This is a genomic window from Pseudomonas sp. CG7, assembly GCF_023701885.1.
Classification (GTDB): domain Bacteria; phylum Pseudomonadota; class Gammaproteobacteria; order Pseudomonadales; family Pseudomonadaceae; genus Aquipseudomonas; species Aquipseudomonas zanjanensis.
In genome coordinates this window covers 1-57,671 of record NZ_JABAEE010000007.1, presented here as the reverse complement: position 1 = coordinate 57,671, position 57,671 = coordinate 1, and the positions used below count along the sequence as shown (strand labels likewise).

Sequence of the window (57,671 nt, the reverse complement as noted above, 5' to 3'; positions counted from 1 at the left end):
CAGCTCAAGGAAACCCAGCAACAACTGCAGACATCCGAAGAGAAGTTCGCCAAGGCATTCCACGCCTCGCCCGATGGATTGCTGCTGTCCCGACAAAGCGATGGCTTGCTGATTGAAGTCAACGAAGGATTCAGCCGCATTACCGGCTTCAACAGCGCCCTGTCGGTGGACCGCTCTACCCTGGACCTGGGCATCTGGGTCAATCTCAACGAGCGCAAACAGATGCTCGACCTGCTGAAACGGGACGGCTTCGTCAGGGATTTCAGCTGCCATATCCGTCGCAACGACGGGCAGATACGGCTCTGCGAAGTGTCCAGCCGCCCGCTGCCCATCGGCAACGAAGATTGCATGCTGACCATCGCCCGGGACATTACCGAACGCCACCTGATGCAGGAAAAACTGCAACAGGCCGCCACCGTGTTCGAAAGCACTGCCGAAGGCGTGCTGATCACCGATACCCAACAACACATCAGCGCCGTGAACCGGGCCTTCACTGAAATCACCGGCTATAGCGAAACCGAAGCCTTGGGCCACACCCCCCGGCTGTTGGCTTCCGGCCTGCATGACAGCGCGTTTTATGCGGCGATGTGGCACCAGTTGACAGCGGAGGGACACTGGCAGGGAGAGATCTCCAACCGGCGCAAGAACGGCGAGCTGTACCCCAGTTGGCTGACCATCAGCGCGGTGCGCAATCGGGACCGACAGATCACCCATTTCGTCGCCGTCTTCGCCGATATCTCCAGCCTCAAACACGCCCAGGCCCGGCTCGATTACCAGGCTCACCACGACCCGCTGACGGGCCTGCCCAATCGCACGCTGTTCGAAAGCCGCTTGTTGGCGGCCCTTAACAGCCAGCAGGAAAACGGCGGCCAGGGTGCCGTGCTGTTCCTGGACCTGGACCGCTTCAAGCACATCAACGACAGCCTCGGACACCCGGTCGGCGACTTGCTGCTCAAGGGCATCGCCGTGCGCTTGCGCGAGCAGTTGCGTGACATCGACACCGTGGCGCGTCTGGGCGGCGACGAGTTCATTATCCTGCTGCCGGGCCTGCAACAGCCCAGCGATGCCGAGCACATCGCCCAGAAACTGTTGAACTGCTTTACCGCACCGTTCCAGGCCGGCGAACACGAGTTCTTCATCAGCGCCAGCATCGGCACCAGCCTCTACCCGCAGGATGGCTGCGACGTCGCCACGCTGGTCAAGAATGCCGACGCGGCGATGTACCGCTCCAAGGCCAAGGGGCGCAACCGGGTGGAGAAATACACCCGCGACCTCACCGCCCAGGCCAGCGAGCGCGTGGCCTTGGAACACGAACTGCGCCGGGCGATTGAACGCAACGAGCTGTCACTGTCCTTCCAACCGAAAATCAGCCTCGTCGACAATCGATTGGTAGGCGCCGAGGCACTGATTCGCTGGTATCACCCGACATTTGGCGACGTCCCGCCCGAACACTTCATCCCGTAGGCGGAAGAAAACGGCATGATCCTGCAAATTGGTGACTGGGTTCTGGAACGTGCCTGCCGGCAACTGTGCGAATGGAACAGCACCTACGAAAGCCTCGGCCCACTGTCGGTCAACCTGGCCGGCGCCCAACTGCGTCAACCCAACTTGCTGGGGCGTATCGAACAACTGCTGCGCGAACACCAACTCAAGCCCGACTTATTGCAACTGGAAATTACCGAAAACTTCATCATGAGCCAGGCCGAAGAGGCCCTGACGGTGCTGCACCAGCTGAAAAAGCTCGGCGTGCAACTGGCCATCGACGACTTCGGCACGGGCTATTCCTCCCTGAGTTATCTCAAGCGCCTGCCGCTGGACATCCTCAAGATCGACCAGTCCTTCGTCCGCGGCCTGCCCGATGACCCCCACGATGCGGCCATCGTGCGGGCAATCATCGCCTTGGGCCGCAGCATGCAGTTCACCATCATCGCCGAAGGTGTCGAAACCCTGGCCCAGCAGCAATTCCTGACCGAAGAGGGTTGCGAACAGATCCAGGGCTACATCGTCAGCCTGCCCCTGTGCGCCGAGGAGTTCGCCGCAACGTTTCTACGTGTGGCCGTATCGGATTTTTCGGATAGCACAGCCGAGAAACCGTCGCTATAATCCGCGGCCTACTGAGGGCCTATAGCTCAGTTGGTTAGAGCAGAGGACTCATAATCCTTTGGTCCACGGTTCGAGTCCGTGTGGGCCCACCAAATTGAAAGCCGCGCATTGCGCGGCTTTTGAGTTTTCAGAAAGGGATTACGCCCTATCCGAAGGTTTTCATAAACGGCTCAGCACATTGCCTGATTGCCGCAACCATATTCGGTGCCCGCTCACACAGCTCAGTTGACGTTCGCCACTTTGGCCAAGCGGTTACGTAGCTGCTCCAAGACGTAACCTTCCGGCAGATTCATCTGGAAGATCGGGTGCAGTTCTCGATGACGATATTCATCCAGGCGCACAGGCATCAATAAACTGATCGCAGCCTGCGCATTAGCTTCTTCGTGATAACGAAACAGGTAGTCTCCACCACTGCCCTGAAACATTTTCCCACTGTCGCCTTCAGGCACCGCAACCTGTAGTAAGGTCGTCATCAGTCGAACACTCCCTGGATTTCGTCAAGCGTGGTCATTGCAGCTGGCACCACGGCGAACTCACAATCCAGAGCTCCCAGAATTCGCGCGTAGGCGAGCATGCCCACCGACAGGTCACCCTTTTCAATGGCGATGACCTTCTGCCGGGTGATACCCGCCAAAGTAGCGAGATCGGCTTGGGTCAGACCGCGATTCAGGCGGCGCTGCCGGACCTGCTGGCCAAGACGCGTTGTGATAAGGGCATAGTCCATGTTCTGTATACGCAACAATCTAATTAAGATGTAACGTATACCTAACTTGTAAAAAAATCAAAACCGCTGTGTCCCATAGGGAGCAGTTCTCCCCGTTAGCCTCTTTCGCTCCATTACAATAAAAATCCCCTCCCTCACCGAGACGCCTATCATCGCCAGCCCCAGCCTCCCCCGCCTGTTTCTTGAACTGTTCTGGCAACTCGGCATCCTGCTGGTACCAGCCTTTTTCGTCACAATACTGCCGCCCCCATTGGCCTTGCTGGCGGTAGTCTGCCTCGGATTGCTGATGGGCCTTGCCGCTCGCCTGGGCTTTTTGGCGATGGGCCGGGGCATTGCCCGGTTGGCGGTCGGCGCGGTGTTTGGCCTGGGCTTCAGCCTGGGTCGGGCGTTGCCTGAGTGGTGGGGTATTTTGGTGGCGATTGTCGGCATCATCGTCGGGCTCGCCTGCGTCAGTCGCTGGGAGCGGCGCCTTGGGTTGGCGCCCGTTTCCAGCAAAGGGCCGAGTGCCTGGGGTGGAAATGAGCCATTGCTGACCCCTGAAGGCGAGCCGATCCGGGTCTTCAACCACGGCGAAATCGCCATGGGCGGCCCGACCTATTGCGACTATCTGTTCCCTGATGGCGCCCTCCTTCTCGGTTTGGGTTCCTCGGCCCTGTTCTCCCGCGACGGGCGCTACTTCGCCGCGACAATACCGTCCCGGCAGGACTGGGGCCTGCTGATTCTCGACCGCCAGCAGCGTCAGGTGTATCGCTGCGCCGACAGCGAACTCTGGGAGCTGGACGCTTTTGACCTCGGCGTTCTGAGCGGGCGTCATAGCCCACTGGTGAACGACAGCGTTCGCGAAGTTCGGTTGCCTGAGCTATTCCAGACGGCCAGTGTTACGCACCTGCTACCCTTCGCTGACCTGTGGCTGGAATCCGATTGGCATCCCGAACAGGTTCAACAGCCCTTTGAACGGCGCTCCCCTGATGGGCAGCATTGCCTGCGGGGCGACATCGCCTTGCCCGCGACCTTTCGCAACCTGGCCCCACCGCTGGAACCGCTGGTTTCCCCGCGCTATACCATCAGCATCAACGAGCAACCGTCCGGCCTGCAGATGGCGGCCGATGCGCCGTTGATCTGGAGCAGCGATCATCGCGCCCTGGTGTGCCTGGCTCAGGCGCAGGATGCCCAAGCAGATGGCGACCAGTATTGGTTGTGGCAGCTCGACAACAGCTGGCGGGCCTTGCCGTCGCCCTGGGTGAGGCGGGAAGCGGAACCATCCTTCTACTGGCATGAATTGCTGGGCCTCGACACCCATCACGTATTTATCGGCTCGTACCTCGACTATGCGCGACCGGGCTCCGGCCGGTATGGCTATCGCCTGGACAGCATCCACGGCGATACCGAGACCCAGGCCGGTCACGACGCCCAAGGTCGCGTGCAGGTTGGCGAATTTACGCTGACCCGCATGACCATCGCGATGCCGTTGGACAGCCAAGGCCAGCGCGGCGATTCATTCATTGAAACGCAACCGATGCAGGACGGAGTACGCGCGCGGCTGACCTGGCTTGTCGATAATTCCGACGGGCTGGGAAGCTATCGTTGCCAGATCGGTGACTGGCACTTGCCGGGAAGTTGGCTGCTGGATCACCGCGTCTCTGACTGCGGACGTTACCTGGCACTGCTGCCCTTCGAACAGTCAACGACCGTAACCACCCATGGGGTGGTTGCCGACGTGAAGGATCGACGCCTGCTGGTAGGGCCGCCGATGTGGGTGCAGCGCATCCTCGATTTTCGTGATGGCCGGCTGAGCCTGGCGGTGGTCGCCGGTCGTCTTGACCAGGATCTGGACAGTAGCGCACTGCAACGCTTCAACATTCCTGCGCCGCCGATTGGCGGTGATCCTGCATTCTTTCATCCCGACGAACGTTCCCGGCTGTTCTACAACACCGTGGAGCTGCAGGTGACGGGCTCACAATTGCACAGCATCGCCCCCTGGCGCCTGGTGGATTGCCCGCAAGTGGCCAACGCCGACGGCGACTTCATCCTGCCCGCGCCTGACCACCGGGATGCCGCCTGGTTGTTCGGCAGCGAAACGGAATATGCCGACAGTTGGGTGCGTGCCCAGACGCCCCGGCTCGGAGGCCATTTGCTGACAGTCTCAGGCTGCGCGTTGGTCGACTTGGCGCCCTCGATGATCTGGTCGACGGATGCCCGTTATCTCGCCCTGACTTGCATGGCGACCGATGCGGCAGAACTGTGTGGCAGCTACCGGGGCTGGCAATTATTGCTTCTGGACGTCCAGCAGCACACGTTGCGGGTGCACCCACAATGGCTGGGCAACCGGCCGCTGTTTGAACGCTTCGACGAGCAACTGCATGTACGTTGCTTTGAGCGCGATTGGGCAGCCGAAGACGATGACGACCCTGGTTCAGTGCAGGCGTTCTCCCTGGATGCTCTGTTGCAGTTGCCCGCTGAACAGTTGGTTTGCCAGGACGGTTTCTGGCTCAGGACGTCACAGACGCACCTGGCCTGCGCCTGGCGCGCACTGGCTTTGCCTGCCGTTGGCTACTTCGCCCATGAGAGCCTGTAACATGCCGCCATCGATGCCTGCGCCGGAGCCCACCTTGACTGACACCCGCCCCCCCGTCCTCGACGAAATCGACCGGCAACTGATCGCGGCGCTACAAATCAACGCCCGGGAAAGCGTCGCGATGCTGGCTCGGCAACTGGGCATCGCCCGCACGACCGTGACGTCGCGGCTGGCGCGCCTGGAAAAGACCAAGGTGATTACCGGCTATGGCGTGCGCCTGGGCCAACGGGTGATTGACGGCGGCCTGCAGGCTTACGTCGGCATCAAGGTCCAACCGCGCTCCGGCAAGGACGTGCTGCGACGTTTGAGCGCCATGGCCCAGGTCCAACAGTTGTGTGCGGTCAGTGGCGAGTTCGACTACGTCGCCTGGCTGCGCACCGACTCTCCAGAACAGCTGGATCAACTGCTGGACCAGATTGGCAGCGTGGACGGTGTCGAGAAAACCACCACCTCGATCATCCTCAGCAGCAAGATCGACCGGGGCCAGCCCGTCTAGCCCTGCGCCACTTAACCTGTGGGAGCGAGCTTGCTCGCGATAGCGGTCTGTCAGTCCATGCAAGCGTTACTGAACTGACGTCATCGCGAGCAAGCTCGCTCCCACAGCGGACTGGTTTCGTCATTACGATGGAATAACTGGTCGAAATGACTGGAAGATATTCAAAACGACGACATATTGTGTCTTATTAACGTGTTCCACCCTCCCTAGAATGGCTGGCATCTTTCCTATACTCAGACGCGAAGCCGCGTCGAGTCGCCCATCAAGGTCAGCCATGAACAAGAACAATCGCCACCCAGCAGACGGTAAGAAGCCCATCACCATTTTCGCGCCGGACTTTCCTTTCGCCTTTGACGACTGGATTGAACATCCGGCCGGCCTGGGCAGTATTCCCGCGCACAACCAGGGTACGGAAGTGGCGATTGTCGGTGCAGGGATCGCCGGTCTGGTGGCGGCGTACGAGCTGATGAAGCTGGGACTCAAGCCCGTGGTCTACGAGGCGTCGAAGATGGGTGGGCGCCTGCGTTCACAGGCGTTCAACGGCGCTGAAGGGGTGATCGCCGAGCTGGGCGGCATGCGTTTTCCGGTGTCGTCCACCGCGTTCTACCACTACGTCGACAACCTGGGGCTGGAGACCAAACCGTTTCCCAACCCGCTGACCCCGGCGTCCGGCAGCACGGTTATCGACCGGGAAGGCCAGACCTATTACGCCCAGAAACTGGCGGACCTTCCTGCCCTGATCCAGGAAGTCGCCGACGCCTGGGCCGATGCGCTGGAAGACGGCTCACGCTTCAGCGAGATCCAGCAAGCGATCCGCGACCGCGACGTGCCCCGTCTCAAGGCGTTGTGGAACACCTTGGTGCCTCTCTGGGACGACCGCACCTTCTACGACTTCGTCGCCACCTCCAAGGCGTTCGCCAAGCTCTCGTTCCAGCACCGCGAAGTGTTCGGCCAGGTCGGTTTCGGCACGGGCGGTTGGGATTCGGATTTCCCCAATTCGATGCTGGAAATCTTCCGCGTCGTAATGACCAACTGCGACGACCACCAGCATCTGGTGGTCGGCGGCGTCGAACAGGTGCCCCACGGCATCTGGAACCACGTGCCGGAACGCTGTGCGCACTGGCCCGAAGGAACCAGCCTGAATTCGCTGCACCTGGGCGCCCCCCGCAGCGGCGTGAAGCGCATTGCCCGTGCGGCCGATGGCCGGTTCAGCGTGACGGACGTCTGGGAAAATACCCGCGAGTACGCCGCCGTGCTGGTCACCTGCCAGAGCTGGCTGCTGACCACCCAGATCGAATGTGAAGAAGCGCTGTTCTCGCAAAAGATGTGGATGGCCCTGGACCGCACCCGCTACATGCAATCGTCCAAGACATTCGTGATGGTCGACCGGCCGTTCTGGAAGGACAAGGACCCGGAAACCGGCCGCGACCTGATGAGCATGACCCTGACCGACCGCCTGACCCGTGGCACCTATCTGTTCGACAACGGCGACGACAAGCCCGGCGTGATTTGCCTGTCGTACTCCTGGATGAGCGACGCGCTGAAAATGCTCCCGCATCCGGTGGAAAAACGCGTGAAGCTGGCCCTCGATGCCCTGAAGAAGATCTACCCCAAGGTGGACATCGCCGCACGCATCATTGGCGACCCGATCACCGTGTCCTGGGAAGCGGATCCGCATTTCCTCGGCGCTTTCAAGGGCGCCCTGCCCGGCCACTATCGCTACAACCAGCGCATGTACGCGCATTTCATGCAGGACGACATGCCGGCCGAACAACGCGGGATCTTTATCGCCGGCGATGACGTCTCATGGACACCTGCCTGGGTCGAAGGCGCAGTACAGACCTCACTCAATGCCGTGTGGGGAATCATGAAGCACTTCGGCGGAGAAACTCACGCCGAGAACCCGGGTCCAGGTGATGTGTTCCATGAGATCGGTCCGATCGCCCTACCTGAATAAAAGGAGTTTTTGATGCGTGTAGCCCTCTACCAATGCCCACCGCTGCCACTGGATCCAGCCGGCAACCTGCAACGCCTGCACCAGGTAGCGTTGGAGGCCAGGGGCGCCGACGTGCTGGTACTGCCGGAGATGTTCATGACTGGCTACAACATCGGCGTCGACGCGGTGAATGTATTGGCCGAGGTCTACAACGGCGAGTGGGCGCAACAGATCGGCCGCATTGCCAAGGCGGCCGGCCTGGCGATTGTCTATGGCTACCCCGAACGCAGCGAAGACGGGCAGATCTACAACGCCGTGCAGTTGATCGACGCCCAGGGCGAGCGCCTGGCCAACTACCGCAAGAGCCACTTGTTCGGTGATCTCGATCACGCCATGTTCAGCGCTGGCGACTCAGCGCTGCCTATCGTCGAGCTCAACGGCTGGAAGCTCGGCCTGCTGATCTGCTACGACCTGGAGTTCCCGGAGAACGCCCGCCGCCTGGCCCTGGCCGGCGCCGAGCTGATCCTGGTGCCGACCGCCAATATGCAACCCTACGAGTTCATCGCCGACATCACCGTCCGTGCCCGCGCCATCGAGAACCAGTGCTTCGTGGCCTACGCCAACTACTGCGGCCACGAAGGTGAACTGCTGTATTGCGGCCAAAGCAGCATCGCCGCACCGAATGGCAGCCGACCGGCGCTTGCGGGGTTGGACGAGGCCTTGATCTTCGCAGAACTGGATCGACAACTGATGGACGATTCCCGAGCGGCCTACAACTACCTGCATGATCGCCGCCCCGAGCTTTACGACGACCTGCACAAACACTGATTGAGGATTGAGAACGCGGCCTAATCCGCTAGCATGAGCGCATCTTTGTTCTGGAAGCGCTCATGCCGGCCCCCGACTCCCTCCGCCCCCACACTGAAACCCTGGCCATCGGCTTGCGGGTGACATTGCGTCACGTCCCAGGCCTCAAGCGCGGCGCTGCAGTATTGCGAGTCGCGGCTGGTAGCCATGACGCGCCCCTGGCCTGGCCGGGATTGGCGCACTTGCTCGAGCATCTGTTCTTCCTCGGCACCGAGCGTTTTCCCGCTGGGGAGAACCTGATGGCCTACGTGCAGCGCCATGGTGGCCAAGTCAATGCGCGCACCAGCGAACGCACCACGGATTTTTTCTTCGAATTGCCACCCGCCACCTTCGCCGACGGACTGGAACGGCTGGGGGACATGCGCGCTCACCCACGCCTGGATGAGGCCGATCAGTTGCGTGAACGGGAAGTGCTACACGCCGAGTTCATCGCCTGGTCCCGGGATGCTGCAGCCCAGCGACAGCTTGCCTTGCATGACGGCCTGGCGGCGACCCATCCGCTGCGGGGTTTTCATGCGGGTAATCGCGACAGCCTCGCGGTGGAGCACGCCGAATTCCAAAGCGCGTTGCATGACTTCTACCGCAGCTTCTACCAGAGCGGCCAGATGAGCCTGAGCCTGGCCGGCCCGCAAAGCATCGACGCCTTGAAAGCGTTGGCGGAACAGTTCGGCAGCCATGTACCGACGGGTGAAGCGGTCGCCAGACTTTCTCCGCCCCAGCTGATGGCGTCGTCCCAGGCAAGTTATCAACAGGTCCACGAAGGCTGTCTCGACCTGCTGTTCGCCTTTGAAGATTTGCCCAGCGCCTCGCCCCAAGCCTTGGACTTTCTGTGTACGTGGCTGAACTCCAGCAAACCGGGCGGCCTGCTCGCCCTGTTGCGTCAACTCCACTTGGCTGACAGCCTCAAGGCCACCGCGCTGTATGAGTTTGCCGGACAGGCGCTGCTGCACATCGAATTCACGCACGCCAACGCCCAGACAGCGGCGCAGATCCAGCCGTTGCTGCACGACTGGTTGGGCTTCTTTGCCGCCCAGGACGACTGGGCGCCGTTGCGCCAGGAGTTCACCGCTCTGCTGCAGCGCCGGCAGGAAACAGGGTCAGCCTTGCAGTTGGCCCGCTGGGATTGTGAAGGACGTGACGGGCCGCTGTTGGCAAATGACCTCCTGAAGCTCAGGGAAATCCTCAAGCAACTGCACCCTGTCGACAACGTCACGGGACAATGGCAACTACCCGCGTCCAACCCGTTCCTGCAAACGCCAAGCGAAGCGCCTCGCGCCGGGTTGATACGCGGACAGACCAGCGCCCACCGTGGCTTGCGCACCTTCGCCCAGGACCGCTCCCGAGGCCGGCGGGAACGCTCGCCCATGCAGTTCAGCCAGGCGCTGCCCGACAACGGTCGTGAAGGCGCGGTGTACCTGCGCTGGCAACTGACGACTCAGGCACCGCTGGATCTTCAATCCCGGCTCGACCGGCATCTGGAGGAGGTGCGTGAGGATGCGCGCCAGGCCGGCGTGGACATCAGTTTCGAACCGTCCGCTCACCAATGGCTGCTGAAACTGGGCGGCTTGCAGGCCCCGATGCCGCGGGGGCTCGAACACGTCCTGGCGTAGCTTTCACAGCCGCTGCCCATGGCTCAGGCCGTCCACGAACCCACACCGCTACCCATTCGCCACCTGCTCAAAGCGCTGCCGAATCATTGCCGGCAATCGCCAGCGTTGCCCATGCCCGACAGCGACCAAAGCGTGTGGACAACGGCCCGCTGGGATGGACTGTCCATCGGTCTGTCGACCGCCACTCAAGGCGCGCTGGGCCCGGTGCTGGCCCGTGTGCCGGGAATCGCCAGCGAGGACATCAGTTTGGCGATGGCGCCGCGTGGACAACGCATCTGGCATACGCTCCAGACCCACGGTGAAGAAGCGGCCGTGCTGCTGTTTTGCCCGACCGCCACCCTGGCGCTGGCCGACGAGGCCGCCTGGCGGTTGCTGGCGCAGCTGTGCCAGACACCGTTCTATCAGCGCCTGCGGGTGGAGCTGCAGTTGGGTTATGCCGTGTTCAGCGGCTTGAAGCAGGTCGATGGGCAAACCGGATTGCTGTTCGGCGTCCAGTCGCCCAGCGTCTCGGCGGCGCAACTGATCGCCCACATCGAGACATTCCTGGCCGGGTTACCGGCGTTGATCCAGCAGCTCGATGATGCGTCCCTGACCGACCAGCAACAGGCGCTCGCCGCTCAACTCCAAACTGATGCCCTGCCCCGCGCCCCGGCCGCCGAACTGCTCTGGCAGGGCAAGTTGGCTGGCCGCCCGTCGGATTATCTTGAGCGACTGGCCGATGCCATCCTGCAACTGGATCGCCCACAACTACGAGCCGCCGCCCAGGGTTTGATCGACGCTGCCGGGGGATGGTATTGCCTGAGCAATGGCGCCTGCCCGACAGAGCGTTGGCAAGGGGCGCAATGATCATTGCAGCCGCTGTAATGAGCTTTCTTCGAGAATCGCGGCGAACGAATTTGTCAGATTTAGTAACATAGCCTCCTAAGCATCTGAACATCTCCGAACGGAGGTGGACTATATGTATAGGTTTCCATCGTTCCATCGAACCTGATTCCCCCAACCAAAGGAGTATTCCCATGTCTTGGTCCAAACCCGCATATATCGACCTGCGTATCGGTTTCGAAGTCACCATGTACTTCGCCAGCCGCTGATTGCTGCAGGCGCTCAAGCACGCAGCACTACGCCTCGGCCAGCCGAGGCGTTTTTATTTCGGTTTGCAGATGGAGCAGCCATGTTCGTCCAGATTCTAGGTTCCGCCGCCGGTGGCGGTTTCCCCCAGTGGAACTGCAACTGCGCCAATTGCGCAGGTTTTCGCAACGGCAGCCTGCGGGCCCAGGCGCGTACCCAGTCGTCCATCGCCCTGTCCGATGACGGGGTGAACTGGGTGCTGTGCAACGCCTCTCCGGACATTCGCGCCCAGCTCCAGGGCTTTGCCCCCATGCAGCCGGGCCGGGCCCTGCGCGACACCGGCATTGGCGCGATCATCCTGATGGACAGCCAGATCGACCACACCACCGGTCTGCTCAGCCTGCGTGAAGGTTGCCCGCACCAAGTCTGGTGCACCGACATGGTCCATGAAGACCTGAGCACCGGCTTTCCGCTGTTCAACATGCTGACCCACTGGAACGGCGGGTTGAGTTGGAATCGCATTGAACTCGACCAGAGTTTCACCATCGCCGCCTGCCCGAACCTGCGCTTCACCCCACTGCCCCTGCGCAGCGCCGCCCCACCTTATTCCCCGCACCGCTTCGACCCGCACCCGGGCGACAACATCGGGCTGATCGTCGAAGACCTGCGCACAGGCGGCAAACTGTTCTATGCCCCGGGCCTGGGCAAGGTCGACGAGTCGTTGCTGTCGATCATGGCCGGCAGCGATTGCCTGCTGGTGGACGGCGCGATGTGGGACGACGATGAAATGCAGCGCCGTGGCGTCGGCACCCGCACCGGTCGGGAAATGGGCCACCTGGCTCAAAACGGCCCCGGCGGCATGCTGGAAGTGCTGGAGCAACTGCCCGAGCAGCGCAAGGTCCTTATCCATATCAACAACACCAACCCGATTCTGGACGAAGACTCGCCCGAGCGGGCTGAGCTTGTACGTCGAAAGATTGAAGTGGCTTACGACGGAATGAGTATTGAGTTGTAGAAAGGGTGGGACGATGGTGGACGTGGGGTTGCAGTTGTGTCAGCCAACATTATTGCTGGCTGACAGGACGCATTCGCGAGCAAGCCCGCTCCCACAGAGACCGAGTAAGACTTGATATTTCATGCACCGCAAAACCAATGTGGGAGCGAGCCTGCTCGCGAAGAGGCTAGACCAGGCACCACCGCCGCCAACGGTTATTCCCGGAGACCGAAATGACTGACACCCCCCTGTCCCCCACCGAGTTCGAAGCCGCCCTGCGTGCCAAAGGCGCGTATTACCACATCCATCACCCCTATCACGTGGCGATGTATGAAGGCCGTGCCACTCGCGAGCAGATCCAGGGCTGGGTCGCGAACCGCTTCTACTACCAAGTGAATATCCCGCTCAAGGACGCCGCGATCCTGGCCAACTGCCCGGACAGGGAAATCCGCCGCGAGTGGATCCAGCGCCTGCTCGACCATGACGGCGCGCCCGGCGAAGACGGCGGCATCGAAGCCTGGCTGCGGCTGGGCCAGGCGGTGGGCCTGGACCCCGATCAACTGCGCTCCCAGGAATTGGTGCTGCCGGGCGTGCGCTTCGCGGTGGACGCCTACGTCAACTTCGCCCGCCGGGCCAGTTGGCAGGAAGCCGCCAGCAGCTCGTTGACCGAACTGTTCGCCCCGCAGATCCACCAGTCGCGCCTGGACAGCTGGCCGCAGCACTACCCGTGGATCGACCCGACCGGCTATGAATACTTCCGCACCCGCCTGGGCCAGGCCCGGCGTGATGTGGAGCATGGCCTGGCGATCACCTTGCAGCACTACACCACCCGCGCAGGGCAAGAACGCATGCTGGAGATTCTCCAGTTCAAACTGGACATCCTCTGGAGCATGCTCGACGCCATGACCATGGCCTACGAACTGAACCGCCCGCCCTATCACACCGTGACCGACCAACGGGTCTGGCACAAAGGAATTACCCTATGAGCTTCGACCGCCGCCAAACCCCGCGCTGGCGCCCCGGCTATCGCTTCCAGTACGAACCGGCCCAGAAAGGCCACGTGCTGCTCTATCCTGAAGGCATGATCAAGCTGAACGACAGCGCTGCGCTGATCGGAGGCCTGATCGATGGTGAACGGGATGTCGCGGCGATCATCGACGAGTTGGCGAAGCAGTTTGCCGACGTGCCGGAACTCGGTGACGACATCGAGCAATTCATGGAGGTCGCCCGTGCACAGCACTGGATCACCCTTGCCTGAGAAGCCCGCCGTCGGCCTGCCGCTGTGGCTGCTGGCCGAGCTGACCTATCGCTGCCCGCTGCAATGCCCATACTGCTCCAACCCGCTGGACTTCGCCGAGCAAGGCAAGGAACTGAGTACCGAGCAGTGGTTCAAGGTGTTTCGCGAAGCCCGGGAGATGGGCGCCGCGCAGTTGGGTTTTTCCGGTGGCGAGCCGTTGGTGCGCCAGGACCTGGCCGAATTGATCGGTGAAGCGCGCAGGCTGGGCTTCTATACCAATCTGATCACCTCTGGCATCGGTTTGACCGAACAGAAAATCAGCGACTTCAAAAAGGCCGGCCTGGACCATATCCAGATCAGTTTCCAAGCCAGCGACGAACAGGTGAACAACCTCCTGGCCGGCTCGAAGAAAGCCTTCGCGCAAAAACTGGAAATGGCCCGGGCGGTGAAAGCCCACGGCTATCCGATGGTGCTGAACTTCGTGACCCATCGGCACAACATCGACAAGATCGACCGCATCATCGAGCTGTGCATCGCCCTGGAAGCCGACTTCGTCGAGCTCGCCACTTGCCAGTTCTATGGCTGGGCGCAGCTCAACCGCGTCGGCCTGCTACCCACCCGGGAGCAACTGGTGCGCGCCGAGCGCATCACCAATGAGTACCGGGCCAAGCTGGAAGCCGAAGGCAACCCGTGCAAACTGATCTTTGTCACACCGGACTACTATGAAGAACGCCCCAAGGGCTGCATGAACGGCTGGGGCAGCATTTTCCTCACCGTCACGCCGGACGGCACGGCATTGCCCTGTCACGGCGCCCGACAGCTACCGGTGCAATTTCCCAATGTGCGCGACCACAGCATGCAGCACATCTGGTACGACTCGTTCGGCTTCAACCGCTTTCGCGGTTATGACTGGATGCCCGAACCGTGCCGCTCCTGTGATGAAAAGGAAAAGGACTTCGGCGGCTGTCGCTGCCAGGCGTTCATGCTCACGGGCGATGCCAGCAACGCCGACCCGGTGTGCAGCAAGTCCGAACATCACGGGGTGATCCTCAAGGCGCGTGAAGACGCCGAGCACGCCACACAAACCATTGAACAACTGGCCTTTCGCAATGAACGAAACTCGCGCCTCATCGCTAAAGGCTGAGCCTTTCAGCGCAACCCAGGCCGTTGCCGCCGGCACCGACTTCGCCGACCTGCAAGTCGGACCCTTGGGCTTGTTCTGGAATGAATACCGCCCCGCGGACGGCGCCTGCCGGATCTGGCATTGGCAAGACGCCAAGGCCCGCTGCCTGACGCCAGATGGCTTCAGCGCCCGCAGTCGGGTCTATGAATACGGCGGCGGGTCGTTCTGCCTGAGCCATGATGGCGTGCTGTTCGTCAACGAGGCCGACCAACAGCTGTACCATCAATCGCTGAGTGGCGATCAGCCCGTGGCGCTGACCTTCGGTGAGTGCCGCTATGGGGACCTTGGCTTTGCCGACGGCCAGGTGTTGGCGGTGGAAGAACAGGCCAACCAGCATCGCCTGGTGTCGATCGGATTGGCGGATCATCAACGGTATCTGTTGGCCGAAGGCGCCGAGTTCTACGCTTCGCCAACCCTGAGCCCGGACGGCCAGCGGCTCGCCTGGATTGAGTGGAGCCGTCCGCACCAACCCTGGACAGCAACGCGCTTGATGCTGGCCGAGCGCACTGCTTCTGGGTGGAGTGAGCCGCGCTGTGTGGCCGGCAACGGTGAGGAAGAATCCATCCAGCAACCGCGCTTCGACGCGGCCAGTCGCCTTTATTGCCTGACTGATCGCGGAGGTTACTGGCAGCCCTGGATGGAATCGGCCCAGGGTTTAGAACCCCTGCCCGCCGCCGCAGCCGATCATGCCCCAGCGCCGTGGCAACTGGGTGGCTGTACCTGGCTGCCGCTGGACGAACACACCTCCCTGGCGAGTTGGACCGAAGCAGGTTTCGGACGCCTGGGCTTGTGCCGCCGTGACAATGCCAGCGACGATTTCACCGGCACCTACAGCCGCTTTCGCAGCCTGGCGCTGGATGAGCGGTTCATCTACGCCATTGCCGCCTCGCCGACTCATCCATCGGCAGTCATTGCCATCGAGCGACAACATCATGAAGTAGTGGTGCTGGCCGGCGGTGTCACGCCATTACCCATCGAACAGATCAGTCGTCCGCGAACCCTGCGCTATCCATCCGGGTCAGGTGAAGCCCACGGGTTCTTTTACCCGGCCATGAATGCACAAGCGAAGCCGCCCTTGGTGGTGTTCATTCACGGCGGCCCTACCTCGGCCTGTTATCCCCTGTTCGATCCGCGTATTCAGTATTGGACCCAGCGCGGCTTTGCCGTTGCCGATCTCAATTACCGCGGCAGCAGCGGTTATGGCCGGGCGTATCGGCAGGCGCTGCATTTGAATTGGGGCGTGGTGGATGTCGAGGACGCCTGCGCGGTGGTCGCCTATCTGGATGAACAAGGCCTGATTGACAGCCGTTACGCGTTCATTCGAGGTGGCAGTGCCGGTGGCTACACGACCCTCTGCGCCTTGGCGTTCCAGGATGTATTCCGTGCCGGCGCCAGCCTCTATGGCGTGAGCGATCCTGTCGCCCTCGGCCGGGCCACGCACAAGTTCGAAGGTGATTACCTGGACTGGCTGATCGGCGACCCGCAACAGGACGCCGACCGCTATCGCGCCCGCACTCCGCTGTTGCACGCCGGGAACATCCGCGTGCCGGTGATCTTTTTCCAAGGTGAGTTGGACGCCGTGGTGGTACCGCAGCAAACCCGCGACATGGTCAGCGCTTTACAGGCCAACGGCGTGGCGGTCGAGGCGCACTACTATCCGGATGAGCGCCACGGTTTTCGCAAGGCGGCGAACCAGGCCCATGCGCTGGAGCATGAGTGGTTGTTCTATCGCAAGGTGATGGATAGCGATCTGTAGGCAGTGGGAACACCACCTGTGGCGAGGGAGCTTGCTCCCGCTCGATTGCGCAGCAATCGCAAAAGCTTGGGGCCGCTGCGCGACCCAGCGGGAGCAAGCTCCCTCGCCACAGATCTAACAACAGAAACTTCAGCGCTTGGCGATGATGTACACCGCGTGCACGATGCCTGGGATGTAACCCAACAGCGTCAGCAGGATATTCAACCAGAACGCCCCGCCAAAACCGACTTGCAGGAACACTCCCAGTGGCGGCAGCAGGATGGCGATAATAATGCGAATGAAATCCATGGATGACTCCCTGATCGACGATGGCCAAATTGCCATATAGCTCATTGACCCCAGACCGCTCGTCAGGGTTCAGTGGGACCCATGCTGAAGCAGCCCCAAGGGTTAGGCGCCTGCAAGAATAAAAAACGCAGGCAAAAGAAAACCCCGCCGAAGCGGGGCTTTGCAGACTGTTTCCCTGACATCCATTTCACTCCGCCGTCCTGGCAGAATCCTACGTGTCCGTGTTGTTACTTTGCGCGTCCTGCGCTACGTCCATGGAAGCTAGGTTAGTCCTGGATCCAATTCGCCGATAGAGGGAAAACACCGGCACGTTGTGTAAGCAAATGCTTACACAACGTCATCGTTTCAGAACTGGCCGGCTTCGAGCAGGAACAGCGACTCGCTGCCCGCCTTTACCGAAGCGCTCAAGGAGTGGATACGCGGCAGCAGGCGGGCGAAATAGAACCGCGCCGTCCCGAGTTTGCTCGCGTAGAAATCATCCTGGTTTTCCTTGCCCAAGGCAGCCCGGGCCATCAGCGCCCACATGTAGGCATACGCGGTGTAGCCGAGCGCCTGGAGATATTCCACCGACGCTGCGCCAATTTCGTTCGGGTTGCTCTTCGCCCGGTCCAGCAGCCAGTCGGTCAACTCATCCAGCGTGTCGACCGCGCTGTTCAACGGTTTGATGAACTCTTCCAAGTCGCCGTTCGCAGTGGCGGTGAAATGGCGAATCTCATCGGCGAACAAGCGGTAGAACGCACCGCCGCTGCCGACGATCTTGCGCCCCACCAGGTCCAGCGCCTGGATACCGTTGGTGCCTTCGTAGATCTGGGTGATGCGCACGTCACGCACCAGTTGTTCCTGGCCCCATTCGCGAATGTAACCATGCCCGCCGCACACCTGCTGGCCATGGACAGTGGTTTCCAGGCCGAGGTCGGGCAGGAACGCCTTGGCCACCGGCGTCAGCAACGCCACCAAGTCTTCGGCGCGCTTGCGGGTGACCGGGTCTTCGCTGAACTTGGCGGTGTCCAGTTGCATCGCCACGTAGGGGGAAAACGCCCGGCCACCCTCGTTCGAGGCTTTCATGGTCAACAGCATCCGGCGTACGTCGGGGTGGACGATGATCGGATCAGCGACCTTGTCCTTGTTCTGCGCACCGGTGGGCGAACGACTTTGCAGGCGGTCGCGGGCGTATTCGACGGCGTTCTGGTAGGAGCGCTCACCGGTGGCCAAGCCCTGGATGCCAACCCCAAGGCGCTCGTAGTTCATCATGGTGAACATCGCCGCCAGGCCTTTGTTCGGCTCGCCCACCAGATAGCCCACGGCTTCATCGAAGTTCATCACGCAGGTGGCGGACGCCTGGATGCCCATCTTGTGTTCGATCGAGCCGCAGTTGGCCGCGTTGCGCGCACCCAGGCTGCCGTCGGCATTGACCATGAACTTGGGCACCAGGAACAGCGAAATGCCCTTGGGGCCTGCCGGCGCGTCCGGGAGTTTCGCCAGTACCAAGTGAATGATGTTCTCGGTGAGGTCGTGCTCGCCACCGGTGATGAAAATCTTCGTGCCACTGACCTTGTAGGAACCGTCCGCCTGGGGCTCGGCCTTGGTGCGGATGATCCCCAGGTCCGTGCCTGCATGGGGCTCGGTCAGGCACATGGAGCCGGCCCAGACGCCAGCGTACATGTTCGGCAGGTACGTCGCCTTCAGCTCTTCGCTGGCATGGGCATTGATCGACAGGCAAGCACCGGCGGTCAGCATCGGGTACAGGCCGAAGGACAGGCTCGCGGAGTTGACCATTTCCTCGACCTGGGCCGAAACGGCCTTGGGCATGCCCATGCCGCCGTACACCGGGTCACCGCCGACACCGACCCAACCGCCTTCAGCATAAGTCTTGTAGGCCTGTGGGAAACCTGCCGGCGTGGTGACAGCGCCGTTCGCCCAGTGGCAACCTTCTTCGTCAGCAGAACGGCTGAGAGGCGCGATGCTTTTGCTGGTGACTTTGCCGGCTTCTTCCAGGATCGCTTCGACCGTTTCAGCGTCCACGGTGTCGGCCAGCACCGGCAATTGGGCCCAGAGTTTCGCGACCTCGAACACTTCATTGAGGACGAAGCGCATATCGCGCAGGGGCGCTTTGTAGTCAGCCATGGCAAACCTCGCAGGATCTAAACAATTGTTCGTAAAAGACGGTTTTCGCAGTGACCTGAGTGTACCTCAACAACTTTTGCGACACATAGGGTCAATCAATGACTGTTTTGTTATTTTTAGTCACCAGAAAGACTTGGATGTTTATCGTGGCGAGGGAGCTTGCTCCCGCTTGACCGGGCTGGCGCTCCAGTGCGCAGCGCTCACAAAGAGGGTCTGCTGCGCATCCCAGCGGGAGCAAGCTCCCTCGCCACAACTTAATCGGTCAAAGCGCAAACAATTCCGCCGGCAGCTTCATCAGGCATTCGCTCCCCGCCTCGATGGCGGCCCGATGAGCGGTCGTGCGCGGCAACAGGCGCTTGAAGTAAAACTCGCACGTCGCCAGTTTGCCCTGGCAAAAATCGCTGCCTCCAGCGTCACCGTCGAGTTGCGCCTGGGCCACCAGGGCCATGCGCAACCACAGGTAGGCCAGGATGATGTAGCCGCTGTACATCAGGTAGTCCACTGAGGCGGCGCCCACTTCGTCCGGGTTCTTCATGGCAGCCATGCCAACCTGGGTGGTCAGTTCGCCCCATTCCCGGTTGAGCCCGTCCAATTGCGCAATATAGGCGTTGAGCTGCGGATGCCCGGCATTGGCTGTGCAGAATTTATGGACAATTTTAGTGAAGCCACGCAGTAACTTGCCCTGGCTGCCCAACACCTTGCGCCCCAGCAGGTCCAAGGCCTGGATGCCATTGGTGCCTTCGTAGATCGGCGCGATCCGACAATCGCGCACAAGCTGCTCCATGCCCCACTCGCGGATAAAACCGTGTCCGCCAAAAACCTGCATGCCGTGGGTGGTCACCTCCAGCCCGGTGTCGGTCATGAAGGCCTTGCAGATCGGGGTGAGGAACGCCAGCAGGTCCTCGGCCTCCTGGCGAGCGGTTTCGTCCGGGCTCAGGTGCGCGGTGTCGAGCAGTTGCGCGGTGAAATAGGTCAGCGCCCGGTTGCCTTCGTTGAAGGCCTTCATGGTCAGCAACATCCTGCGCACATCGGGATGGACGATGATCGGGTCGGCGACTTTTTCCGGCGCCTTGGGGCCGGTCAGCGCGCGCATTTGCAAACGGTCGTTGGCGTATTTGATCGCCCCCTGGAAGCTCGCCTCCCCCAGGCAAAGGCCCTGCATGCCGGTGCCGAGGCGGGCGTGGTTCATCATGGTGAACATGCAATTAAGGCCTTTGTTCGCCTCGCCGATCAGGAAACCCTTGGCCCCGTCGAAATTCAGCACGCAGGTAGCCGAGGCCTTGATGCCCATTTTGTGCTCGATCGATCCGCAGGATACGCCGTTGCGCTTCCCGGCCTCACCCGCGGCGTCCGGCAGGCACTTTGGCACGATAAACAGCGAGATGCCCTTGGTCCCGGCCGGAGCATCGGGCAGCTTGGCGAGCACCAGATGAATGATGTTGTCGCTCATGTCGTGCTCGCCGGCGCTGATGAAGATCTTGCTGCCGGTCACCGCGTAGCTGCCGTCCGCCTGGGGCACCGCGCGGGTCTTGATGATGCCGAGGTCGGTGCCACAGTGGGCTTCAGTCAGGCACATGGTGCCGGTCCACTGGCCGGCGGTGAGTTTACTGAGATAGGTCTGCTTCTGTTCCTCGGTGCCGTGGGCGTGGATGGCCGACATGGCGCCGTGGGTCAGGCCGGGATACATGCCCCAAGAGGTGTTGCTCGATCCGATCATTTCGCTGATGACCAACCCCAGGGAACTGGGCAAGCCCTGGCCACCGTAAGCAGGGTCCGCCGCCAGGCCATGCCAGCCGCCTTCCACGTACTGTGCGAAGGCTTGCCTGAAGCCTGTAGGCGTAGTCACCACGCCATTGTCGAAATGGCAGCCCTCTTCGTCACCCGGGCGATTGAGGGGCGCCAGCACGTTCTCGCAGAAGCGTGCGCCTTCCTCGAGAATGGCGCTGACCATGTCCGGACTGGCATCGCTGGCACCCAGTTCGGCATAGCGGCCATGAAAATCGAAGACGTGGTCGATCAAGAAGCGCATGTCGCGCAGGGGAGCTTTGTACTCGGGCATGGTGGTTTTCTCCGGTAGCAGATCGTTCCAACCTACTGCCGGCCACCCAGGCCCACAATCACAGTCCAGACGCTGAATGCGCCATCATCACTCAACCCGCGGCGGCTTCCATGCGCACTGCGCCGCGGCGATTCTGTCCATAGGCGATCACGCAGTTTCGCCCCGCGCCCTTGGCGTTATAGAGCGCCTGGTCCGCCGATTTGAGTACCTCTTCGGGCGTACGCTGCTCGATGCGCTCGGCCACGCCGATGCTGACGGTCACCGATACGCTGGACGCACCGGCGCCGGAGCGCCGCTGGCGACCTTGCTGATCGTCCTGGGGACGGCTGTCGGGATTACGCAGTTGGATAGCGTATGTCTCGATGGACTGGCGAATAACCTCCAGATGGGGCATGCATTCGTCGATGGTCTTGCCCGCGAACACCAGGGCGAATTCCTCGCCGCCGTAGCGATACGCCCTACCGCCACCGCCGATTTTCGACAGTTTGCTGGCGACCAGGCGTAGCACTTGGTCGCCCACGTCGTGGCCGTGGGTGTCGTTGAATTTCTTGAAATGGTCCACGTCGCTCATTGCCAACACATAGTTACGCCCCAGGCGCTGCATGCGTTCATTCAATGCACGACGCCCCGGCAGGCCGGTGAGCTCGTCACGGAAGGCCATTTGATACGCCTCGTGGGCGACCGCCGCGGCGATCATCAACATCACCTGGCTGCACATGATGTTCAGGGTGAATGGCAGGATGAAGGTTTTCGGCAGCATCCAGAACAACCCGAGCAGTCCCACCAATTGCGCCGCGTGCAACGGCCGGGGGTTACGCCAGTATTGCCAGGCCAGCAGCAGGAACGCGGCGGCGAACATCGGGTAGGACAATTGGATCAGGCTCATCCAGGCGCCGTGCAACGCGGGCCAGCGGATCTCCGACAGCCACAACAACAACGCCTGTGGGAAGCTCTGCTCCAACGCCAGCGCCACGCTGCCGAAAACCAGCAACACCGCAAACCGCGCCACCATGTCCTGGAACAAATGGGTGCGCTCCTGCCACGCCGCGAACAGCCCGAACAACAGCGGCAGCAACAGGCAGACGAGATGGAACACCACCGCCGCGTCTTCACGCACCTTGCCGTTGTCGCGGTAGATATCGGTCTGGGTATCCAGCAGGAAGTAGGCGATGTACACCGTGACCATCAGAAACAATTCACGTTGACGTCGGTAGACGGAGCAATACGCCCCGCCCAGCAACAACACCTGCGTCGGCAGAACGTTGAACAACGAGGTGAAGAAAACGTTGAGATCCTTAACGTAGGCAGCCGCAAGCCCCGCCACCAACAACAGCAACGACGGTAGGAAATGGCTCAGGCGTACAGCGGAAGAACGCGGCAAGGGTAAAGCTCCGACCCGGCTGATCAAGGATGGCATTGTGCTTGCGCCGTGTGACCGATGTCACACTGCCATCGCTGTAACGGCAGGGCGGGACGTTTTCTTAGGGTTGGGTTGGATGAATATTGTTTCAGGATCACAGTTGACCCACTGTGGGAGCGAGCTTGCTCGCGATGACATTGGTCCAATCAAAACTTGCATGGCTGATCCACCGCTATCGCGAGCAAGCTCGCTCCCACAAGCGCCTGCGGTGGCTATGGGATTTACAGCGGCCACAAAAAAGCCGCTGCTCCCGAAGAAGCAGCGGCTGTGTGAAGAACCGCTTAAGGCTTAGTAGCCCAGCGCGAAGTCTTCTTCTTTCATGTCCATCAGGTTGTTGGCGCCCGACAGCATGGTTGCCACATGGGTACGGGTACGCGGCAGGATGCGCTGGAAGTAGAAGCGCGCGGTCTGCAGCTTGGCGGTGTAGAAGGCTTCTTCGGTGGTGCCGGCGGCGAGTTTTTCCGCCGCTAGGCGCGCCATGTCGGCCCAGAAATAAGCCAGGCAGGCGTAACCGGAGTACATCAGGTAGTCCACCGAGGCCGCACCGACTTCTTCGCGATCCTTCATGGCCGCCATGCCGACCTTCATGGTCAGTTCGCCCCATTCCTTGTTCAGCGCAGCCAGGGGTTCAACGAACTCCTTGACCGCTTCGTTGCCTTCGTTGCCCTGGCAGAACTTGTGGACGATCTTGGTGAAGCCCTTGAGTGCCTCGCCCTGGGTCATCAGCACTTTACGACCCAGCAGGTCCAAGGCCTGGATGCCGGTGGTGCCTTCGTACAGCATCGAGATGCGGCTGTCGCGAACGTTCTGCTCCATGCCCCACTCGGCGATGAAACCGTGGCCGCCATAGATCTGCACCCCGTGGTTGGCCGATTCGAAGCCGACTTCGGTCATGAAGGCCTTGGCGATCGGGGTCATGAACGCCAGCAACGCATCGGCTTTTTTCTTCTCTTCTTCATCCACGCCGTATTTGACGATGTCGACCTGCTTGGCGGTGAAGTAGACCATCGCCCGGTTACCTTCGGCGAAGGCTTTCATGGTCAGCAGCATGCGACGCACGTCGGGGTGGACGATGATCGGGTCAGCGGCCTTGTCCGGCGCTTTCGGGCCGGTCAGGGAGCGCATCTGCAGGCGGTCACGGGCATATTTCAGGCCGCCCTGGAAGCCGATCTCGGCGTGGGCCAGGCCTTGCAGCGCAGTGCCCAGACGCGCGGTGTTCATGAAGGTGAACATGCAGTTCAGGCCTTTGTTCGCTGGGCCGATCAGGAAACCGGTGGCCGCGTCGAAGTTCATCACGCAGGTGGCGTTGCCGTGGATGCCCATCTTGTGTTCCAGGGAGCCACAGCTCACCGCGTTGCGCTGGCCAATGGTGCCGTCGGCGTTAGGCAGGAACTTGGGAACGATGAACAGGGAAATGCCCTTGGTGCCAGCCGGTGCGTCGGGCAGGCGTGCCAGCACGATGTGGACGATGTTGTCGGCCATGTCGTGTTCGCCGGCCGAGATGAAAATCTTCGTACCGGAAACCTTGTAGGAACCGTCGGCCTGAGGCTCGGCCTTGGTGCGCAACATGCCCAGGTCGGTGCCGCAGTGCGGTTCGGTCAGGCACATGGTGCCGGTCCATTCGCCGGACACCAGTTTGGTCAGGTAGGCTTCTTGCTGTTCGGGCGTACCGTGTTCGGAAATCGTGTTCATCGCGCCATGGGACAGGCCCGGGTACATGCCCCACGACCAGTTGGCTTCACCGACCATCTCGCTGACCGCCAGGCCCAGGGATTCCGGCAGGCCTTGACCACCATGCTCGACGTCATGGGCCAGGCTTGGCCAGCCGCCTTCGACGAACTGCTTGTAGGCTTCCTTGAAACCGGTCGGGGTTTTCACGCCGGACTCGCTCCAGGTGCAACCTTCGATGTCACCCACGCGGTTCAGCGGAGCCAGCACCTGCTCACAAAACTTGGCGCCTTCTTCGAGAATGGCGTCAACCATGTCCGGAGTTGCGTCCTGGCAAGCCGGAAGGCTCTGATAATGCGCTTCGTAGCCAAGCAGTTCGTCACGAACGAAGCGAATATCACGCAAGGGGGCCTTGTAGTCAGGCATAGCGATAAACCTCTGCTGATGTAACCGGGAATGAACGACCGCGTGGATTTATTGTAGCGGTCAAACAGTTGTTTGAAACATACGTTTACGCCCAAATCTTGTCAAGCGCCGATCTTTTGCCGTTCGTCATCAGCTGGAGAAAAATGTCGGACACAGGAAAGCTATCGCGCTGAAGAATTCGCGATGCGCGTAGGAAAAGATTAGTTGAGCAATAAGACGTTAGAGACAAGAACGCCGCGAATAATCGCGGCGTTTTCGTAATCCTGGAAGAACAGGATCAGGCAAAGGTATCGATCAACGTACCGAGCATTTCGTCGGATGCCTTGGCGACGCTCACACCCAATTCCACCTGGGACTTGCCCTGGGCCATTTCGACCACGTTGCTGGCCAGGTCCGACTGCTGGCTGCGATCCACTGACCGCAAGCGATCCACCTGGACTTCGGACGACTGGCTGGTGATCGAACGCTCGATCGTATTGTTGGCGATCTGGCTGGAGGCCTGATCGACGCGGTTCTGCCCTGTCTGAATCGTGCTCAGACCGGCGTAGAACGCGGTGTTTCCTGAGATTTCCATGGCAGAGTTCGTCTTCTTGAAGGGTCGACAGTGACCATTGAATCAGAAGGCCAGGGAAAAGGCCCGACAAAAACACTAATGGCACAGTGCCTTGCCATAGGCAAAACCTTGCTGGGGTGTGTCAGTCCAGCAGATCCAATTGCAAGTGTTCGGCCACGGCTTCAGCCGTCACACTCTGGATCCGCGCCACCCTGCCCAGGCAAGGCGCCGGAAGTCGCTCGGCCAAGGTTGCCAGGTTTTCCTCCAGGCGCGAGGTGGCCGGGTCGATGATGTTCGCGACCCAACCGGCAAGCGGCAAGCCATCACGGGCGATCGCCTCGGCGGTCAACAAGGCGTGGCTGATACAACCCAGGCGCACACCCACCACCAGGATCACCGGCAAGCCCAGCGCTATCGCCAGGTCGGACAGGTTATCCTGGCCGACCAGCGGCACGCGCCAACCGCCCGCGCCTTCGATCAACGTGAAGTCGGCGTCCAGCGCCAGCACTTCGCGCATCGGCCCCAACAGCGACTGCACCGTCAACGCAACACCGGCCTCCCGGGCGGCCAAGTGCGGCGCGATTGCCGGCTCGAACGCCACCGGATTGACCTGTGCATAAGTCAACGGTATCGAGCATTCCGCCAGCAAGGCCAAGGCATCGGCGTTGCGCAGGCCCTTGGGCGTCACGGCGCAGCCGGAGGCCACGGGTTTTCCGGCAGCCGTGCTCATGCCGGCCTGCCGCGCCGCGTGTAGCAGGCCCGCCGCGACGGTGGTCTTGCCGACATCAGTGTCGGTGCCGGTAATGAAATAAGCCTGGCTCATAGCGGTTTCTCCAAAACGGCGTAGACCACTTGGTAAGTCGCGGGCAGCCCCTGTGCCTGACGAAACTGCTCATAAGCTTCAACCAGCGCGAGGATCCGCGCCCTGCCCGTCAAGCCGCCAGGCCGACCAGGGTTCAGATTATGGGCGCCCAGTGCTTTCAATTCGTGGGTCAGGCTGCGCACGTCGGGGTAATGCAACACATGGGGACGGTTTTCAAGACTGACAACGTTCAACCCGCTGGCCGCGCAAAGCTGTTGATACGTCTCGAATCCACGGAAACGGTTGACGTGCACCAAGCCATCCACCTGACGCCAACTGTCGCGCAATTCGTACAACGTACCTACGCAGAGGCTGGTAAAGGCCAACACTCCGCCCGGTTTCAATACCCGATACGCCTCTCTCAGCACCGCGGCAAAATCCTCGCACCATTGCACCGCCAGGCTGGAGAACACCAGGTCGCAGCTCTCCGCCTGCAAAGGCAGCCGCTCGGCGTCACCAGCGATAAAATGCGCGGCGCCACCTTGGGGTCGAGCATGGTTGAGCATGCCTTCGGCGATATCCAGCGCCAGGCCTCTGCTCGCGCCGAAACGCGCGCCCAGGGCGCGGGTGAAATAGCCGGTGCCACAACCCAGGTCCAGCCAACGTTGCGGCATGAACGAAGGCGGCAAGCGGTCGAGCAATTGCTGGCCGACGTCGCGCTGTAGCTCGGCCACGCTGTCATAGCTGCTCGCCGCCCGGGAAAACGAAGCCGCCACCTGGCGTTTGTCAGGCAAGGCACCAGGCAAAGGGGGAAGAGACAAATCAGTCATCACCGGACTCATGCAAAAAAGCCTGGATCGCCCCCGCTACACCATGGGGGTCTTCCAGAAGAAATCCGTGGCCGGCCTGTTCGATCAGGCCGATTTCGACATCCGGCAACAAGGCCAGCAAATCACCCGCAGCCTCAGCCGGCACCAAGGCGTCGAGCCCGGCAAACAGATGCAATTGCGGGCCGCGAAAGCTCTGCAATGCAGCGCGAATGTCCAATTGCACCAGCAGCTCGAGCCCGGCCATCAGCACTTCGGGCGAAGTGTTCGGCGCCCCGGCCAACAGCAACCGCGACAAGCCGCGCGGATCGGCGCAGCCCTGGGCACACAGCAAGCTGAAACGCTTGAGAGTCTGGCGTGGGTCGGCCGCACAGCCGGCGAGAAAGCCATCGAAGGTCTGGCCGTCCATCGCGCTCGGCCATTGTTCATGGGCGACAAAGGACGGATTGCTGGCCAAGGTCAACAAGCCGCAGCAGCGCTCACCCCGACGCGCCGCCAGCGCCGAGGCCAGCATGCCGCCCAAGGACCAGCCGCCGAGCCAGGCGTCCTGGGGCACGGTGGCGTCCAACTCTTCGAGCCATTCATCGGGATCGCTCGACAGCAATGCCGGCAACGGTTCGATTTCCACCCGCAGGTGTTCATCGAGTCCTTGCAGGGCCGCCGCCAGCGGTTCCAGCGGTGAAACGCCCAAGCCCCAACCGGGTATTAGAATCAGTCGATCACGCATGGCTTGGCTCCGGCCCCAACAGGGCAACACACTCGGCCAGTGCATTCAACAATAGCTGCACCTGGGCCTCGCTGTGGGCGGCGGTCAGGGTCACACGCAAGCGAGCGCTGCCGGCCGGCACGGTGGGTGGACGGATCGCCGTCACCATCAGCCCGCGCTCACGCAGCATCTGCGACATGCGCATGGCCCGCCCCGCATCGCCAATCAGGATCGGTTGGATCGGCGTGAAGCTGTCCATCAGTTGCAGGCCGATCTGCTCGGCGCCCTGGCGGAACTGGCGGACCAGCACCTGCAAGTGTTCGCGCCGCCAATGTTCGCTGCGCAGCAGTTCGAGGCTCTTGAGGGTGGCGCAGGCCAGGGCCGGCGGCTGGCTGGTGGTGTAGATGTAGGGCCGCGCGAACTGGCCCAGGCTTTCGATCAGTTCTTCACTGCCCGCCACAAAGGCACCGGCCGTGCCAAACGCCTTGCCCAACGTGCCGACCAGCACCGGCACGTCCTCCCGGCTCATGCCGAAATGTTCGACGACACCGCCGCCGGCAACGCCCAACGTACCGAAACCGTGGGCATCGTCGACCATCAGCCAGGCGCCCTTGGCCTTGGCTTCACGGGCGAGCGCCGGCAAATCGGCCACATCGCCATCCATGCTGAAAACACCGTCGGTGACCACCAGGGTGTTGCCCACTGCTTTTTCCAAGCGTTGGGCCAGGCTCCGGGCATCGTTGTGCAGGTATCGGTTGAAGCGCGCACCGGACAGCAGCCCGGCGTCGAGCAACGAGGCGTGGTTGAGACGGTCTTCCAGCACCGTGTCGCCCTGCCCCACCAGCGCGGTGACCGCGCCGAGGTTAGCCATGTAACCGGTAGTGAACAGCAACGCTCGCGGACGCCCCGTCAGGTCGGCCAAGGCTTCTTCCAGGGCGTGATGCGGACCGCTGTGGCCGATCACCAGATGGGAAGCGCCACCGCCGACGCCCCAACGGGCCGCCCCCGCGCGCCAGGCCTCGATCACTTGCGGATGGTTGGCCAGGCCCAGGTAATCGTTGTTGCAGAACGCCAGCAGGGGCTGGCCGTCCACCACCACTTCCGGGCCCTGGGGGCTTTCGAGCAGCGGGCGCTGGCGATAGAGATTGTCGGCACGACGGGCAGCCAGGCGTGCGGCGAGATCGAAGGGCATGCAGGCCTCAACTGTTTAAGGATTGGCCAAAGCCCCTTGTGGGAGCGAGCTTGCTCGCGATAGCGGTGAGCCAGTCGACATAAATGTTGAATGTTCCATCGCCATCGCGAGCAAGCTCGCTCCCACAGGGCCTTGCATGCCAATCCGGGAATCGGTGCGTGATCAAACAGCGGCGTTGTAGAACTGCTCGCTGCTCTTCTGCTCCACCAACGCCTGTTCAATGGCCGCCTGGTGCACTTCGTCAGCATGTTCTTCGCGGGCTTCGGGTTGGATGCCCAGGCGTGCGAACAACTGCATGTCCTTGTCGGCCTGCGGGTTGGCGGTGGTCAACAGCTTGTCGCCGTAGAAAATCGAGTTGGCGCCAGCAAAAAATGCCAGGGCCTGCATTTGCTCGTTCATCGCTTCGCGACCGGCGGAAAGACGTACGTGGGACTGGGGCATCATGATCCGCGCCACGGCGAGCATGCGGATGAAATCGAACGGATCGATGTCTTCGGCATTCTCCAGCGGCGTGCCGGCGACCTTGACCAGCATGTTGATCGGCACCGATTCCGGGTGCTCCGGCAGGTTCGCCAGCTGGATCAGCAGATTGGCGCGGTCATCCAGGGACTCGCCCATGCCCAGGATCCCGCCGGAGCAGATCTTCATTCCCGAATCACGCACGTAGGCCAGGGTTTGCAGGCGCTCACTGTAGGTGCGGGTGGTGATGATGCTGCCGTAGAACTCCGGCGAGGTGTCGAGGTTATGGTTGTAGTAGTCCAGGCCAGCCTGGGCCAGTGCTTCGGTCTGCTCCTGGTCGAGGCGGCCCAGGGTCATGCAGGTTTCCAGGCCCATGGCCTTCACGCCCTTGACCATTTCCAACACATACGGCATGTCCTTGGCCGACGGGTGCTTCCACGCCGCGCCCATGCAGAAACGGGTCGAACCGATGGCCTTGGCCCGTGCAGCCTCTTCGAGGACCTTCTGCACTTCGAGCAATTTCTCTTTATCCAGCCCGGTGTTGTAGTGACCGGACTGCGGACAATATTTGCAATCTTCCGGGCAAGCGCCGGTCTTGATCGACAGCAGCGTGGAAACCTGGACGCGATTGGCGTCGAAGTGCGCGCGGTGCACGGTCTGCGCCTGGAACAACAGGTCATTGAATGGCTGGACAAAGAGTGCTTTGACTTCGGCCAAAGACCAGTCATGACGCAGGTTGGCAGTGGTGCTGGCGCTCATGGGCATTTCCTTGATTATGCTTGGCTGGCGCCTGGGGCATGGAATACCCACAGGCGCGACACGGATGTTCGGCATATTTAAGGAAGAGTCATGCGCTGTCAACCACGATACAAAGGACCGGTTTACATCTGGTTAAAAAACAAACAATTCTGTCTGCTATGTGGCGAAAGCACCGATACGCCGCAGCCTATCTGCACCCCCTGCGAAAGCGAGCTGCCCTGGCTCGGCGATCAATGCAGCGTCTGCGCCCTGCCGCTGCCCATGGCCGGGTTGCGTTGCGGCCAATGTACCTCGCGACCGCCGGCCTTCGAACGGGTCCTGGCGCCCTGGACCTATGACTTCCCGGTGGACAGCCTGATCACCCGTTTCAAGCATCAGGCGAAATGGCCTCTCGGCCGGCTGCTGGGCGAACTGCTGGCGCAATCGCTGCAACATCATTTCGACGAAGGGCTGGAACGGCCCGACGCCTTGGTACCGGTGCCACTGGCGACCCGACGCCTGCGCCAGCGGGGTTTCAACCAAGCGGCGCTGCTGGCCCGCTGGCTCAGTGGATCGTTGGCCATCCCGTGCGAAGAACACCTGCTGCGCCGCACCCAGGATACCCCCGCCCAACAGGCCCTCGATGCCAAGGCCCGACGACATAACCTGCGCCAGGCCTTTGCCCTGGTGCCCCAGGCAACGTTGCGTGACCGTCACCTGGCATTGGTCGACGATGTGCTCACCACCGGCGCCACCGCCCAGGCGCTGGCGGCTCTATTGCTCGATGCCGGCGCCGCGCGGGTCGATGTGTACTGCCTGGCCCGCACGCCGAAACCCGGTGAGCCGGCTTGACGTGCCGCGCCCAAGGCGCCAACGTCCGCCCATCGACCTTCGCACGCAGTTTTCTGTCATGTCATTGCCCACGCTCCTGACCCAGCACATCGTCCGGCGACCTCAACGCATCGCCCTGCTGCAGCACATCGCCGAACAAGGTTCGATCACCCGCGCCGCCAAGAGCGCGGGCCTGAGCTATAAGGCGGCGTGGGACGCCATCGATGAGTTGAACAACCTCGCGGATCAACCGCTGGTGGAGCGCAGCGTCGGCGGCAAGGGCGGTGGCGGCGCCAAGCTGTCGGAGGAAGGCCAACGGGTGCTGCGCCTGTATCTGCGCCTGCAAGCACTGCAGGTGCAACTGCTCGAAGCCAGCGAAGACGCTGGCGACCTGGGCCTGCTCAGCCGCCTGATGCTGCGCACCAGCGCCCGCAATCAATTGCACGGCAAAGTCCTGGGCATCGAGGCCCAGGGACATAACGACCGGGTACGCCTGGAGCTGGCCCGGGGCCTGGTCATCGAAGCGCAGATCACCCACGACAGCACATTGCGCCTGGAGTTGGGAGTCGGCACCGACGTGGTGGCGTTGATCAAGGCCGGCTGGCTGCAATTGCATCCTGTCGAGCAAGGGGAAAAACCGGGGATCAATATTTTGCGCGGCGTGATCGAGCAGGTCGACGCCGCCGAAAACGGTCCCAGCGAAGTGCGCATCGGCCTGCCCAACGGCCAGACGCTGTGCGCCCTGGCCGATCCGCTACAGTTGCAAGCGCAGGACCTGGCAACCGGCTCACCTGTGCAAGTGACGTTTTCAGCGACAAATGTGCTGCTCGGCACACCGCTGTAGCGCGTTGCAACAATAGTTTCATCGACCCGCTTTAAGGTGACTGCCAAAACCAGCAGGGAGCCTGATGATGAGCCTATTAGAAGAAAACCAATCCACCGACCTGGAAAAGATCGTCGGCCTGAGCCGTCGCCGTTTCATCGGCGCTGGCGCCCTGTGCGGCGCGGCGATGTTCCTGGGCGGCAACCTGCTGAGCCGCAGCGTCATGGCCGCCGCCGTGAGCGAAGGCAATAAAAGCATGCTGGGCTTCAACAGCATTGCCGCCTCCACCGCCGACACCATTACCTTGCCGCCAGGCTACAAGGCCTCGGTGCTGATCAGTTGGGGCCAGCCGCTGAAGAAAAATGCACCGGCGTTCGACCCCAGCGGCAATGGCACCGCCCGTGCACAGGAAGTGCAGTTTGGCGACAACAACGACGGCATGAGCCTGTTCGAATTCCCCGGCGACAAGAACCGGGCGCTGTTGGCGATCAACAACGAGTACACCAACTACCAATACCTGTTCCCTCACGGCGGCCAACCGCAGTCGGCCGAAGACGTGCGCAAGGCCCAGGCCAGCGAAGGCGTGTCGGTGATCGAAATCCAGCGCCGTCGCGGCCAATGGCAATTCGTCCAGGACTCGCGCTACAACCGCCGGATCCACGGCAACACGCCAATCCGCCTGCGCGGCCCGGCCGCTGGCCACGACCTGCTGAAGACCAGCGCCGACAAGAGTGGCAAGAAAGTGCTCGGCACGTTCCAGAACTGTGCCAACGGCATGACCCCGTGGGGCACCTACCTGACCTGCGAAGAGAATTTCACTGACTGCTTCGGCAGCAGCAAGTCGGACCTGCAATTCGACGCGGCACAAAAACGCTATGGCGCCACCGTCACCAGCAGCGAAATCAATTGGCACTTGCACGACCCGCGTTTCGATCTGGCGAAGAACCCCAACGAACACAATCGCCACGGCTGGGTAGTGGAAATCGATCCGTTCGATCCAGAGTCCACCCCGGTGAAGCGCACCGCCCTGGGCCGCTTCAAGCATGAAAACGCGGCCCTTGCGCAGACCAATGACGGGCGCGCCGTGGTGTACATGGGCGATGACGAACGTGGCGAGTTCATCTACAAGTTCGTCAGCCGCGAGCGCATCAACCATCGCAATGCCAAGGCCAACCGCAACCTGCTGGACCATGGCACCTTGTACGTGGCGCGCTTCGATGCCGGCGACGGCAACCCGGACCATCCCAAGGGCAAAGGCCAATGGATCGAATTGACCCATGGCAAGAACGGCATCGACGCCAGCAGCGGTTTCGCTGATCAGGCCGAGGTGTTGATCCATGCGCGCCTGGCCGCCACTGCCGTTGGCGCCACGCGCATGGACCGCCCGGAGTGGATCGTGGTCAGCCCCAAGGACGGCCAGGTCTATTGCACCCTGACCAACAACTCCAAGCGTGGCGATGCCGGCCAGCCAGTGGACGGGCCGAACCCGCGGGCCAAGAACGTCTATGGGCAGATCCTGCGCTGGCGCACCGACCGTGACGACCACGCCTCCAAGACCTTCGACTGGGACCTGTTCGTGGTCGCCGGCAACCCAACGGTACACGCGGGTACGCCGAAGGCCGGGTCGTCCAATATCAACCCGCAGAACATGTTCAACAGCCCCGATGGCCTGGGCTTCGACAAGGCCGGGCGGCTGTGGATCCAGACCGACGGTGACTCGAGCAACGCAGGCGACTTCGCGGGCATGGGCAACAACCAGATGCTGTGCGCCGACCCCAACAGCGGTGAGATCCGCCGCTTCATGGTCGGGCCGGTAGGCTGCGAAGTGACCGGGATCAGTTTCGCGCCGGACTACAAGACGCTGTTCGTCGGGATCCAGCATCCCAGCGGCGGCTCCACTTTCCCTGAGCACCTGCCCAACGGCAAGCCGCGCTCGTCGGTGATGGTGATCACCCGGGAGGATGGCGGAGTCATCGGCGCCTGATTGGGCCTCATCGCGAGCAAGCTCGCTCCCACAATGGATCTTCGGCGTACCGTCTATCCCTGTGGGAGCGAGCTTGCTCGCGATAGCTTCAGTACAGCCACCACAGCCACCACCTATCTGCCTCTGTCTGCGCTACCATGCTGGGCCGGACGCGGCAGCCCTGCCGCTGCGCAGGAGTCAGCATGTCCCATCCGTTCGACACCCTCACGCCCGACCTGGTGCTCGATGCCGTTGAAAGCATCGGCTTTCTCAGCGACGCCCGCGTGTTGGCCCTCAACAGCTACGAGAACCGCGTCTATCAAGTCGGCATCGAAGATTCCGAGCCGCTGATCGCCAAGATCTATCGCCCCCAGCGCTGGACCAACGAAGCGATCCTGGAAGAGCACAGCTTTACCTTCGAACTTGCAGACTACGAAGTGCCCGTGGTGGCGCCGCTGATCCACAACGGCGCCAGCCTGCACGAGCACGCCGGGTTCCGTTTCACCCTGTTTCCCCGTCGCGGCGGCCGAGCGCCGGAGCCGGGCAATCTCGACCAACTCTATCGCCTGGGACAACTGCTTGGGCGCCTGCACGCGCTCGGGGCGACCCGGCCATTCGAGCACCGTGAAGCCTTGGGCGTGAAGAATTTCGGCCACGACTCGTTGGAGACAGTGCTGCAAAGCGGCTTCGTCCCCCGCGGCCTGCTGCCGGCCTACGAGTCGGTCGCCCGGGACCTGCTCAAGCGCGTCGAAGAGGTCTACGCCGCCACACCCCACCAGAACATCCGCATGCACGGCGATTGCCATCCCGGCAACATGATGTGCCGCGATGAGGTGTTCCACATCGTCGACCTCGACGATTGCCGCATGGGCCCGGCGGTGCAGGATTTGTGGATGATGCTCGCCGGCGATCGCCAGGAATGCCTGGGACAGTTGTCGGAATTGATGGACGGGTACCAGGAGTTCCATGATTTCGATCCCCGTGAACTGGCGCTGATCGAGCCGCTGCGGGCCCTGCGCCTGATGCACTACAGCGCCTGGCTGGCGCGGCGCTGGGACGACCCGGCCTTCCCCCGCAGCTTCCCGTGGTTCGGCAGCGAACGCTACTGGGGCGACCAGGTGCTGGCGTTGCGCGAGCAACTGGCGGCGCTCAATGAAGAGCCGTTGAAGCTGTTCTGATTGGTCTCGGCCCCAACAGCCACCGCAAATCTCCTGTGGGAGCGAGCTTGCTCGCGATAATGGCTTGTCAGTCAATATAAATGGCGGCTGTTCCACCGCCATCGCGAGCAAGCTCGCTCCCACAGGGGGCCTGCGGTGGAACCACTTCCTAACAAGGTTCACAGCACAACCAGACAAATCTCCTTACAATCACCCTTTGTTAGCTGCCTAAGCAAGGATTCTGCATGCAAGCCGCCAACCCGCGTCGCGGGTACATCCTGGGCCTGAGTGCCTACATCATCTGGGGTCTGTTCCCGATCTCCTTCAAGGCCATCGCCAGCGTGCCGTCGGTGGAAATCATCATCCACCGGGTGCTGTGGTCGGCCCTGTTCGGCGCGGCGTTGCTGCTGGTGTGGAAACACCCGGGCTGGTGGCGCGAACTGCGGGACAATCCACAACGCCTGGCGATCCTCGCCCTGAGCGGGACGCTGATCGCGGCCAACTGGCTGACCTACGTCTGGGCAGTGAATAACGAGCGCATGCTCGAAGCCAGCCTGGGTTATTACATCAACCCGCTGGTCAACGTGTTGCTGGGCATGTTGATCCTCGGTGAGCGCCTGCGCCGCATGCAATGGCTGGCGGTAGGATTGGCGGCAGTCGGCGTGGCGCAGCAGGTCTGGCAAGTGGGCAGCCTGCCGTGGGTGTCGCTGGTGCTGGCGCTGACCTTCGGTTTCTATGGGCTAATCCGCAAACAGGCGCCGGTCAAGGCCTTGCCGGGACTGGTGGTGGAAACCTGGATGCTGGTGCCAATCGCCATCGCCTGGTTGCTGTTCAACCCCACGGCCACCAGTGCCCAGGCGGCATTCTGGACCACCTCCGAAGCCTGGTGGCTGGTAGCGGCCGGCCCCGTGACGCTGGTGCCGTTGGTGTGTTTCAACGCCGCAACCCGGCATTTACCCTACACGACCATCGGTTTTCTCCAGTACATCGCGCCGACACTGGTGCTGTTGCTCGCCGTGCTGCTGTTCGGTGAGCATCTGTCGTCCAGCACGCTGGTAGCGTTCCTGTTTATCTGGGCCGGGCTGGCGGTGTACAGCGTCGATGCCGTGATCAGCATGCGCCGACGTAACTGATCAAAAAACATACAAATCTCTACAGGCCACGCCTGGCGTGGCCTGCGCTTATCCTTCCCAAGGTTATCCACAGCGTGATCCCCGCCGTTTGTGCACAAGCCCTTGAAAACTGGTGATTTTTTGATCATCTGCCGCTGAGCCCCGGCAGGCCTGGGCTGGGGCCAGGTCTCTACAGGTTATCCACAGGCAGGCGCAGTTTTTCCTTGGATAACCCTCGTCACGCTTCGTCGCTGAACTTGAGTTCTACCATCAACTCATCGGCCAAGGTCTCAAGGCGTTCCTGCAACGCCTCCAGCGACAGGGTCAAGGGCACGCCCAGGAACGCCTCGGCATGAAACAGCAGCTCGCTGCTCATCGGTGCCGGCCGGACATGGGTCACCAAGCGTTCGACATTGACGCCCTGCTCGCTCAACAACCGGGTGATGTCCCGCACGATACCGGGACGATCATTGCCCACCAGCTCCATGGTGATGGGTTTCCAGGAGCAGGACTCCTCGACGGGGCTTTGCGCGATCAACACACGAATACTGTGGGCCGATAACCCTTGCAGCGCTTCGATCAATTCTTCATGGGCCTCGGCCGGGGCGCTGATTCGCAGGATCCCGGCAAACTGCCCGGCCAAGCGCGACATGCGGCTCTCCAGCCAGTTACCGCCATGGGCGGCGATGCAATCGGCGATGCGCTCGACCTGCCCGGGCTTGTCCGGGGCGAAAACAGTGATGACGAGGTGGTCCATGGCGCAGTCCTCTTGTTGATGGAAGAGACAGTATAGGCAAGGCAGAAAATCAACACGGTCGCGCTTTCGTGGCGAGGGAGCTTGCTCCCGCTGGACCGCGTAGCGGGCCCAGAAGGGTTGGATCAGTGCTGCGCACTGAAGCGGGAGCAAGCTCCCTCGCCACGGGGTTTTGTGCACGAAACCTAAAATTATCTGGAACAATCACTCTGTTTTTTGAGAACATCCCGTGTCCCGACGTGACCGTAACACTTTAGTCGGTCGCGGAACGACGCAATTAGTCTAATTTTCACAACCGCAATTGATCATGTAGTATTCCGCAGCGCGCACTACATAATCGCGATACCCCTGTTGTACCGATGTCTGCTTAAGGCCAGTCGCATCCCTGAAAAGCCCCGTCAGCAAGGCTTGAATACCCAGCCGCCAGCGATGGCATGTACTGGTTCCGGGGTTTGTGGTTTAAATGTCCCGAGGCTTCATTGTCAAAATCGAAGAGCTGAAAAGCGAAATAGCTGAGCAGAGTGAGGCAAGCAATGACTGAACACGTTCAAGTCGGTGGCCTGCAGGTCGCCAAAGTCCTGTTCGACTTCGTGAATAACGAAGCCATTCCCGGAACCGGCCTCACCGCCGACGCGTTCTGGGCCGGTGCCGACAAGGTCATCCACGACCTGGCCCCGAAGAACAAAGCCCTACTCGCCAAACGCGATGATTTCCAGGCGCGGATCGATGCCTGGCACCAGGCCCGTGCCGGCCAGGCTCACGACGCCGTGGCTTACAAAGCCTTCCTGCAAGACATTGGATACCTGCTGCCAGAAGCGGCGGATTTCCAGGCCACGACCCAAAACGTCGATGACGAAATTGCCCGCATGGCCGGCCCGCAACTGGTGGTGCCAGTGATGAACGCCCGCTTCGCCCTCAACGCCTCGAACGCCCGCTGGGGGTCGTTGTATGACGCGCTGTACGGCACCGATGCCATCAGCGAAGCCGATGGTGCGGAAAAAGGCAAAGGCTACAACAAGGTCCGCGGCGACAAGGTCATCGCCTTCGCCCGTGCTTTCCTCGACGAATCGGCGCCCCTGGCGGCCGGCTCCCATGTCGATTCCACCGCGTACAAAATCATCGACGGCAAACTGGTGGTCACCCTCAAGGGCGGCAGCAACAGCGGCCTGCGTGACGATGCCCAGTTGATCGGTTTCCAGGGCGATGCTTCGGCACCGACCGCCGTGCTGCTGAAACACAACGGCCTGCACTTCGAAATCCAGATCGATGCCAGCACCCCGGTCGGCCAGACCGACGCCGCGGGTGTCAAAGACATCCTGATGGAAGCCGCACTGACCACCATCATGGACTGCGAAGACTCGGTCGCCGCCGTCGATGCCGATGACAAAGTGGTGATCTACCGCAACTGGCTCGGCCTGATGAAGGGTGATCTGTCGGAAGAAGTCGCCAAGGGCGGCCAGACGTTTACCCGGACCATGAACCCTGACCGTGTCTACACCGCCGTCGACGGTTCGAGCGTCACGTTGCACGGCCGCTCGCTGCTGTTCGTGCGCAACGTCGGCCACCTGATGACCATCGACGCGATACTGGACAAGGATGGCAACGAAGTGCCGGAAGGCATCCTCGACGGCCTGGTCACCAGCCTGGCGGCGATCCACAGCCTCAACGGCAACACCTCGCGCCGCAACAGCCGCGCTGGTTCGGTGTACATCGTCAAGCCGAAGATGCACGGCCCTGAAGAAGCCGCGTTCACCAACGAGCTGTTCGGTCGCGTCGAAGACGTGCTGAACCTGCCGCGCAACACCCTCAAGGTCGGGATCATGGACGAGGAGCGCCGTACCACGGTCAACCTCAAGGCATGCATCAAGGCCGCCAGCGAGCGCGTGGTGTTCATCAACACCGGCTTCCTCGACCGTACCGGCGATGAAATCCACACCTCCATGGAAGCCGGCCCGATGGTGCGCAAGGCCGACATGAAAGCCGAGAAGTGGATCGGCGCCTATGAAAACTGGAACGTCGACATCGGCTTGAGCACCGGCCTGCAAGGCCGCGCGCAAATCGGCAAGGGCATGTGGGCGATGCCGGACCTGATGGCGGCGATGCTCGAACAGAAACTCGCTCACCCGCTGGCCGGCGCCAACACCGCGGGGGTTCCCTCGCCGACCGCCGCCGCCCTGCACGCACTGCATTACCCCAAGGTCGACGTGTTCGCCCGCCAGGCCGAACTGGCCAAGCGCGCCCGCGCGTCGGTGGACGACATCCTGACCATCCCGCTGGCCGTCAACCCGAACTGGACGCCGGAGCAGATCAAGAACGAACTGGACAACAATGCACAGGGCATCCTTGGCTACGTGGTGCGCTGGATCGACCAGGGCGTCGGTTGCTCCAAGGTTCCGGACATCAATGACATCGGCCTGATGGAAGATCGTGCGACGCTGCGTATTTCCAGCCAGCACATCGCCAACTGGCTGCGCCATGGCATCGTCACTCAAGAGCAAGTGATGGAAAGCCTCAAGCGCATGGCGCCGGTGGTCGACCGCCAGAACGCCAGTGATCCGCTGTACCGCCCGCTGGCACCAGACTTCGACAGCAACATCGCCTTCCAGGCGGCGGTCGAGCTGGTGATCGAAGGCACCAAACAGCCGAATGGCTACACCGAGCCGGTGCTGCACCGCCGTCGTCGTGAGTTCAAGGCAGCCAATGGGTTGTGATTGAGCAGTAGCCACGCGGCACAGAAAAAGCCCTGATCAAAAGATCAGGGCTTTTTTATGCCCCTGTGGGAGCGAGCTTGCTCGCGATAGCGGTGTAGCAGCCAATGGAGATGTTGAATGTCAGGCCGCCATCGCGAGCAAGCTCGCTCCCACATTTGAATGGCGCCGGTTCTTGGCAGACGATCCTAGAGGTCCATCCCCAACTCATGCTTGACCAACCCCAACAGCTTTTCGGTATCGATCGGCTTGAGCAAAAAATCCACCACGCTCAGGTGCATGGCTTCGATGGCATCCTTCACGTCGGCATCGCCCGAGACGATGATGATCGGCAATGCCGCCCGCTCGGACTCGCGCACCAGGCGCACCAGCTCCAGGCCATCGACGTTGCCCATGCGCAGGTCGGTGATCAGCAGACCGATCGACGGCTTGGTTTCCAGCATCTTGAGTGCCGTTTCGCCACTGGCGGCGGTCATGCAGTGAATCCCGTCCAAGGCCAGGATCTCCGACAACAGCTCCCGTGCGTCCTTGTCGTCGTCAACGATCAAGACGCGCTGCGGCGGCAGGTCAGGTTCCAGCATGACGGCACTCAGCGCCTCGCGCTCGGCATCACTCAAAATATCGTGGTCGGACATGGTGCTCTCTACGTTCTATAAATCGATCCCCTGGCACAGTGGTCAGACATCGTTCCGAGGCGCTTCAATGTGCACTTCGTCGGATTTTTTTCCAAGAACATTCAACGAAGTTTTTTCTGACGTCTAGCGTAGGACTTTTCCGTTAAGCCAGCCTTAGGTACCGACCTAGACTTACGTCCAATGGGCACCCTGCGCTGAGGGGCCGACCATGGGGAACAGATCCGACCACAACAATTCGAATAAGACTGCGTAATGGTTATGAAAAAAGCGGACGCCTTCATCCAGGCAGGGAAAACCGCGGTGTTGCAAAACATCCAGGGGACGCTGCAGTTTCTCCAGCGCTTTCCCCCGTTCAACCAAATGGAAAACGCCCACTTGGCCTATCTGGTGGAGCAATGCCTGCTGCGTTTCTACGCACCGGGTGACACCATCATCAAACCAGCCGACGGCCCGGTGGAACACTTCTACATCGTCAAGCAGGGCCGGGTGGTGGGCGAACGTCCGCATTCGGCCAAGGGTGGCACCGAGACCACCTTCGAGATCACTACCGGCGAATGTTTCCCCCTCGCCGCGCTGCTGGGCGAGCGAGCCACGCGCACCGAGCACCGGGCCGGCGAAGACACGTTCTGCCTGCAACTGAACAAACTCGCCTTCATCAAGCTGTTCGCCTTGTCCGGCCCGTTTCGCGACTTCGCCCTGCGCGGGGTCAGCAGCTTGCTCGACCAGGTCAACCAACAGGTCCAGCAAAAATCGGCGCAGAACCTGGGCACCCAATAGTCCCTCAATACCCGACTGGGCGAATTGGCGATGCGCCACCCGGTCAGTTGCAGCCCGGACACACCGCTGCGCGAAGCCGTGAAGCTGATGCATGAGCAGGAGGTCGGCAGCATCGTGGTGGTGAATGAGCAAAAAGCGCCGGTGGGGATTTTCACCCTACGCGACCTCCGACAGGTTGTGGCCGATGGTTCCGGGGACTTTTCCCAGGCCATCGTAGGACATATGACCCAAGCACCCTTCTTCCTTTCGCCGGACCACAGCGCCTTCGACGCGGCCATCGCCATGACCGAGCGCCACATCGCCCACGTCTGCCTGGTCAAGGACCAGCGCCTGTGTGGCGTGGTGTCGGAGCGCGATCTGTTTTCCTTGCAGCGCGTCGACCTGGTGCACCTGGCCCGGACCATCCGCAACGCCCCCAGGGTGGAAAACCTCGTGGCCCTGCGCGGTGAGATCGGACAACTGGTGGAACGCATGCTGGCCCATGGTGCGTCGTCGACCCAGATCACCCACATCATCACCCTGCTCAACGATCACACCGTCTGACGCGTCATCGAACTGACCCTGGCCGACAAGGGCGACCCGGGCGTGCCGTTCAGTTGGCTGTGTTTCGGCAGCGAAGGCCGGCGCGAGCAAACCCTGCACACCGACCAGGACAACGGCATGTTGTTCGAAGCCCGGGACGCCGCCCATGCCGCGCAAATTCGTGGCTTGCTGCTGCCCATCGCCCAACAGATCAACCAGAGCCTGGCCCTGTGCGGCTTCACCTTGTGCAAGGGCAACATCATGGCCGGCAACCCCGAGCTGTGCCTGTCCCGCGCCGAATGGGCCCGGCGCTTCTCGGCATTCATTCGTGAAGCGACGCCGGAAAACCTGCTGGGCGCGAGCATCTATTTCGACCTGCGGGTGGTCTGGGGCGAAGAGCAAGGCTGCGAGCAGTTGCGCCAGCAGATCCTCGGCCAGGTGGCCGACAATCGCTTGTTCCAGCGCATGATGGCCGAGAATGCGCTGCGCCATCGCCCACCCGTGGGACGCTTCAGGGATTTCGTGCTGAGCCGCAAGAATGGCGAAAAGGCGACCCTGGACTTGAAAGTTCAGGGCCTGACACCCTTCGTCGATGGCGCCCGCCTGCTGGCACTGGCCAACGGCATCGAAGCCAACAACACCTTGGAGCGCTTGCGGCAATTGGTCGTCAAGGAGGTGATCGAACCGCTCGATGGCGCGGCCTATGAAGAGGCCTATCACTTCATCCAGCAGACCCGCATGCAGCAACATCAACTGCAAACCCGCGAGAACCTGCCTTATTCCAACCGCGTCGACCCCGACAGCCTCAACCATCTGGATCGACGCATCCTGCGTGAATCCTTGCGCCAAGCCCAGCGCCTGCAAAGCAGCCTGACGCTGAGGTACCAGTTGTGAGTATTTTTTCCTGGCTGCGCCCGGCCCAACCGACGGTACCCGATGCGCTGCAACAGCGCCTGGAACGCCTCCCCGCGCCTTCGCCACTGAGGGAAAGCAACCTGCGGGAGCAACGCTGGGTCGTGGTGGATCTGGAAACCACCGGGTTGAACCTGAACAAGGACCAAGTGCTGTCCATCGGCGCGGTGGTCATTGAAGACGGCGCCATCGACTTCAGCCAACAGTTCGAACGGACCTTGCAATGCGATAAGCAGAAACTCGGGCCAAGCGTGTTGATCCATGGCCTGGCCCCCAGCACCATTGCCGCTGGCAGCGACCCGGCAGAGGCGCTGCTGGCGTTCATGGAATTCATCGGCGACAGTCCGCTGTTGGCCTTTCACGCGCCGTTCGATTCCCACATGCTCGGGCGCGCCTTGAAAGACTACCTGGGCTATCGCCTGCAGCATCCGTTTCTCGACGTGGCGGACCTGGCCCCGATGCTTTGCCCCCAGGCCCATCTGCGCAGGTCCGGCCTGGACGAGTGGATCGACTGGTTCAAGCTGCAAGTCTTCGACCGCCACAACGCCAGCGCCGACGCCCTGGCCACGGCGGAACTGGCGCTGATCCTGTTCAGCCGCGCCCGTCAGCAACAGATCCACAGTGCGCTTGAGCTGCAACAGCGCCTGGGCCAGTGGAAACGGCGGCAGCAGGCGCCTTCGCTTTAGAAGCCTTGGGCACATAAAGCCCTCCCTGTGGGAGCGAGCTTGCTCGCGATAGCGCAGTGTCGGTCGATGTCAACGCAGCTGATTCACCGCAATCGCGAGCAAGCTCGCTCCCACAGGGGTGTTGAGTCGTTCGTCCCGACCAGCGCCAATTGCTTTCCCTCCCCACCCTCTGCCACAATCGCGAACAATTCTCGTTACTTAAAACATCGGTGATGATCCGTGTCGTCAGTCCCCACTCCCCATAGTGATTTGGTTGGTGCGTTGTACCGTGACCATCGCGCTTGGCTATTGGCATGGCTGCGACGCAACGTGGCCTGTGCGCACCGGGCCGAGGACCTGAGCCAGGACACTTTCGTGCGCTTGCTGGGTCGCGAGGAACTGAAAGCACCCCGCGAGCCCCGGGCGTTTCTGGTGGCCATCGCCAAGGGCCTGCTGTTCGATTATTTCCGGCGCGCAGCCTTGGAGCAGGCTTACCTCACCGAACTGATGCTGATCCCCGAGGCCGAGCAGCCCTCGGTGGAAGAACAGCAAATCATCCTGGAAGACCTCAAGGCCATCGACCGCCTGCTCGGCAAACTGTCGAGCAAGGCCCGCGCAGCCTTCCTCTATAACCGCCTCGACGGCCTCGGCCACGCCGAAATTGCCGAGCGCCTGGGGGTTTCGGTGCCGCGGGTACGGCAGTATCTGGCGCAGGGCATCCGCCAGTGCTACATCGCCCTGTATGGAGAACCGACGTGAGCCAGGTCCATGCCAAACCGGTCTCGGCCAGCGTGCTGGACGCCGCCATCGCCTGGCAGTTGTCCCTGGACTCGAGCAGCGCCCAGGAGCGGGAAGCGTTCGCCCGCTGGCATGCCGCCGATGAAGAACACGCCCAGGCCTGGCGACAGCTAGGCATGCTCGACCAGCGCTTCAGCTTGGCCAACGGGCCGGCGCGGGCGGCGTTGCTGCAATCGCGGGTGAGCATTCGCCGGCGGATACGCAAGGTGGGCAGCGGCCTTGCCAGCGTTGTCGCGGCCATCGGCCTGGCGTTGTTTGCCGGGGAGCGTTACCTGCCGTTGGACTATTGGCTGGCCGACCAGCGCACCGCGACGGGCGAGCAACGCACCCTGCGCCTGGCCGACGGCACGCTGATCAACCTCAACACCCACAGCGCGCTGGACGTGCGTTTCGATGACAATCAGCGCCGCATCATCCTGCAGGAAGGCGAGATCCTGGTGGAGACCGGCCACGACGACCCGCGTCCGAGCATCGTCGAGACCCGCGAAGGCAGCCTGCGTGCCTTGGGCACACGATTCCTGGTCAAGCGTGAAGACGAAGGCACGCGCCTGAGCGTGTTGAAATCCGCCGTGGCGGCGCATCCCCAGGCCACGGACGTCGAACAGATCCTGCGCGAAGGCCAACAAGTGCTGATGCGCCACGACGGCCTCGGCCCTACCATCGCCCTGAACCCCGGCGCCGACGCCTGGACCCGCGGCATGCTGGTGGTGGACAACGCCCGCCTCGAAGACCTGGTCCATGAGTTGGGCCGTTACCGGCGCGGCTACCTGGGCGTGGAACCACAAGTGGCCGACCTGCGCATCACCGGCAGTTTCCCGCTGCACGACACCGACCTGGCCCTGACCGCCTTGCTGCCGACCTTGCCGGTGCAGGTCGAGCATCACACGCGGTGGTGGGTGGTGGTGGGGCCGCGGGCTGAAACCAAGCCCTGAAGCACATTGTTGTCAGTGATGGCCTCATCGCGAGCAAGCTCGCTCCCACAGGGCTTCGTATTCCAATGTGGGAGCGAGCTTGCTCGCGATGAGGCCATTCGTCCCACCAAAAAACCACCGCCCGCAAACAGAATCTAAATTATTTTCATCCAGCCCTATCACTTTTCGATTTTCATCCGGCACTCAGGCAATTGAGAAATATTTCCATTCAGGAGCCGCCGTATGTCCCGCCCGCTAGACACCCTGTTGCGCCCCAGCCTGTTGGCCGTTGCCATTGCCTTTGCCGCCCCGTTGACCAGCGCCCCCCTGCTGGCCGCCGAACCGGCCACCAGCGTGCGCGCCTACAACCTGCCCGCCGCGCCCCTGGCCAGCACCCTGAACCAGATTGCCAGCCAGGCCGGCCTTGCGCTGAGCCTGAATCCGTCCCTGGCCTCGGGCAAGACCTCGGCCCCGGTCCAAGGTCAGTTCGACGCCACCGGCGCCTTGCGCGAGGCCTTGCGCGGCACCGGCCTGCAACTGGAACAAAGCAGCGCCGGCACCTACAGCCTGGTGGCCATGCCTGAAGGGGTCATGGCCCTGCCGGAAACCAGCGTGATCGGCGCCGGTCTCAGTGAACCCGCGTGGGGCCCGACCGAGGGCTACGCCGCCACCCGCACCGCCGCCGGGACCAAGACCGATACGCCGGTCGTCGAACTGCCGCGCTCCGTCTCCGTGGTCACCCGCCAGCAGATGGAAGACCGCTCCGTGCTCAACCTCAACGACGCGCTGCGCTACACCGCCGGTGTGCAGAGCAGCGGCTACGGCTCGGACTCGCGTAACGATTGGCTGCTGGTGCGCGGCGTCGTGCCGACCCAGTTCCTCGATGGCCTGCCGCTGCCCAGGGGCAACTACATCACGCCGAAAATCGAGCCTTGGAACCTTGAGCGCATCGCCGTGCTGCGTGGCCCGGCCTCGTCGGTCTACGGCCAGACGCCCCCCGGCGGCATGCTGGACATGGTCAGCCGCCGCCCACAAGCCGAAAGCAGCAATGAAGTCGAGCTGCAGGCCGGCAGCTACGAACACAAGCAGATCAACTTCGACAGCACCGGCAAGGTCGATGACGAAGGCCAGTTCCTCTATCGGGTCAGCGGCACCGTGCGCGACAGCATCGCCCAGGTCGATCACATCCCGGACAAGCGCTACAACCTCGCGCCGAGCCTGACCTGGAACATCAACGACGACACGCGCCTGACCTTCCTGTCGCAATACACCCGCGACGACACCGGCAGCACCGGGCAATTCCTGCCACTGCAAGGCACCAAGCTGTCCTCGCCGGCGGGCAAGATTTCCCACCACAAGAACCTGGGCGATCCGGACTGGGAATTCTACGACCGCACCTACTACGCGCTCGGTTATGCGTTTGAACATCGCTTGAACGATACCTGGCAGTTCCGCCAGAACCTGCGCTATACCAAGAGCGATTTGGAAACCCAAGGTATCTCGGCTGGCGGCCAATTCTGGCCAGACGGCCCCGACCAATCGGTGGACGCCGACGGCAACGTCAAGCGCAGCGCCAGCGTCATCAATGAAGACATCAGCCAGTTCGCCGTGGACAACAACTTCCAGGCCGACTTCCAGACCGGCGCCCTCAGCCACACCCTGCTGCTGGGCCTGGATCACCAGCGCTCCAACAGCAATTCGCGCTGGGATTGGGGTTCGACTGGCGTGCCGACCAGCAACATCCACAACCCTACCTATGGACAGGATTTCTCCAACGTCCAGTACTTCACCTTGTATGACTACAACCAGAAGACCCACCAGACCGGCCTGTACGTCCAGGACCAGATTGCCCTGGACAACTGGCGCCTGACCCTCGGTGGTCGTGAAGACTGGATTCACACCGGCACCGTGTTCCACAACCTGAACAACGTCACCAACACCCAGCGCGACAAGAAATTCAGCGGCAACGCGGCATTGAGCTACGTCTTCGATAACGGTGTGACGCCGTACCTTTCCTTCGCCCAGTCGTTCCAGGCGGCGGCAGGTTCAATCGTCAACAGCACCGAAGCGTTCAAGCCGACCGAAGGCGAACAGTACGAGGCCGGTATCAAGTACCAACCGCCCGGCACCAAGACCTTGCTGACCGCCGCGGTGTTCGACCTGACCCAGAAAAACAACTCCGTGACCGAAAACAATGTCACCCGCCAAGTGGGTGAAGTCCAAGTACGGGGCGTGGAACTGGAAGCCTCGGGCAACGTGACCGACAATCTGAAACTGGTCGGTTCCTACACCTACAACGACAGCGAAATCACCAAGGGCACCGCGGCTGAAGAAGGCAAGCGCATGGCCCAGGTGCCGCGTAACCAGGCCACTGCCTGGGCGGACTACACCTGGCACAACGGCCCGCTGGATGGCTTCGGTGTCGGCGCCGGTGTGCGTTATGTCGGCGACACCTACGGCAACACCACCAACACCGACTGGGGCCATGTCGGGTCCTACACCGTGTACGACGCCTCGGCCCATTACGACCTGGGTCGTTTGAACAAGACCCTCAAGGGCGTCACGGTGGCGGTGGATGCCAAAAACATCTTCAACAAGGACTACCTGTCCACTTGCGACGGCTTCTACTGCTACTACGGTGACCAACGTAATGTCGTCGCCAGCGTGAATTACAAATGGTAAACGGTTAGCATTTGCAAAACCTATTTGAGGGTAGCTGTCGCTGAGATCGATCAGTCAGATGAAATCCCTGTGGGAGGCTTTTGTGGGAGCGAGCTTGCTCGCGATGGCGGTGAGTCAGCTGCGTTGATGTTGACTGGCACTCCGCTTTCGCGAGCAAGCTCGCTCCCACATAAACCCGCTCCCACAGGTTTCTCGGCAGATCTCAAGCATCGTGGCCCTTTTGCATTCGGATCGATCATGAAAAGCAAAACCATTCGTCGCTGGTCTTTCGTCCACACCTGGACCAGCCTGATCTGCACGGTCTTCCTGCTGATGCTGGCGATCACCGGGCTGCCGCTGATCTTCCACCATGAAATCGAACACCTGCTGGGCGACGCCCCCGAGCTTCGGGAGATGCCGGCCAGCACGCCGCCGCTGGACTTGCAGCAACTGGTGGAAAAAGCCAAGGCCCATCGCCCAGGTGAAGTGGTCCAGTATTTTGGCTGGGACGAGGACGAGCCCAACGGCGTCATCACTATCATGGCGCCGACGCCGGGCACCGAACCCAATTCCTCCCACACCTTCATGCTCGACGGGCGCACCGGCGAAGCCTTGGAAATGCCCTCGGCCAATGGCGGTTTCATGATGGTCATGTTGCGCCTGCACGTGGACATGTTCGCCGGCTTGCCGGGCAAGCTGCTGCTGGCCTTCATGGGGCTGTTGTTCGTGATTGCCATCGTCTCCGGGGTGGTGCTGTATTTACCGTTCATGCGCCGCTTGAAGTTCGCCACGGTGCGCCAGGACAAATCCACGCGCCTGCGCTGGCTCGACCTGCACAACCTGATCGGCGTGGTCACGCTGGTCTGGGCACTGACCGTGGGCGTGACCGGCGTCATCGCCGCGTGCGCCGACCTGCTCATCGCGGCGTGGCGCAACGACAGCCTCAGTGCCATGGTCGAACCCTACCGCAACGCCCCGCCGCTGACCCAACTGGCTCCGGCCACGCGCTTGTTGGACATCGCCAAGGACGTCGCGCCGGGCATGGAGCCCAGCTTCATCGCCTTCCCCGGTACGCTGTTCTCCAGTGAGCACCACTACAGCGTGTTCATGAAAGGTGACACCCACCTGACCTCGCACCTGCTCACGCCCGTGCTGATCGATGCCACCACCCTGGACGTCACCGCCGTCGCCGAACGACCGTGGTACATGGACATGATGAGCCTGTCCCTGCCGTTGCACTTCGGCGACTACGGTGGCCGGCCGATGCAGATCTTCTGGGCGACCCTCGATGTCCTGACCATCATTGTCCTGGGCAGCGGCGTGTATCTGTGGGTGGTTCGGCGCAAGGCCGCCAAACGTGCAACCGTCGGCGCGGAGGTTGCTTCGTGAGGCCTCGGCAGTCGAATTTCTGGAAGGTGTTTGGTATTCCCGTGATGATTGGTGCGCTAAGCGCTGCGGGATTGTTCAGTGCATTGCTCGGTGACGGAGGCTGGGATGCGGGGAGCTGGGTTGGGCTGGGCATACCCACGGTGCTGGGGTCTTGGGGCTTGATCAAACGCGGATAACGCCAGCCAAACACAGAGCCAATGTGAGAGCGAGCTTGCTCGCGATAGCGCAAGGCCAGTTGCATTGATGTCGACTGACCCGCCGCCATCGCGAGCAAGCGCGCTCCCACAGTGGAGATATCGGTCAATCCGCCGCTCGCCAGCCGCCCTTCAACTGTCTAGGCTAAGCCCCTGCCGCCCAATCGAGGATACCCGCATGTCCCCCCCCAGCATGACGCTGTTCCACAATCCCGCTTCGCCCTTCGTGCGCAAGGTCCTGGTGCTGCTGCACGAAACCGGCCAGCAAGACCGCGTGGCGTTGCAGCTTAGCCAGCTCACGCCGGTCAAGCCGGACCGGGCGCTCATCGATGACAACCCGTGGAGCAAGATCCCGGCCCTGCGCCTGGCCAACGGAACAGTGATCCATGACAGTCGCGTGATCCTCGATTACCTCGACCACCAGCACGTTGGCAACCCGTTGATCCCCCGGGACGGCGCGGCGCGCTGGCGGCGCCTGACCCTCGCCTCCCTGGCCGCCGGGATCATGGATGCGGCGGTGATGATCCGCTACGAAACCGCGCTACGCACCGTGGAAAAACACTGGGACGAATGGCTCGATGCGCAACGGGACAAGATTCGCCGTGCCCTGGGCCTGCTCGAAGCCGAGGCGATTGCCGAATTGGCCAGCCATTTCGACGTGGCCTCCATCAGCGTGGCCTGCGCCCTGGGCTACCTGGACCTGCGCCATCCCGACCTGGAGTGGCGCAAGGCCAATCCGCATTTGGCGCAGTGGTTTGCCGAGGTGAGCGTGCGGCCTTCGATGGTCGAGACGGTGCCCAGGGTCTAGATTTGCATTGACCGATCCAGCCTCATCGTCGGAACGCCGCCCGGAGCAAGCTCGCTCCCACAGGGGACTGTGGTGTTCTTTGTGGGAGCGAGCTTGCTCGCGATGGCAGCGCACCGGATCCAGCGGAAACAGCCCAGCAATGCGCATCACCAACACTTCACGCACCCGTTGGTCCTCCCGCAACCGCAGCGACCGGCTCACTTCACCTCTCCCCACTCGAAGTTCATCGCCGCGGCCGGCTTCGACCCGACCCCATACCAGTCCAGCTTGCGGGTCAGCACCATGAACACGCCCAACAGGCTGAACAACAATAGCGACCCCATCAACAGTGCGTAGTCCTCAGCGCTCAACAGGCCGTAGAGCAAGCCGTACAAGCCCGCCAGCCCCGCCGAAACCCCGAGGCCGTGGCTCACGCTGCGCAGCACATGGCAGACATAAAACCCGATCAATACGACACAGGCACTGGCCGACACCAGGTACGCCAGGGTGAAGCCGATGTGCTCCGACAACGACAACAGCAGCAGGTAGAAGAATGCCAGCGCCCCGCCCACCAAGGCGTACTGGACCGGGTGCACCGCCAGGCTCTTGAGCACTTCGAAAAGGAAGAAGCCGGCGAAGGTCAGCGCGACGAACAGCAACGCATATTTAATCGCCCGGTCGCTCTTGAGGTATTGGTCCACCGGATCGATGAAGCTCACCCCGAAGGCACGGCTGCGGAACGCTTCACAGCTATCGCTAGGCTCGCAGGCTTGCAGCGTTTCCAACAGGTTGGTGGAGAAAAACGACGTTTGCCAGTCAGCGCTGAAACCCTGCTCATTGATCTCGCGGTTGGTGGGCAGGTAGTTGCCGATGAAGCTGGGGTGTGGCCAGTCGGCCGACAGGTGCACCTTGGTGGATTTGCCCACCGGCAGAATCTGGAAGTCGCCCGTGCCTTGCAGGCGCAGGTCAAAACCGAAGGTCAGCTCGGGGCCGCCCTGGGCGGTGATCATCGGCAGCGGCACATGCACGCCCTGCCCCCGCCAGCCGAGTCGCGAGCCGGGCAGGAAATCAACGGTCTGCTGGTTCAGCGTCAAGGTCAACGCATTCTCGATGCCACGAATATCGCTGATGCCGACGCTCAGGTACGGCTCGTCAAAACGGTAATCGGCAAAGTCCTTGGCAGCGACACCGTAGCGCTCAGGCACCTTGAAGCGGCCATCGATACGGTTGTCGGCGTGGAACATCCGCGCTTCGTAGATGCCCCGGGCACGGGTTTCAGTGCGGATCTGGCCGTCGAGCTCGAATTGCTCAGGCAAAAAATATAACTCGCCTGTTCGTTCGACGGTTTCCAGGAAACGCACACCGGTCTTCTCGTTGGTGTTCCAGACCTTCACGCTCTTGCGAAACGGCACCACGATCATCGGCCCGATCAGTTGCTGGTTGTAGCTGGAGCTGCGGGCGATGTCCTGCAGCACACCGTCGCGCAACTCCTGGCGCTCGTCGATGAGGCCATTGATCATCAACAGCGGGATCATCAGCAAGAGGATCAAGAGGGCGATCATGCCCAGTTTAATGGCGAGGCTGCGGTTCATGTGGGGCTCTCCCTGTTCGAATGAGGGAGAGTCTGGGGTGGTTGTGTGAGGGGTTTATGGGGGATATGTGGAGATTGTGTGGAGACTGAAATCCACCTGACCCATGAAACCTGTGGCGAGGGAGCTTGCTCCCGCTCGGCTGCGAAGCAGTCGCAAAAGGGGCCGCTTGGCAGCCCAGCGGGAGCAAGCTCCCTCGCCACAAGAGTGTTCCAAACTGAGTAACTGGGTGTTCAGGGCAACCTCAGCACCACCTCCACCCCACCCTCGACATTGCCAATACTGAATTGCCCCCCATGCAACTGCACCACTTCTTCGACAAAGTTGAGCCCCAGGCCGGTGCTCTTGCGGCCGCTGTCCGGGCGCGGCAGGGAATAGAAGCGCTCGCTCAAGCGCGGCAGTGCGTAGTCGGGGATCGGCGCGGCCGGATTGACCAGGCGGATCTCGACACGATTCCCACGGCGCTCGGCGCTCACTCGCAGCAGGCCGTTGATGGGGGTGAAGTCCAAGGCGTTTTCCAGCAGATTGCCCAAGGCCTGGCGCAACAGGAACGGCTCTCCCGTCAGTGCCAGGTCGCCAGCGATCTGCTGTTCAACCGTCAACTGGCGACTTTCAATCCAACCGCCGCGCGCTTCCAGCAACTCAGCCATCAGCGCCGCCAGCGGCACTGCGACTTCTTCCTCCAGCCCTTGGCGCTGCTCGATCTGGGCCAGGTTGAGCAAGCGCTCGATCAACTGCTGCATGCGCACGCTTTCATTGTCGATGTTGCTGACAAAGCGCTGGTGCTGGGCAGCGGGCATGTCGCTTTGCAGCAGCTCGGCAGCGCCACGAATCGCCGCCCGCGGGCGCTTGAGTTCGTGAGTGAGCGTGTGCACGTAACGCTCGACGTAGGCCTTGCCTTCGAGTTGGGTGCGCATGTGCTCCACCGCACCGGCCAGTTGCTCGAATTCACCGCCACGATAATGCGGCACTTCCACCCGACGCCCCTGGCTGCCCGCCTGGGCGTAGATCGTCAACCGCCGCAGTGCCGCGCTGAGCCACCAGGACAACAAGCCGCCCAGCAACAAGCCCCGGGCGACCAGCCCGGCGCCATAGATCAACAGCCGCCGCTCGGTGCGATCGACATAAGGCTGCAAGGAACTGTTGGGCTTGGCGACGGTGACAACGCCAATGATCCGGCCGTTGTCGCGAATCGGCGCACCGACGTGCATCACCGACGATGCAGGATCGTCCGGATCGCTGCGACTCGAACGGGCGCCGTAGTGGCCGCGCAGGGTCAGGTAGACGTCGTTCCAACGTGAATAATCCTGTCCCACCGCCACGCCACTGGAATCGAGCACCACGATACCCTTGGCATCGGTGACATAGATGCGATGGCTGACCTGGTTTTTCGGCAAGCCCCAGATCGTCGCCGCCGGCTGGCGCTCGCCATAAGCCCTGAGCAATTGTGGCCAACGATTCTGGTTGAGGGTGCCGGCCTTGAAATCGTCCCGCAGGATCTCGGCCATCAGGTTGGCAGTGTCCACCAGGGTTTCCTCGGTGGACTGGCGCACGCCGGGGCGGATTTCCTCCATGACCGTGTTGAGCACGAAATAACCGGTCAGGGCGATAAACAGCACATACACCAGGAAAATCCGGATCCCCAGCGACATCAGCTGTGCCCCGGGCTGTAGCTGTAGCCCAGGCCTCGATGGGTCTGGATCGGCTCGGCCTCGGCGCGGACCAGGCGCAATTTGGCGCGCACGCTCTTGATGTGGCTGTCGATGGTGCGCTCGTAGCCGGCATCGCTGGCAACGCCCAGGGCATCGAGCAATTGTTCGCGGCTGAAAACCCGCTCGGGCTGCTCCAGCAGGCAATTGAGCAGGCGAAATTCGTGGCGGGTGAGGTTCAGCGGGGTGCCGCGATAGTTGATTTGCACGCGGTCGGCATCGACCTGAAACAACGCCGTGCCCACCTCCGCCACCGGCCGCGGCGCCACGCGCTTGAGGATCGCCCGGACCCTGGCCGCCACTTCGCGGGGGCTGAAGGGTTTGACTACATAATCGTCGGCACCGATTTCCAAGCCCACGATCCGGTCGATCTCGCCATCCCGGGCTGTCAGAAAGATGCCCGGAACGTCGCTGAAACGTCTGATTTTTTTACAAGTCTCGAATCCGCTGATATCCGGCAGGCCCACATCGAGAATGATCAGGTCCGCCGGGGTGTTTTTCTGGTGTTCAAGAGCGGCTGCGCCAAGGCTCAACCAAGTGGTATCAAACCCCTCCCCTTGCAGGGCAAACACCAGCGTATCGGCGATGGCGGCTTCGTCTTCGACAATCAGAATATGAGGCATGGCTTGCGGGCCCGGCAGTAAAGTTGCCGGAACGGTGCCGCAAGGCTTGGGGTGAGTCAATCAGGGAAATCAGCAGTCCGGCTTATCCGCCGTAAACCGCCGCGCCGGGTTCACCGCCGCCCCGAACTCACGCAACGCCTTGGCCCCAATCAGCAACGGGTAATTGAAACTGCTGCGGTCGGTCAGGTTGACCTCGACCGTGCGCTTGACGTTGCCCAGGCACAACTCCAGATCGACCACCGGGCGCTCGGTGGGGGCGATCTTTTCGTCGTCGTCCTCATCCTCTTCGGAACGGGTCTTGATCTTGCTGATGCGGGCGATCTTGTGTTCGTAGACCTTGTTGTCCGCGTCCTTGGTCGCCAGGCGGAAGCGCACCCAATCGTCGCCGTCGCGGGTGAAGGTCTCGATGTCCTTGGCCGACAGCGAGGCGGTCAGGGCGCCGGTGTCCATCTTGGCCTTGAGCACCTCACCGCCGATTTCCGGCAGCGCGATGTATTCGTAGCGCCCGTACAGGGTCGGCTCGGCGGCCAGCACCGGAAGGGCCATCAGGGAAAGCAGGGCGAGAACTGATTTCATGTAGTAAGGGCTTCCATTGTGGGCGTGGTTTTTTAGACCGTGGCTGATGAATTCGTTCGGTTGATCGCACAGCGGCCAGAGATTGCTCCCGCTGGGCCCTGTAGGAGCTGTCGAGTGAAACGAGGCGGCGATCTTTCCAAAGACACTTGAGTCCAAAAAGATCGCAGCCTTCGGCAGCTCCTACAGGGCCCAGCGGGAGCAATCTCTGGCCACAAAAGCCAGCCCAGTCTAGCCAAGTCCAAGTGAAACTTTCGTCCAAGCCGATTTGGCCTACCACCCGAAGCTTGCTTATCATGACCCGCCTACCCGTTTGCAAGAGTCATCTATGCGCCGCCTGCTCACCGGCTGTTTCGTCACCCTGTTGCTGTTGCTCAACACCCTGGTGCTGTTCGGGCCGCTGATGGTGTTCGCACTGCTCAAACTGGTCCTGCCCGGGCGCTTTCGCGACTATGCCTCGTGGGCAGTGATGTGGATCGCCGAGACCTGGGCCGAGATCGACAAGCAGATCTTTGCCCTGTGCATCCCCACCCGCTGGGACATCCGCGGCGGCGCGGACCTGCGCGGCGATACGTCTTACCTGGTGATCAGCAATCACCAATCCTGGGTGGACATCCCTGCCCTCGTCCAGGCCCTCAACCGGCGCACGCCGTTCTTCAAGTTCTTCCTCAAGAAAGAACTCATCTGGGTGCCGTTCCTGGGGCTGGCCTGGTGGGCCTTGGATTACCCGTTCATGAAACGCTACACCAAGGCGTTCCTGGCAAAGAATCCGGAGCTGGCCGGCAAGGACCTGGAAATCACCAAGGCCGCCTGCGAGCTGTTCAAGCGCCAACCGGTCACCGTGGTCAACTACCTCGAAGGCACCCGCTTCACCGCCGCCAAACGCCAACAACAGCAATCGCCCTTCCCCCACCTGCTCAAGCCCAAGGCCGGCGGCGTGGCGTTCGTGCTGGCGGCCATGGGCGAACAACTGGCCGCGGTGCTGGACGTGACCGTGGTCTATCCGCAAGACCGCATTCCCGGGTTCTGGGACCGGAGCAGCGGCGCAGTGCCCCGGGTCATCATCGACATCCAGACCCGCGAACTGGACCCGGCACTCTGGCAGGGCGATTACGAAAATGACCCGGTGTTTCGCCAGCAGGTGCAGGACTGGGTTAATCGGCTCTGGACTGAAAAGGACCGGCGCATCGCCCAATTGCGCAACGAGGGGAAGGGAACCTAACAGTTCTGATGGATTACCCCACGGCCCAAGAACCGACCTTGATCCCGGGGCTGGACACGCGTTGCGCCAGCCAGCTCCCTCACACGTGCAGGCGGGAAAACGCCGACTACCTCAGCTTGCGAGTCTGAGACCCCTGTGGCGGATGTTCGATGTCGCCACGCTCATCAAACGCCCGCACCATTCCCCCAAATCCCCCCCAGGTTCTGCAGCAGCGACCCGGCGACGCCCTGTTGGCCGAGGTATTGCAGAATGATCGGGGCAAACTGGCCGATCATGCCGCTGTCCATGCCCAGCGCGCTGAAGGCATTGTTCAGGTCGCCGGTATCCTTGACGTTACCCAGCAGGCCGTCGAGCAAGGCATTGTTATCCGACCCGCCACCAAGCAAACCACCCAAGCCATTGAGCCCGCCGATGGCGCTGTTTCCGGCGATCTGATCCAGGCCCGGCACACTTTTGCTCAGTTCGGAAAATTGCGGCTCGCTAAGCCGATTCTTCGCCAGCCCCAGCATCGCACCGGCACCGCCGATGGCCTGTTCCGGCGTGATCTTCAGTTCCGATCCAAGGGTATTGAGCAGCCCGGCCGCTTTCGGTGCAGCGGCCACCATGCCCTCTTCCTCGCCTGAGCTGCCCTGCATGGCCGACACCACATTGGCGGCATCGCTAAGGCTGAACTGCGCGAAGGCCGGGCTGGCGGCGAGTATCAACAGCCAAGACAGTGCAAAACCGCGTGAAACCTTCATCCGGGACATCCTCTTGAACACGAAAAAGCCGCCCATGAAGAGCGGCGTAAAGCGTGCTTTGGACTGGCGCGGGCGGAGATTGTTCCTAAAGGCATTAGGCTAATAGCCGATAGCCATCACAGAAAATTCTTCCGAGGTCGTAAGAAGTGTCTGATTTAACGAAAACCGCGCTTTTTTATATAGCCAAAAGTTACCAAACATCCATATACAGTTCAAAATTGACATAAATAACTGTCAGCCTCGACAGTAGCCCGCCCGACCAAAGCCGTGAATCGTTGAACTGAGCCCTGGAGCCTGGCACATGAAAAAAATACTGGCTGGAGGGGCGGTGCTGCTTTTGCTGATCATTGGCCACGTCCAGGCCGGTGAAATAACCTGTCCCGCCGTCACTGACATCCGTAGAAACATCGAATCGGTGGAAGACGTTTTTTTCGTCGATGTACAGGACGACCACGAATGGGCGAGCGAAAGCCTGGTGGACGTGGTCAACCCGGTGTCGTTGCAATTCGAAGGGGCCGAGTACGTTATCCATAAAAACGATGGAGACGAGCAGACACCCTCCCGTGCGACCATCACATGCAGGTACGGGGCGATCAACCTGAAGCTGGACTATCAACAGATCCAGGAACCGGCCTTTTCAAAGTGGGTAAGCAATCGCTGCGAAAGCGCGGATACGCGACTGTGCAGGTTGATGGACGGCGACTACTTCAACTTGATTTATTGATCGATAATGGCACCCGCGTCACTGTTCCAGCATACCCCCTCTAAGCGCTCTGCCACCGCCTGCACCCTTTACCGTACAGTGCGACGTCCTCCAGCAGAGTGTGTCCATGAACGTACAAATCGGCGGCGCCACCCTCGCGGTCATCCTGACCGGCATGCTCATCGTCCTGGGCGTCAACGAATGCCAGCGCGGTCCGCTGAATCCGGACGTTGCCGAGGGCACCAGCGACGAACAAAAAACCTGGCTGACCATCGAACACCGCATCAAGCGCTCCGACCCGACTTTGACCGACGTGACCCGCGACCAACAAACGCTGACCGTGCGCTACCGTCCTGGCACTTGCGCGGATGACTGCGAGCCTTGGGTTCCACATCTGCTGCGGGTCGTCGGCCACGGCTTGGCGGCGCTCAATGGCGCGCCGGGGGGCAAGCAGTACACGCAAGTGACGGTCAAGGCGGGGATCCTTGCAGAGGATGACCTGGAACTGGTCTACGACATGCCGGGGTTCGACGCCATCAAGACCCAACAAGGCGGCTACGAAACCTTTGCCGGCATGCCCCGCAGCCTGACATTCAGCGGCGACGCCCTGGCCCAGGCGCAAGCCTATTGCCGAGGCCCCAGCGCCAAAGGGTTCTACCCTGAATTCTGCGAACGGGTCGAGACCGCAACGGCCCATCGATAACCGTGGCGAGGGAGCTTACCCCCGGTAGGAGCTGGCGAAGCCTGCGATCTTTTGATCCTTCGGTTGAGACTCAAGTGTCTGGGGAAAGATCGCAGCCTCGTTTCACTCGGCAGCTCCTACACGGTGTCCACTGCCCGACGCGTGCAATCTCTAGCCACAACCGGCGCTCGAACACCGTCGACCAAAAATCTTACAACTACTTAGGAAATCACCCGCAACAGCGAGCCTTGCCCAAGCCAATCCGCGATGCCTATAGTTCGTCCCGTCGTCCACATGGCGACTCGGGTTTGGCGACTCGAAACACCACGGCCTGAAGTCCTAATTTTATTAACCAATAAAGGCTCTAGCCATGAACCGATACATGCCCCTCACCGGCGTCGACTGTTCCACCGCCGCCGG

Annotated in this window: 45 protein-coding genes, 1 tRNA gene and 4 pseudogenes (1 of these 50 running past the window's edge); 30 read left to right on the top strand and 20 right to left on the bottom strand. The window is 61.7% G+C overall.

Going from position 1 to position 57,671, the window contains the following annotated elements:
• Both HGO40_RS04945 and HGO40_RS04940 read left to right on the top strand, forming a co-directional pair.
• Positions 1 to 2,103, top strand: a pseudogene (locus HGO40_RS04945) (bifunctional diguanylate cyclase/phosphodiesterase) (it extends 1,641 nt beyond the left edge of the window).
• Between the two features lie 15 nt (positions 2,104 to 2,118).
• Positions 2,119 to 2,195: transfer RNA gene (locus tag HGO40_RS04940), tRNA-Ile, on the top strand.
• A gap of 132 nt (positions 2,196 to 2,327) precedes the next feature.
• Here HGO40_RS04940 and HGO40_RS04935 read toward each other — a convergent pair.
• Both HGO40_RS04935 and HGO40_RS04930 read right to left on the bottom strand, forming a co-directional pair.
• Positions 2,328 to 2,576 (bottom strand): annotated as a pseudogene (locus HGO40_RS04935) (HipA N-terminal domain-containing protein); the annotation flags it as partial.
• Complete coding sequence (locus HGO40_RS04930) at positions 2,576 to 2,827, bottom strand: helix-turn-helix transcriptional regulator (RefSeq protein WP_250962128.1); 252 nt, start codon at positions 2,825 to 2,827, stop codon at positions 2,576 to 2,578. The pseudogene HGO40_RS04935 and the gene HGO40_RS04930, both read right to left, overlap by 1 nt.
• Before the next feature lie 286 nt (positions 2,828 to 3,113).
• Between HGO40_RS04930 and HGO40_RS04925 the strand changes: the two genes are divergently transcribed.
• The 11 genes and pseudogenes from HGO40_RS04925 (at position 3,114) to HGO40_RS04875 (ending at position 16,549) form a co-directional block, all read left to right on the top strand.
• Positions 3,114 to 5,402, top strand: a complete 2,289-nt coding sequence (locus HGO40_RS04925; RefSeq protein WP_250962127.1) for a hypothetical protein — start codon at positions 3,114 to 3,116, stop codon at positions 5,400 to 5,402.
• Positions 5,403 to 5,436: 34 nt separating this feature from the next.
• Positions 5,437 to 5,898 carry an Lrp/AsnC family transcriptional regulator gene (locus HGO40_RS04920; RefSeq protein ID WP_018607342.1) on the top strand — a complete coding sequence of 154 codons (462 nt, stop codon included), beginning with the start codon at positions 5,437 to 5,439 and terminating at the stop codon, positions 5,896 to 5,898.
• A gap of 274 nt (positions 5,899 to 6,172) precedes the next feature.
• Positions 6,173 to 7,855: a flavin monoamine oxidase family protein gene (locus HGO40_RS04915; RefSeq protein ID WP_250962126.1), complete on the top strand. Its 1,683-nt coding sequence runs from the start codon at positions 6,173 to 6,175 to the stop codon at positions 7,853 to 7,855.
• A 12-nt stretch (positions 7,856 to 7,867) separates the two neighbouring features.
• Positions 7,868 to 8,662 (top strand): carbon-nitrogen hydrolase family protein, encoded by a 795-nt coding sequence (locus HGO40_RS04910; RefSeq protein WP_250962125.1) that lies wholly within the window; start codon positions 7,868 to 7,870, stop codon positions 8,660 to 8,662.
• Between the two features lie 62 nt (positions 8,663 to 8,724).
• A pseudogene (gene pqqF, locus HGO40_RS04905) lies at positions 8,725 to 11,157 on the top strand (pyrroloquinoline quinone biosynthesis protein PqqF).
• 170 nt (positions 11,158 to 11,327) lie between these two features.
• Positions 11,328 to 11,402 (top strand): pyrroloquinoline quinone precursor peptide PqqA, encoded by a 75-nt coding sequence (pqqA, locus tag HGO40_RS04900; RefSeq protein ID WP_003177660.1) that lies wholly within the window; start codon positions 11,328 to 11,330, stop codon positions 11,400 to 11,402.
• An 80-nt stretch (positions 11,403 to 11,482) separates the two neighbouring features.
• Positions 11,483 to 12,394, top strand: a complete 912-nt coding sequence (gene pqqB, locus HGO40_RS04895) for a pyrroloquinoline quinone biosynthesis protein PqqB (protein ID WP_250962124.1) — start codon at positions 11,483 to 11,485, stop codon at positions 12,392 to 12,394.
• Between the two features lie 212 nt (positions 12,395 to 12,606).
• Positions 12,607 to 13,359 (top strand): pyrroloquinoline-quinone synthase PqqC, encoded by a 753-nt coding sequence (pqqC, locus tag HGO40_RS04890; RefSeq protein ID WP_250962123.1) that lies wholly within the window; start codon positions 12,607 to 12,609, stop codon positions 13,357 to 13,359.
• Complete coding sequence (gene pqqD, locus HGO40_RS04885; RefSeq protein WP_250962122.1) at positions 13,356 to 13,631, top strand: pyrroloquinoline quinone biosynthesis peptide chaperone PqqD; 276 nt, start codon at positions 13,356 to 13,358, stop codon at positions 13,629 to 13,631. Before pqqC ends, pqqD begins: the two co-directional genes overlap by 4 nt.
• On the top strand, positions 13,624 to 14,754 hold the full coding sequence (pqqE, locus tag HGO40_RS04880; protein WP_189656235.1) for a pyrroloquinoline quinone biosynthesis protein PqqE: 1,131 nt from the start codon (positions 13,624 to 13,626) through the stop codon (positions 14,752 to 14,754). The genes pqqD and pqqE overlap by 8 nt, the downstream gene beginning before the upstream one ends.
• Positions 14,720 to 16,549: an alpha/beta hydrolase family protein gene (locus HGO40_RS04875; RefSeq protein WP_250962121.1), complete on the top strand. Its 1,830-nt coding sequence runs from the start codon at positions 14,720 to 14,722 to the stop codon at positions 16,547 to 16,549. The genes pqqE and HGO40_RS04875 overlap by 35 nt, the downstream gene beginning before the upstream one ends.
• A gap of 129 nt (positions 16,550 to 16,678) precedes the next feature.
• Here the strand turns inward: HGO40_RS04875 and HGO40_RS04870 are convergent, their stop codons facing one another.
• The 11 genes from HGO40_RS04870 to bioB all read right to left on the bottom strand — a co-directional run bounded on the left by HGO40_RS04870 (position 16,679) and on the right by bioB (position 29,832).
• Positions 16,679 to 16,837: a YqaE/Pmp3 family membrane protein gene (locus HGO40_RS04870; protein ID WP_003177654.1), complete on the bottom strand. Its 159-nt coding sequence runs from the start codon at positions 16,835 to 16,837 to the stop codon at positions 16,679 to 16,681.
• Positions 16,838 to 17,182: 345 nt separating this feature from the next.
• Positions 17,183 to 18,961, bottom strand: coding sequence for an acyl-CoA dehydrogenase C-terminal domain-containing protein (locus HGO40_RS04865; protein WP_250962120.1), 1,779 nt, complete (start codon positions 18,959 to 18,961; stop codon positions 17,183 to 17,185).
• 262 nt (positions 18,962 to 19,223) lie between these two features.
• Positions 19,224 to 21,020 carry an acyl-CoA dehydrogenase C-terminal domain-containing protein gene (locus HGO40_RS04860; RefSeq protein WP_250962119.1) on the bottom strand — a complete coding sequence of 599 codons (1,797 nt, stop codon included), beginning with the start codon at positions 21,018 to 21,020 and terminating at the stop codon, positions 19,224 to 19,226.
• A 91-nt stretch (positions 21,021 to 21,111) separates the two neighbouring features.
• The gene (locus HGO40_RS04855; RefSeq protein WP_250962118.1) at positions 21,112 to 22,401 is read right to left on the bottom strand and encodes a GGDEF domain-containing protein; all 1,290 of its coding nucleotides are present in this window, start codon (positions 22,399 to 22,401) and stop codon (positions 21,112 to 21,114) included.
• A 327-nt stretch (positions 22,402 to 22,728) separates the two neighbouring features.
• Positions 22,729 to 24,534 (bottom strand): phenylacyl-CoA dehydrogenase, encoded by a 1,806-nt coding sequence (locus tag HGO40_RS04850; protein ID WP_053125979.1) that lies wholly within the window; start codon positions 24,532 to 24,534, stop codon positions 22,729 to 22,731.
• Positions 24,535 to 24,811: 277 nt separating this feature from the next.
• A complete protein-coding gene (locus HGO40_RS04845) occupies positions 24,812 to 25,108 on the bottom strand; it encodes a pyrroloquinoline quinone biosynthesis protein PqqE (protein WP_250962117.1) in 297 nt (98 codons plus the stop codon).
• Between the two features lie 121 nt (positions 25,109 to 25,229).
• Complete coding sequence (gene bioD / locus HGO40_RS04840) at positions 25,230 to 25,910, bottom strand: dethiobiotin synthase (protein WP_250962116.1); 681 nt, start codon at positions 25,908 to 25,910, stop codon at positions 25,230 to 25,232.
• A complete protein-coding gene (gene bioC / locus HGO40_RS04835; protein WP_250962115.1) occupies positions 25,907 to 26,719 on the bottom strand; it encodes a malonyl-ACP O-methyltransferase BioC in 813 nt (270 codons plus the stop codon). Before bioC ends, bioD begins: the two co-directional genes overlap by 4 nt.
• On the bottom strand, positions 26,712 to 27,443 hold the full coding sequence (locus HGO40_RS04830) for an alpha/beta fold hydrolase (RefSeq protein WP_250962114.1): 732 nt from the start codon (positions 27,441 to 27,443) through the stop codon (positions 26,712 to 26,714). The genes bioC and HGO40_RS04830 overlap by 8 nt, the downstream gene beginning before the upstream one ends.
• Entirely contained in the window at positions 27,436 to 28,614 is a 1,179-nt protein-coding gene (bioF, locus tag HGO40_RS04825) for an 8-amino-7-oxononanoate synthase (protein WP_250962113.1), read from the bottom strand. Before bioF ends, HGO40_RS04830 begins: the two co-directional genes overlap by 8 nt.
• A 162-nt stretch (positions 28,615 to 28,776) precedes the next feature.
• Positions 28,777 to 29,832, bottom strand: coding sequence for a biotin synthase BioB (bioB, locus tag HGO40_RS04820; protein ID WP_014340550.1), 1,056 nt, complete (start codon positions 29,830 to 29,832; stop codon positions 28,777 to 28,779).
• A gap of 90 nt (positions 29,833 to 29,922) precedes the next feature.
• Here bioB and HGO40_RS04815 point away from each other — a divergent pair, with 90 nt between their 5' ends.
• The 5 genes from HGO40_RS04815 (at position 29,923) to rarD (ending at position 35,718) form a co-directional block, all read left to right on the top strand.
• On the top strand, positions 29,923 to 30,663 hold the full coding sequence (locus tag HGO40_RS04815; RefSeq protein WP_250962112.1) for a ComF family protein: 741 nt from the start codon (positions 29,923 to 29,925) through the stop codon (positions 30,661 to 30,663).
• Positions 30,664 to 30,721: 58 nt separating this feature from the next.
• Complete coding sequence (locus HGO40_RS04810; protein WP_250962111.1) at positions 30,722 to 31,486, top strand: TOBE domain-containing protein; 765 nt, start codon at positions 30,722 to 30,724, stop codon at positions 31,484 to 31,486.
• A gap of 67 nt (positions 31,487 to 31,553) precedes the next feature.
• Entirely contained in the window at positions 31,554 to 33,449 is a 1,896-nt protein-coding gene (locus HGO40_RS04805) for a PhoX family protein (RefSeq protein ID WP_250962110.1), read from the top strand.
• A gap of 182 nt (positions 33,450 to 33,631) precedes the next feature.
• A complete protein-coding gene (locus HGO40_RS04800) occupies positions 33,632 to 34,606 on the top strand; it encodes a serine/threonine protein kinase (protein ID WP_250962109.1) in 975 nt (324 codons plus the stop codon).
• A gap of 224 nt (positions 34,607 to 34,830) precedes the next feature.
• Positions 34,831 to 35,718: an EamA family transporter RarD gene (gene rarD / locus HGO40_RS04795; RefSeq protein WP_250962108.1), complete on the top strand. Its 888-nt coding sequence runs from the start codon at positions 34,831 to 34,833 to the stop codon at positions 35,716 to 35,718.
• Positions 35,719 to 35,935: 217 nt separating this feature from the next.
• Here rarD and HGO40_RS04790 read toward each other — a convergent pair whose 3' ends face one another.
• The gene (locus HGO40_RS04790; RefSeq protein WP_250962107.1) at positions 35,936 to 36,454 is read right to left on the bottom strand and encodes a glycine cleavage system transcriptional repressor; all 519 of its coding nucleotides are present in this window, start codon (positions 36,452 to 36,454) and stop codon (positions 35,936 to 35,938) included.
• 530 nt (positions 36,455 to 36,984) lie between these two features.
• Here HGO40_RS04790 and HGO40_RS04785 point away from each other — a divergent pair.
• Positions 36,985 to 39,162, top strand: coding sequence for a malate synthase G (locus HGO40_RS04785; RefSeq protein WP_250962106.1), 2,178 nt, complete (start codon positions 36,985 to 36,987; stop codon positions 39,160 to 39,162).
• A 185-nt stretch (positions 39,163 to 39,347) separates the two neighbouring features.
• Here HGO40_RS04785 and HGO40_RS04780 read toward each other — a convergent pair whose 3' ends face one another.
• Positions 39,348 to 39,794 (bottom strand): response regulator, encoded by a 447-nt coding sequence (locus HGO40_RS04780; protein WP_053126003.1) that lies wholly within the window; start codon positions 39,792 to 39,794, stop codon positions 39,348 to 39,350.
• A 258-nt stretch (positions 39,795 to 40,052) separates the two neighbouring features.
• Between HGO40_RS04780 and HGO40_RS04775 the strand changes: the two are divergent.
• The 8 genes and pseudogenes from HGO40_RS04775 to HGO40_RS04740 all read left to right on the top strand — a co-directional run bounded on the left by HGO40_RS04775 (position 40,053) and on the right by HGO40_RS04740 (position 49,431).
• A pseudogene (locus HGO40_RS04775) lies at positions 40,053 to 41,987 on the top strand (putative nucleotidyltransferase substrate binding domain-containing protein).
• The gene (locus HGO40_RS04770) at positions 41,984 to 42,691 is read left to right on the top strand and encodes a 3'-5' exonuclease (protein ID WP_250962105.1); all 708 of its coding nucleotides are present in this window, start codon (positions 41,984 to 41,986) and stop codon (positions 42,689 to 42,691) included. The pseudogene HGO40_RS04775 and the gene HGO40_RS04770 overlap by 4 nt, the downstream one beginning before the upstream one ends.
• Positions 42,692 to 42,910: 219 nt before the next feature.
• Entirely contained in the window at positions 42,911 to 43,429 is a 519-nt protein-coding gene (locus HGO40_RS04765) for an RNA polymerase sigma factor (RefSeq protein WP_018607416.1), read from the top strand.
• A complete protein-coding gene (locus HGO40_RS04760) occupies positions 43,426 to 44,400 on the top strand; it encodes a FecR domain-containing protein (RefSeq protein ID WP_250962104.1) in 975 nt (324 codons plus the stop codon). The genes HGO40_RS04765 and HGO40_RS04760 overlap by 4 nt, the downstream gene beginning before the upstream one ends.
• Before the next feature lie 222 nt (positions 44,401 to 44,622).
• Entirely contained in the window at positions 44,623 to 47,061 is a 2,439-nt protein-coding gene (locus HGO40_RS04755; protein ID WP_250962103.1) for a TonB-dependent siderophore receptor, read from the top strand.
• Between the two features lie 237 nt (positions 47,062 to 47,298).
• Positions 47,299 to 48,429 (top strand): PepSY-associated TM helix domain-containing protein, encoded by a 1,131-nt coding sequence (locus tag HGO40_RS04750; RefSeq protein ID WP_250962102.1) that lies wholly within the window; start codon positions 47,299 to 47,301, stop codon positions 48,427 to 48,429.
• Entirely contained in the window at positions 48,426 to 48,605 is a 180-nt protein-coding gene (locus HGO40_RS04745) for a hypothetical protein (RefSeq protein WP_250962101.1), read from the top strand. The genes HGO40_RS04750 and HGO40_RS04745 overlap by 4 nt, the downstream gene beginning before the upstream one ends.
• 196 nt (positions 48,606 to 48,801) lie before the next feature.
• Complete coding sequence (locus HGO40_RS04740) at positions 48,802 to 49,431, top strand: glutathione S-transferase (RefSeq protein WP_250962100.1); 630 nt, start codon at positions 48,802 to 48,804, stop codon at positions 49,429 to 49,431.
• Positions 49,432 to 49,628: 197 nt separating this feature from the next.
• On the opposite strand, the gene creD is transcribed toward HGO40_RS04740, so the two are convergent.
• The 4 genes from creD to rloA2 all read right to left on the bottom strand — a co-directional run bounded on the left by creD (position 49,629) and on the right by rloA2 (position 53,907).
• Positions 49,629 to 51,002: a cell envelope integrity protein CreD gene (gene creD / locus HGO40_RS04735; protein ID WP_250962099.1), complete on the bottom strand. Its 1,374-nt coding sequence runs from the start codon at positions 51,000 to 51,002 to the stop codon at positions 49,629 to 49,631.
• Between the two features lie 230 nt (positions 51,003 to 51,232).
• A complete protein-coding gene (gene creC, locus HGO40_RS04730; protein WP_250962098.1) occupies positions 51,233 to 52,651 on the bottom strand; it encodes a two-component system sensor histidine kinase CreC in 1,419 nt (472 codons plus the stop codon).
• Entirely contained in the window at positions 52,651 to 53,331 is a 681-nt protein-coding gene (creB, locus tag HGO40_RS04725; RefSeq protein ID WP_250962097.1) for a two-component system response regulator CreB, read from the bottom strand. The genes creC and creB overlap by 1 nt, the downstream gene beginning before the upstream one ends.
• Before the next feature lie 69 nt (positions 53,332 to 53,400).
• Entirely contained in the window at positions 53,401 to 53,907 is a 507-nt protein-coding gene (gene rloA2 / locus HGO40_RS04720; RefSeq protein WP_250962096.1) for a retropepsin-like aspartic peptidase RloA2, read from the bottom strand.
• 325 nt (positions 53,908 to 54,232) lie between these two features.
• Between rloA2 and yihG the strand changes: the two genes are divergently transcribed.
• On the top strand, positions 54,233 to 55,126 hold the full coding sequence (gene yihG / locus HGO40_RS04715) for a 1-acylglycerol-3-phosphate O-acyltransferase, YihG family (protein WP_250962095.1): 894 nt from the start codon (positions 54,233 to 54,235) through the stop codon (positions 55,124 to 55,126).
• 164 nt (positions 55,127 to 55,290) lie between these two features.
• On the opposite strand, the gene HGO40_RS04710 is transcribed toward yihG, so the two are convergent.
• Complete coding sequence (locus HGO40_RS04710) at positions 55,291 to 55,866, bottom strand: DUF2780 domain-containing protein (protein ID WP_250962094.1); 576 nt, start codon at positions 55,864 to 55,866, stop codon at positions 55,291 to 55,293.
• Positions 55,867 to 56,167: 301 nt separating this feature from the next.
• On the opposite strand from HGO40_RS04710, the gene HGO40_RS04705 reads away from it, so the two are divergent.
• Both HGO40_RS04705 and HGO40_RS04700 read left to right on the top strand, forming a co-directional pair.
• On the top strand, positions 56,168 to 56,590 hold the full coding sequence (locus HGO40_RS04705; RefSeq protein WP_250962093.1) for a DUF3757 domain-containing protein: 423 nt from the start codon (positions 56,168 to 56,170) through the stop codon (positions 56,588 to 56,590).
• Between the two features lie 106 nt (positions 56,591 to 56,696).
• Complete coding sequence (locus HGO40_RS04700; RefSeq protein WP_250962092.1) at positions 56,697 to 57,272, top strand: hypothetical protein; 576 nt, start codon at positions 56,697 to 56,699, stop codon at positions 57,270 to 57,272.
• Positions 57,273 to 57,671 lie beyond the last annotated feature (399 nt).

Excerpts from the sequence above, each read along its gene's own strand:
- HGO40_RS04850 (WP_053125979.1), bottom strand. The coding sequence starts at position 24,534 with ATGCCTGACTACAAGGCCCCCTTGCGTGATATTCGCTTCGTTCGTGAC.
- creB (WP_250962097.1), bottom strand. The coding sequence starts at position 53,331 with ATGCCTCATATTCTGATTGTCGAAGACGAAGCCGCCATCGCCGATACG.
- HGO40_RS04705 (WP_250962093.1), top strand. The coding sequence starts at position 56,168 with ATGAAAAAAATACTGGCTGGAGGGGCGGTGCTGCTTTTGCTGATCATT.
- HGO40_RS04815 (WP_250962112.1), top strand. The coding sequence starts at position 29,923 with ATGCGCTGTCAACCACGATACAAAGGACCGGTTTACATCTGGTTAAAA.
- HGO40_RS04800 (WP_250962109.1), top strand. The coding sequence starts at position 33,632 with ATGTCCCATCCGTTCGACACCCTCACGCCCGACCTGGTGCTCGATGCC.
- HGO40_RS04845 (WP_250962117.1), bottom strand. The coding sequence starts at position 25,108 with ATGGAAATCTCAGGAAACACCGCGTTCTACGCCGGTCTGAGCACGATT.
- HGO40_RS04785 (WP_250962106.1), top strand. The coding sequence starts at position 36,985 with ATGACTGAACACGTTCAAGTCGGTGGCCTGCAGGTCGCCAAAGTCCTG.
- HGO40_RS04710 (WP_250962094.1), bottom strand. The coding sequence starts at position 55,866 with ATGAAGGTTTCACGCGGTTTTGCACTGTCTTGGCTGTTGATACTCGCC.
- bioD (WP_250962116.1), bottom strand. The coding sequence starts at position 25,910 with ATGAGCCAGGCTTATTTCATTACCGGCACCGACACTGATGTCGGCAAG.
- bioB (WP_014340550.1), bottom strand. The coding sequence starts at position 29,832 with ATGAGCGCCAGCACCACTGCCAACCTGCGTCATGACTGGTCTTTGGCC.
- HGO40_RS04910 (WP_250962125.1), top strand. The coding sequence starts at position 7,868 with ATGCGTGTAGCCCTCTACCAATGCCCACCGCTGCCACTGGATCCAGCC.
- HGO40_RS04755 (WP_250962103.1), top strand. The coding sequence starts at position 44,623 with ATGTCCCGCCCGCTAGACACCCTGTTGCGCCCCAGCCTGTTGGCCGTT.
- HGO40_RS04790 (WP_250962107.1), bottom strand. The coding sequence starts at position 36,454 with ATGGACCACCTCGTCATCACTGTTTTCGCCCCGGACAAGCCCGGGCAG.
- HGO40_RS04805 (WP_250962110.1), top strand. The coding sequence starts at position 31,554 with ATGAGCCTATTAGAAGAAAACCAATCCACCGACCTGGAAAAGATCGTC.
- HGO40_RS04915 (WP_250962126.1), top strand. The coding sequence starts at position 6,173 with ATGAACAAGAACAATCGCCACCCAGCAGACGGTAAGAAGCCCATCACC.
- rloA2 (WP_250962096.1), bottom strand. The coding sequence starts at position 53,907 with ATGAAATCAGTTCTCGCCCTGCTTTCCCTGATGGCCCTTCCGGTGCTG.
- pqqC (WP_250962123.1), top strand. The coding sequence starts at position 12,607 with ATGACTGACACCCCCCTGTCCCCCACCGAGTTCGAAGCCGCCCTGCGT.
- HGO40_RS04780 (WP_053126003.1), bottom strand. The coding sequence starts at position 39,794 with ATGTCCGACCACGATATTTTGAGTGATGCCGAGCGCGAGGCGCTGAGT.
- HGO40_RS04930 (WP_250962128.1), bottom strand. The coding sequence starts at position 2,827 with ATGGACTATGCCCTTATCACAACGCGTCTTGGCCAGCAGGTCCGGCAG.
- HGO40_RS04810 (WP_250962111.1), top strand. The coding sequence starts at position 30,722 with ATGTCATTGCCCACGCTCCTGACCCAGCACATCGTCCGGCGACCTCAA.
- creC (WP_250962098.1), bottom strand. The coding sequence starts at position 52,651 with ATGTCGCTGGGGATCCGGATTTTCCTGGTGTATGTGCTGTTTATCGCC.
- HGO40_RS04750 (WP_250962102.1), top strand. The coding sequence starts at position 47,299 with ATGAAAAGCAAAACCATTCGTCGCTGGTCTTTCGTCCACACCTGGACC.
- HGO40_RS04870 (WP_003177654.1), bottom strand. The coding sequence starts at position 16,837 with ATGGATTTCATTCGCATTATTATCGCCATCCTGCTGCCGCCACTGGGA.
- creD (WP_250962099.1), bottom strand. The coding sequence starts at position 51,002 with ATGAACCGCAGCCTCGCCATTAAACTGGGCATGATCGCCCTCTTGATC.
- bioF (WP_250962113.1), bottom strand. The coding sequence starts at position 28,614 with ATGCCCTTCGATCTCGCCGCACGCCTGGCTGCCCGTCGTGCCGACAAT.
- HGO40_RS04925 (WP_250962127.1), top strand. The coding sequence starts at position 3,114 with ATGGGCCTTGCCGCTCGCCTGGGCTTTTTGGCGATGGGCCGGGGCATT.
- HGO40_RS04830 (WP_250962114.1), bottom strand. The coding sequence starts at position 27,443 with ATGCGTGATCGACTGATTCTAATACCCGGTTGGGGCTTGGGCGTTTCA.
- HGO40_RS04700 (WP_250962092.1), top strand. The coding sequence starts at position 56,697 with ATGAACGTACAAATCGGCGGCGCCACCCTCGCGGTCATCCTGACCGGC.
- HGO40_RS04860 (WP_250962119.1), bottom strand. The coding sequence starts at position 21,020 with ATGCCCGAGTACAAAGCTCCCCTGCGCGACATGCGCTTCTTGATCGAC.
- pqqD (WP_250962122.1), top strand. The coding sequence starts at position 13,356 with ATGAGCTTCGACCGCCGCCAAACCCCGCGCTGGCGCCCCGGCTATCGC.
- HGO40_RS04740 (WP_250962100.1), top strand. The coding sequence starts at position 48,802 with ATGTCCCCCCCCAGCATGACGCTGTTCCACAATCCCGCTTCGCCCTTC.
- HGO40_RS04875 (WP_250962121.1), top strand. The coding sequence starts at position 14,720 with ATGAACGAAACTCGCGCCTCATCGCTAAAGGCTGAGCCTTTCAGCGCA.
- pqqB (WP_250962124.1), top strand. The coding sequence starts at position 11,483 with ATGTTCGTCCAGATTCTAGGTTCCGCCGCCGGTGGCGGTTTCCCCCAG.
- bioC (WP_250962115.1), bottom strand. The coding sequence starts at position 26,719 with ATGACTGATTTGTCTCTTCCCCCTTTGCCTGGTGCCTTGCCTGACAAA.
- yihG (WP_250962095.1), top strand. The coding sequence starts at position 54,233 with ATGCGCCGCCTGCTCACCGGCTGTTTCGTCACCCTGTTGCTGTTGCTC.
- rarD (WP_250962108.1), top strand. The coding sequence starts at position 34,831 with ATGCAAGCCGCCAACCCGCGTCGCGGGTACATCCTGGGCCTGAGTGCC.
- HGO40_RS04865 (WP_250962120.1), bottom strand. The coding sequence starts at position 18,961 with ATGGCTGACTACAAAGCGCCCCTGCGCGATATGCGCTTCGTCCTCAAT.